Origin of the sequence: Burkholderia sp. AU30280, assembly GCF_020420125.1 — a bacterium.
GTDB lineage: Bacteria > Pseudomonadota > Gammaproteobacteria > Burkholderiales > Burkholderiaceae > Burkholderia.
Map to the genome: position 1 here is coordinate 399,903 of NZ_JAIZRY010000007.1, position 56,514 is coordinate 456,416.

Below are 56,514 nucleotides of genomic sequence, written 5' to 3' on the forward strand. Positions count from 1 at the left end.
AGGCGAACTGACCGGCTGGCAGATCAACATCATGACGCCGGACGAATCCGCCCTGAAGCAGGGTGAAGAGCGCGACCGGCTGCGTGCGCTGTTCATGGCGCGTCTCGACGTCGACGAAGAAGTTGCCGACATCCTGATCGACGAAGGCTTCACGAGCCTGGAAGAGATCGCGTACGTGCCGCTCAACGAAATGCTCGAAATCGAGGCGTTCGACGAGGACACCGTGCACGAACTGCGCAACCGCGCACGCGACGCGCTGTTGACGATGGCCATCGCGAACGAAGAAAAGGTCGAGAACGCAGCGCTGGATCTCAAGAGCCTCGACGGCATCACGCCGGAGTTGCTCGCGAAGCTGGCCGAACACGGCGTGCAGACGCGCGACGATCTCGCCGAGCTGGCTGTAGATGAACTGGTCGACATGACCGGAATGGAAGAGGATGCCGCTAAGGCGTTGATCATGAAAGCACGTGAACACTGGTTCCAGTGAGAAATGACCATGGCGCACTGATTTGATGGCGGCCGTATGGCCTGACCCGATGCTAACCGCAAGGAATCGGTCCTTGCACTAAGAGGAATGAATGGCGAGTAACAACGTAGCCCAATTTGCCGCGGAACTGAAAATGCCTGCTGGTGTGCTGCTCGAACAGCTGCAGGCAGCGGGCGTCCAGAAAGCGAGTGAAGACGATGCGCTGTCCGAAACGGACAAGGCGCGTCTGCTCGATCATTTGCGCAAGTCGCACGGCGCAACCGACGGCGACAAGCGCAAGATCACGCTGACCCGCAAGCATACGTCGGAGATCAAGCAATCTGACGCGACGGGCAAGGCTCGCACCATTCAGGTCGAGGTCCGCAAGAAGCGTACGTTTGTCAAGCGCGACGACGTGAGCGAGGGTGCGGAACAGGGTCAGGCGCAGGTCGCCGAAGCGGACGACGATGCAGAACTGAAGCGTCGCGAGGAAGAGGCGCGCCGCGAGGCCGAGCTGCTCGAGAAGCAGGCGCAGGAACTCCGCGAGCGTCAGGAACGCCTCGAGCGCGAGGAAGCGGAACGCCGCGCCCGCGAGGAGGCGGCCGAAGCCGAGCGCCGTCGCGCCGAGGAAGAGGCGGCGGCGAAGCGTGCCGCGGCCGAAGCTGCGGCGGCACAGCAGCAGGCGGTCGCGCAGCAGGCCGCTGCAGCCGAGCAGGAAGCGGCGCCTACGCAGTCCGCGCAGGACGAAGCACGCGCAGCCGCCGAACGTGCGGCGCAGCGCGAAGCGGCGAAGAAGGCTGAAGACGCGGCCCGCGAGGCGGCGGATAAGGCGCGCGCCGAGCAGGAAGAGATCAGCAAGCGCCGCGCGGCGGCGGAAGCCGAAGCGCGCGCGATTCGCGAAATGATGAACACGCCGCGTAAGGCCGTGGTCAAGGCAGTCGAGCCGCCGAAGCCGGTCGAGCCGCCGAAGCCGGCCGAAGCGAAGGGCACGTTGCACAAGCCGGCAAAGCCGGAAGGTGCGCAGGCGCGTCCGGCCGTGAAGAAGCCGGCCGGTGCAGCACCGGCAACGACGCAGGCGCCGGCAGGCGCGGGCGACCGCAACAAGAAGCCGGGCGCAGGCAAGGGCGGCTGGCAGGACGACGCGTCGAAGCGTCGCGGCATCAAGACGCGCGGCGATTCGAGCGGCGGCGTCGACCGCGGCTGGCGCGGCGGCCCGAAGGGGCGCGGCCGTCACCAGGACAGCGCATCGTCGTTCCAGGCGCCGACCGAGCCGATCGTCCGCGAAGTGCACGTGCCGGAAACCGTTTCGGTTGCCGATCTCGCGCACAAGATGTCGATCAAGGCCTCCGAAGTCATCAAGGTGATGATGAAGATGGGCCAAATGGTCACGATCAACCAGGTGCTGGACCAGGAAACGGCGATGATCGTCGTCGAGGAACTGGGCCACCGCGCGGTTGCCGCGAAGCTGGACGATCCGGAAGCGCTGCTCGTCGAAGGCGAAACCGGCACCGACGCAGAGCAACTGCCGCGTCCGCCGGTCGTCACGGTGATGGGCCACGTCGACCACGGCAAGACCTCGCTGCTCGACCACATCCGTCGCGCGAAGGTTGCCGCGGGCGAAGCGGGCGGCATTACGCAGCACATCGGCGCTTACCACGTCGAAACGCCGCGCGGCGTCATCACGTTCCTCGATACGCCGGGCCACGAAGCGTTTACGGCAATGCGTGCACGCGGCGCGAAGGCGACCGACATCGTGGTGCTGGTGGTCGCCGCTGACGACGGCGTGATGCCGCAGACGAAGGAGGCAATCGCCCACGCGAAGGCGGGTGGCGTGCCGATCGTCGTCGCGATCAACAAGATCGACAAGCCGGAAGCGAACCCCGATCGCGTCAAGCAGGAGCTGGTCGCGGAAGGCGTCGTGCCGGAAGAATACGGTGGCGATTCGCCGTTCGTGCCGGTGTCGGCAAAGACGGGCGCAGGCATCGACGATCTGCTCGAGAACGTGCTGCTGCAGGCTGAAGTGCTGGAACTGAAGGCACCGGTCGAGGCGCCGGCCAAGGGCATCGTGATCGAAGCGAAGCTCGACAAGGGCAAGGGCCCGGTCGCGACGATCCTCGTTCAGTCCGGTACGCTGAACCGCGGCGACATCGTGCTGGCGGGTACGGCCTACGGCCGCGTGCGTGCGATGCTCGACGAGAACGGCAAGCCGACGAAGGAAGCCGGCCCGTCGATCCCGGTCGAAATCCAGGGTCTGTCGGAAGTGCCGGGTGCGGGCGAGGAAGTGATCGTGCTGCCGGACGAGCGCAAGGCGCGTGAAATCGCCCTGTTCCGTCAAGGCAAGTTCCGCGACGTCAAGCTTGCGAAGCAGCAGGCCGCGAAGCTGGAAAGCATGCTCGAGCAGATGGGCGAAGGCGAAGTGCAGAACCTGCCGCTCATCATCAAGGCGGACGTGCAGGGCTCGCAGGAAGCACTCGTACAGTCGCTGCTCAAGCTGTCGACCGACGAAGTGCGCGTGCAGATCGTACACAGCGCGGTGGGTGGCATCAGCGAAAACGACGTCAACCTCGCAACGGCATCGAAGGCCGTCATCATCGGCTTCAACACGCGTGCGGATGCACAGGCGCGCAAGCTGGCCGAGTCGAACGGCATCGACATCCGCTACTACAACATCATCTACGACGCAGTGGATGAAGTGAAGGCGGCAATGTCGGGCATGCTGGCGCCGGAGAAGCGCGAAGTCATCACCGGCATGGTCGAGGTGCGCCAGGTGTTCAAGGTGCCGAAGGTCGGTACGGTCGCTGGCTGTATGGTCACGGACGGTATCGTCAAGCGCTCGTCGTCGGTTCGCGTGCTGCGCAACAACGTCGTGATCTTCACGGGCGAACTCGAATCGCTGAAGCGCTTCAAGGACGACGTGAAGGAAGTCAAGCAAGGCTTCGAGTGCGGTATGTCGGTGAAGAACTTCAACGACGTCATCGAAGGCGACCAGTTCGAAGTCTTCGAAGTGACCGAAGTCGCGCGTACGCTGTAATCGTCGCGCATCGGCTCATGGGCGGGGCAGGCTTGGGCCTGTCCCGCCCATTTTCATGGTGGCGTGCCAATACTGGCCGCCGCTTCATCCTGATAAAGGATACGGATCGATCATGTCCAGGAAACGGACTTCCCCCAATCGCAACGTTCAGATCGCCGACCAGATTCAGCGGGATCTGTCCGAACTCATCATGCGCGAGGTCAAAGACCCGCGCATCGGCATCGTGACCATCCAGAGCGTGGAACTGACGCCGGATTACGCACACGCGAAGGTCTACTTCACTGCGTTGACCGGCGACCCGGCCAAGACGCAGGAAGCGCTGAACCACGCATCGGGTCACTTGCACAACCTGTTGTTCAAGCGCCTGCACATTCATACGGTGCCGACGCTGCATTTCCACTACGACCAGACGATCGAGAAGGCCGTGGAAATGTCGCGCCTGATCAAGGAAGCGAACTCGACGCGCGCGAAGGACGACGACGAGGCCGATGCGGCTACCAAGGACGACTGAGCTCGACCGGCCTATGACGACTGCAGCATCCCAACGTCCGCGCGTGCCCCGGCGCGTGCTGGACGGCGTCCTCCTGCTCGACAAGCCGGTCGGCCTGTCGAGCAACGACGCGCTGATTCGCGCGAAGCGCCTGCTGCTCGCGAAGAAAGCCGGTCACACCGGCACGCTCGATCCGTTGGCTTCGGGCCTGCTGCCGCTGTGCTTCGGCGAGGCGACGAAGTTCTCGCAGGATCTGCTCGAAGCGGACAAGACCTACGAAGCGACGATGCGCCTCGGCCAGCGTACGGCCACCGGCGATGCGGAAGGCGAGGTGATCGACACGCGGCCCGTCGAATGCGATCGCGCGGCGGTGGAAGCCGCGCTCGTGCGCTTCACCGGCGAGATCGTGCAGGTGCCGCCGATGTATTCGGCGCTCAAGCGCGACGGCAAGCCGCTGTACGAATATGCGCGCGCGGGGCAAACCATCGAGCGCGAGGGCCGCAACGTGACGATCCTCGCACTCGAGTTGCTCGCGTGCGACTTGCCTGACGTGACGTTTCGTGTGACCTGCAGCAAGGGCACGTACGTGCGCACGCTGGCGGAGGATATCGGCGAGGCGCTCGGTTGCGGTGCGCATCTGACGATGCTGCGTCGCACGGGCGTCGGTGCGCTGACGCTCGAGCATGCGGTGACGCTCGATGCGCTGTCCGATGCCGACGACGCGTCGCGCGATGCGTGGCTCCAGCCGGTCGACGCGTTGTTGTCGACCTTTCCGCTGGTTCGTCTCGATGAAACCAGCGCGAAGCGATTCCTGCACGGCCAGCGTCTGCCGCTGTCGGCGCTCGACCCGATCGATGCGGCCGAAGGTGAGCGTGTACGTGTGTACGACGCGACTCGGCTGCTCGGTGTGGCTCGCAAGGCGAGCGGCGTACTGGCGCCGGAGCGGCTCGTCGTCACGGCGGCCTGACGCAGCCGAGCGAACGCGCGCCCGTCGAAATGAAAAAGCCCGGTCGACCGGGCTTTTTGTTTGCGTCCAGGCTGCGTGCTCAGTGCGCAGCCGATGCCGCGGCACCTGCATCGCCACCACCGGAGCGCTCGGGCTTCGTGATCCAGATCAGCCCGATCAGCAACACGAAGATCGCTGCCGAGATGTAGAACAGGTCGTTCACGCCGAGCTGCGCGGCCTGCTGCGTGGCCATGTTGTTGATCAGCCCGTGCGCCTGGTCCTGCGTCAGCCCGAGGTTGCCCATCTGCGTGACGGCCTGGTTGAACGTCGGGTTGTAGACGTTCGCCTGCTCGACCAGTTGCGCGTGATGGAAGTTGTTGCGATGGTCCCAGGCCGTCTGGAAGATCGATGTGCCGATACCGCCGCACATGATCCGCACGAAGTTCGACAGGCCCGATGCCGCAGGGATGCGATGGCCGGGCAGGCCGGACAACGTGATCGACACCAGCGGGATGAAGAAGCCCGCCATCGCGATGCCCTGCACGAGCGTCGGCAGCGTCAGCGACCATTCGTCGACGCCCGTCGTGTAGCGCGACCGCATCCAGAAGCACAGCGCAAACGTCAGGAACGACGCCGTCGAGATAAAGCGCGGATCGGTGCGCGGCAGATACTTCCCGGTGAGCGGAGACAGCAGGATGGCGAACAGCCCGACCGGCGCCATCACGAGACCGGCGTCGGTCGCGGTGTAGCCGATCTGCGTCTGCAGCCACAGCGGCAACAGCACGAGGTTGCCGAAGTACAAGCCGTACCCGATCGACAACGCAACCGTGCCGCCGGTGAAGTTCCGCATGCGGAACAGCGACAGGTCGACAACCGGATGCTCGGCGGTCAATTCCCAGATGACGAAGAACGCGAACGCAATGACGGCAGTCAGCGCGAGCACGATGATGGTCGTCGACGCGAACCAGTCGAGATCCTTGCCCTTGTCGAGCATGATCTGCAGCGAGCCGACCCAGACGACCAGCAGCGCGAGGCCTACGCCGTCGATCGGCGCGCGGCGCACGGCCGACTCCCGATTGCGGTAGATCGCCCACGTCGCGGCGGCGGCGGCGATGCCGACCGGGATGTTGACGTAGAAGATCCACGGCCACGAGTAGTTGTCCGAGATCCAGCCGCCGAGAATCGGGCCGGCAACGGGCGCGATCAGCGTCGTCATCGCCCATAACGCGAGCGCCATCGGCGCCTTGGCGCGCGGATAGCTCGACAGCAGGAGCGCCTGCGACAGCGGAATCATCGGGCCTGCGACCGCGCCTTGCAGCACGCGCGACGCAAGCAGGAACGGCAGGGTGGGCGAGAGCCCGCACATCCACGACGAGATCACGAACAGGATGATCGACGCGAGGAACAGGCGTACCTGCCCGAAGCGGTCGGTCAGCCAGCCGGTCAGCGGCACCGAGATTGCGTTCGCGACCGCGAACGACGTGATGACCCACGTGCCCTGGTCGGACGACACGCCGAGGTCGCCCGAGATGGTCGGGATCGCGACGTTCGCGATGGACGTGTCGAGCACGTTCATGAACACCGCGAGCGATACCGCGATCGTCCCGATCACGAGTTGCCCGCCCTGCAAGGGCGGGTGAGAGACAGGAGCCTGTGCCATGTCGGTTGTTTTTCCGGAGTCGGAACGGTTACATCATCTTCGCGACGGCATTCGACTTCGACGCAGCCGGCGCCGATGCGTTGCCGCCTGCGTTCTCCGCGACGATGCGGGCGATTTCGGCATCAGCTTCGTCGCCGTACTTCGCGAACACGTTGGTCTCGTAGACGGTGTTCGGTGCGTTGACGAGCTGGTCGCCGCGTTCGTCCTTGATGTCCACGTCGACCTGCATCGACAGGCCGATGCGCAGCGGGTGCTTGTCGAGATCCTTCGGATCGAGTTCGATCCGTACCGGCAGGCGCTGCACGACCTTGATCCAGTTACCCGTCGCGTTCTGCGCCGGCAGCAGCGAGAACGCCGAGCCCGTACCGGCCGAGAAGCCGACCACCTTGCCGTGGTAGACCGCCGACGAGCCATAGATGTCGGCCGTCAGTTCGACCGGCTGGCCGATGCGCATGTGCTTGAGTTGGACTTCCTTGAAGTTCGCATCGACCCACACTGCGTTCAGCGGCACCACCGACATCAGCGGCGTGCCCGGCGATACGCGCTGGCCGACCTGCACCGAGCGCTTCGCGACATAGCCGGTCACCGGCGCGGGCAGCACGTTGCGGGCGTTCGCAAGATACGCGTCGCGCACCTTCGCGGCCGCGGCGAGCACGTTCGGGTGCGAGGCGATCGTCGTGTTCGCGGTCAGCGCGCGATTCGACGCGAGCTGCTGCTGCGCGGCGTCGAGCGATGCCTGAGCGGCCTTCACGGCGTCGCGCGCGTGCGAGATTTCTTCCTGCGACACGGCGCCCGTCTGCGCGACGGCCAGGCGGCGACGCAGGTCGTCCTCGGCCTTCGACAGGTCGGACTGGCGCAGCGCGACTTGCGCGCGGTACTGGTCGTCGTTGACGAACAGGCCGCGCACCTGGCGCACCGTTTGCGCGAGATTGGCCTCGGCCTGCTGCAGCGCGACCTGCGAATCGGCCGGGTCGAGCACGACGAGCGGATCGCCGGCCTTGACCGTTTGCGTGTCGTCGGCCTTCACCGCGATCACGGTGCCGGTGACCTGCGGCGTGATCTGCACGACGTTGCCGTTCACGTACGCATCGTCGGTCCCTTCGTGGAAGCGGGCGACGAGGAAGTAGTACAGGCCATACGCGATGGCCGCGATTACGATGACCGCGACGAGCAGCGTCATCATCCGTTTGCGCTTGCCGTTGTTCTGCGGCTGCACGCTGGCGGCGTTTTGTTGGTCGCTCATGGCGATTTTCTCCGTCCGTTATTTCGAGTGTCTGCGTAGTGGTGGCGCCGGATCAGTTGGCGGCCTGTTTTGTCGGCTTGTCGGCGTCGGGTGCGGCGAGCGGCGTGCCGGTCGCGTCGAACCCGCCACCCAGCGCCTTGATCAGCGCGAACTGCATGTCGCGGCGGCGCATCTTCAGGTTGGTCACCGTCTGCTCCGATGCGAGGCGGTTGCTGTCCGCGGTCAGCACCTGCAACTGCGGCGACAGGCCGGCCTTGTAGCGGATGACTGCGAGGTCATAGGCGCGCGTCGATGCGTCGAGTGCGCGTTGCGCATCGCCCATCTGGCGATCGATCGCGCGGATCGATGCGACCTGCGTCGCGACGTCGTTCAGTGCATTGATCAGCGTCTGGTTGTAGTTCGCCACCGACAGGTCGAAGTCCGCATAGCGGCCCTTGAGCTGCGCGCGCAGCGCGCCGGCATCGAAAATCGGCAGGTGGATCGCCGGGCCGAACTGCGCCTGGCGGCTCGCGAAGTTCAGGAATTTGCCCCAGCCGAACGCATCGAAGCCGAAGCCGGCCGCGAGGTTCACGTCGGGATAGAACTCGGCCTTCGCTTCCTTCACGTCGTGCATCGCGGCTTCGACCTGCCAACGCGCGGCGACGATGTCGGGGCGGCGCGAGACGAGATCGGCCGGCAGGTTGCCGGGCAGCGCAACTTCGCCGCTCGGGTTCAGCACGGGTGCCGCGATCTGCAGCCCGCGATCCGGACCCTTGCCGAGCAGCGCGGCGAGCTGGTAGCGCACCGTCGTGATCTGGCCGTCGAGATCCGACAGCGAAGCCTGGGTCGTGGCGATATTGCCGCGAGCCGTCTGGCGTTCGACGTTGGTGTCGAGACCGGCCGACACACGGCCGTCGGTGATCTTCCCGACCGTCTCGCGGTTGGTGATCTCGCGTTGTGCGATATCGCGCAGCGCATAAAGTTGCGCGAGCGAGTTGTAGGTGCGTGCGACCGACGACGCGAGCGTGATGCGTGCCTGCTGCATGTCGGCTTCGGCCGCCTTTTCCTGCGATACGGCGGTATGCAGGCGTTCGCGGTTCTTGCCCCACAGGTCGAGCTCCCACGACGCGCTCGCGAGTGCATTGTTCTCGCTGTACCACTGGCCGCCGTACGGGGGCGGGAACAGCGCGTTCGACGAATACAGCTCGCGCGTCCACGAATAGCTGGCTTCCGCCTTCGGCATCAGGTTCGAACGCGACGATTCAATGTATGACGACGCCTTTGCGATGCGCGCCTGTGCCTGCGCGATCGACGGATTGCCCTGCAGGGCTTCGTCGATCAGCTTCGGCAGCTGCGGATCGCCGAACTGGCTGGCCCAGTCGAGCGCCGGCCACTGGCCGCCCTGGGCCGGCAGGCTCTGGGCGGATTCGAATTGCGACGCGGGGGCGATCTGCTTGTCGCTCTTGATGCCGATGTAGTTCGCGCAGCCCGCCAGTGCCAGTGCGGCGACCGCGACGGCGACGGCGGTGCGGCACGACCCGGCGCGCACGGACAACGGGGAGGATTTCATCGCGCTGATCCCTGACTCGGAATGAATGATGGACACTGCAAGGATTTCCTTACATTAATCTGTCAAAAGTAATTGTTATGGCAACTATTACGTGATGCTGCCGCCGGCGGTCTCGCAGTAGTTGCTGAGAATGCGGCGCAGCATGCTCTTCAGGAACCCGACTTCTTCCGGCGTAAACCCGTCCAGCACCTGATCGAGCACACTGCGGAAAATCGGCGGCAGCCGCTCGGCGAGCGCACGGCCTTCGTCGGTCAGCTCGAGCCGCACGACACGCCGATCCTCGATGCTGCGGACGCGGGACAGCAGGCCGCGTTTCTCGACCCGGTCGAGCAGGCGCGTGACCGCGCTCGCGTCGATCCCGTATTCGCGCGCGAGCTCGGCGGCCGTCGAGCACTTGCCGACCGCGATCATGAACAGCATGCTCGCCTGCGTGCCCGTGATGCCGAGCTCTTCCTGCGTGCGTTGCGTGACGAGGTTGGTCATCACCGACTTCACGCGCGACATCAGATAACCGACGCTGTCGTTCATCTGATACGAGGACAGCGGCGAAACAGGTGGTGGGGTAGAAGAATCCGACATAAAACCCTGAAGCTGCAATAGTTGACTAGGCAGCAGTATAGGCACAGTTGCTTGCCGCGGCAAATGTTAATCGAACGGCCAAGGGCGTGCTTTACGTCACACAAATCCCTTGTCGCAATAAGGTTTTTGGGCTCGCCGATGACGTGGGCTTCGATTGATGGGCGTGTCCGAGGGGAGGGCGAGCCGGTCGGCTCTTGCTGCGTCGCAATGTACCCGCCAGCTCTCGACATCCGCACGTGCTATAATTTGTGGCTTTCCAAGCTGCAATGCGCGCGCCCGTGAAAAACGAGCGGGCGCTTTTGCGCGTTCAAACGATTTCCAGGTTTCTATGACCCGCGCCCTTCGCAATATCGCCATCATCGCCCACGTCGACCACGGCAAGACCACGCTCGTCGACCAACTGCTTCGCCAGTCCGGCACCTTCCGCGAGAACCAGCAGATTGCGGAGCGGGTGATGGATTCGAACGACATCGAAAAAGAGCGCGGGATCACGATTCTCGCGAAGAACTGCGCGGTCGAGTACGAAGGCACGCACATCAACATCGTCGATACGCCGGGGCACGCGGACTTCGGTGGCGAGGTGGAGCGCGTGCTGTCGATGGTCGACTCGGTGCTGCTGCTCGTCGACGCCGTCGAGGGCCCGATGCCGCAGACGCGCTTCGTCACGAAGAAGGCGCTCGCGCTCGGCCTGAAGCCGATCGTCATCATCAACAAGATCGACCGTCCGGGTGCGCGGATCGACTGGGTCATCAACCAGACCTTCGACCTGTTCGACAAGCTCGGCGCAACCGAAGAGCAGCTCGACTTCCCGATCGTCTATGCATCGGGCCTGAACGGCTATGCGTCGCTCGACCCGGCTGCGCGCGAAGGCGATATGCGCCCGCTGTTCGAGGCGATCCTCGAGCACGTGCCGGTCCGTCCGGCGGATCCGGATGCGCCGCTGCAGCTGCAGATCACGTCGCTCGACTATTCGACGTACGTCGGCCGGATCGGCGTCGGCCGGATCACGCGCGGTCGCATCAAGCCGGGCCAGCCGGTCGCGATGCGCTTCGGCCCGGAAGGCGACGTGCTGAACCGCAAGATCAACCAGGTGCTGTCGTTCACGGGCCTCGAGCGCGTACAGGTCGAGTCGGCCGAAGCGGGCGACATCGTGCTGATCAACGGTATTGAAGACGTCGGCATCGGCGCAACGATCTGCGCGGTGGATACGCCGGAAGCGTTGCCGATGATCACCGTCGACGAGCCGACGCTGACGATGAACTTCCTCGTCAACTCGTCGCCGCTCGCCGGCCGCGAAGGCAAGTTCGTCACGAGCCGCCAGATCCGCGACCGCCTGATGAAGGAACTGAACCACAACGTTGCGCTGCGCGTGAAAGACACCGGCGACGAAACGGTGTTCGAAGTGTCGGGCCGTGGCGAACTGCACCTGACGATTCTCGTCGAGAACATGCGTCGTGAAGGCTACGAGCTTGCCGTGTCGCGTCCGCGCGTCGTGATGCAGGAAATCGACGGTGTGCGGCACGAGCCGTACGAGCTGCTAACCGTCGACGTCGAGGACGAGCATCAGGGCGGCGTGATGGAAGAGCTCGGTCGCCGCAAGGGCGAGATGCTCGACATGGCGTCGGATGGTCGCGGCCGCACGCGTCTGGAGTACAAGATCTCGGCGCGTGGCCTGATCGGCTTCCAGAGCGAATTCCTGACGCTCACGCGCGGCACGGGCCTGATGAGCCACATCTTCGACTCGTACGCACCGGTCAAGGACGGTTCGGTGTTCGAGCGCCGCAACGGTGTGCTGATCTCGCAGGACGACGGCGCTGCCGTGGCCTACGCACTGTGGAAGCTGCAGGATCGTGGCCGCATGTTCGTGAAGCCGGGTGACGCGCTCTATGAGGGCATGATCATCGGTATCCACAGCCGCGACAACGACCTCGTCGTGAACCCGATCAAGGGCAAGCAGCTGACCAACGTGCGTGCGTCGGGTACCGACGAAGCCGTGCGCCTCGTGCCGCCGGTCCAGATGTCGCTCGAGTACGCAGTCGAATTCATCGACGACGACGAGCTCGTCGAAGTGACGCCGCAGTCGATCCGCCTGCGCAAGCGCTTCCTGAAGGAGCACGAGCGTCGCCGCGCGAGCCGCGAAGGCGCGATCGACTAAGCGTTTCGTCCGTTCGCTGCATCACGGAAAAGGCTGCCTGCGGGCAGCCTTTTTTGCATCTGCGCAGTGCGCAATCGGGGTATCTGCAAAACACTGTTCCTGCGGGTCGTGGCAATCCGGCAAAACCCCGTCGCGCGGTGCTTTCAGGCACATTTCGCCGTGAACTTCGGTATCGGTTCTGTGATATGCTGCGCGCACGCAAGTTTTAGGTCCTTCCAAGCAAGACTTGATTCGCAATCCGCTAAACGGTCAGGCCGTGTCGCGGAAGGTTGAGCAACCCGCTATTTCTCGAGAAGCTCGAAGAAAGGTGAGCGTAAAATGTCAGATGTAATGAAGCAGTTTCAGCTGAACTCCTATCTGTTCGGCGGCAATGCTTCGTACGTTGAAGAACTGTACGATGCATACCTCAACAATCCGGCATCGGTGCCGGAGAACTGGCGAGAGTATTTCGACGCGCTGCAGAATGTACCTGCAACGGACGGTTCGAATGCCAATGACGTCGCCCATTTCCCGATCGTCGAATCGTTCGCCGAGCGTGCGAAGGCCAATGCCTTCATCCCGCGCGAAAGCACCACCAATCTGGCTGCGGCACGCAAGCAAGTGCACGTCCAGTCCCTCATCAGCGCCTATCGCTTCCTCGGCTCGCAATGGGCCAATCTGGATCCCCTGAAGCGTCGCGAACGTCCCGCCATTCCCGAACTCGAACCCGCGTTCTACGATTTCTCCGAAGGCGACCTCGACCAGACGTACAGCGCAAGCAACCTGTACTTCGGTTTCGACCAGGCTTCGCTGCGCGACATCGTCAAGGGCCTGCGCGACACGTACTGCGGCACGATCGGCGCCGAATACATGTACATCAGCGACCCGGAACAGAAGCGCTGGTGGCAGGAGCGCCTGGAGTCGACCCGCGCGACGCCGAACTTCTCGGCCGACGAGAAGAAGCACATCCTGAATCGCCTGACGGCCGCTGAAGGCCTCGAGCGCTACCTGCATACCAAGTACGTCGGCCAGAAGCGCTTCTCGCTCGAAGGCGGCGAAAGCTTCATCGCGGCGATGGACGAAGTCGTCCAGCACTCGGGCAAGCGCGGCGTGCAGGAAATCATCATCGGCATGGCCCACCGTGGCCGTCTGAACGTGCTGGTCAATACGCTGGGCAAGATGCCGGCCGACCTGTTCGCAGAATTCGAAGGCAAGCACGTCGACGACCTGCCGGCCGGTGACGTGAAATACCACAAGGGCTTCTCGTCGGACGTGTCGACGGAAGGCGGCCCGGTCCACCTGTCGCTCGCGTTCAACCCGTCGCACCTCGAAATCGTGAACCCGGTGGTCGAAGGTTCGGCGAAGGCGCGGATGGATCGTCGCGGCGACGAAGACGGCCTGCAAGTGCTGCCGGTGCAGATCCACGGCGACGCGGCCTTCGCTGGCCAGGGCGTCGTGATGGAAACGCTGAACCTCGCGCAGACGCGTGGCTACGGCACGCACGGCACGCTGCATATCGTCATCAACAACCAGATCGGCTTCACGACGTCCGACCCGCGCGATGCGCGCTCGACGCTGTACTGTACCGACGTCGTCAAGATGATCGAGGCGCCGGTGCTGCACGTGAACGGCGACGATCCGGAAGCCGTCGTGCTCGCGATCCAGATCGCGATCGACTACCGGATGCAGTTCCACAAGGATGTCGTGATCGACATCGTCTGCTTCCGCAAGCTGGGCCACAACGAGCAGGACACGCCGGCGGTCACGCAGCCGCTGATGTACAAGAAGATCGCGCAGCACCCGGGCACCCGTGCGCTGTACGCCGAGAAGCTCGTGCAGCAGGGCGTGATCACCGCGGAAGACGCCGACAACTACGTGAAGGCGTACCGCAAGGCGATGGACGACGGCCACCACACGGTCGATCCGGTCCTGTCGAACTACAAGAGCAAGTACGCAGTTGACTGGGTTCCGTTCCTGAACCGCAAGTGGACGGATGCAGCCGATACGGCCGTGCCGCTCGCTGAGCTGAAGCGCCTCGGCGAACGCATCACGACGGTCCCGGAAAACTTCAAGGTCCACCCGCTCGTCGAGCGCGTGATCAACGACCGTCGCAACATGGCGCGTGGCGACCAGCCGCTCGACTGGGGCATGGGCGAACACCTCGCGTTCGCGTCGCTCGTCGCATCGGGTTACTCGGTGCGCCTGACGGGCCAGGACTCGGGCCGCGGCACGTTCACGCACCGTCACGCGGTGCTGCACGACCAGAACCGCGAGCGCTGGAACGACGGCACGTACGTGCCGCTGCAGAACATCGCTGATGGCCAGGCGAAGTTCACGGTGATCGACTCGGTGCTGTCGGAAGAAGCCGTGCTGGGCTTCGAATACGGTTACTCGACCGCCGAGCCGAACACGCTCGTGCTGTGGGAGGCGCAGTTCGGCGACTTCGTCAACGGCGCGCAGGTCGTGATCGACCAGTTCATCTCGTCGGGCGAAGTGAAGTGGGGCCGCGTGTCGGGCCTGACGATGCTGCTGCCGCACGGCTACGAAGGCCAGGGTCCGGAACACTCGTCGACGCGTATCGAGCGTTTCCTGCAACTGTGCGCGGATCACAACATGCAGGTCGTTCAACCGACGACGCCGGCGCAGATTTTCCACCTGCTGCGTCGCCAGATGATCCGCCTGTTCCGCAAGCCGCTGATCGTCGCTACGCCGAAGTCGCTGCTGCGTCACAAGGAAGCTGTGTCGGACCTGTCGGAACTCGCGAAGGGTTCGTTCCAGCCGGTGCTGGGCGAAACCGACGGCGGCATCGACGCGAAGAAGGTCAAGCGCGTGCTGGTGTGCTCGGGCCGCGTGTATTACGACCTCGTCGCACATCGCCGCGAAACGAAGGCGAACGACGTCGCGATCATCCGTATCGAGCAGCTGTATCCGTTCGCGCACAAGCAGTTCGAAGCCGAAATGAAGAAGTACGAGAACGCGACTGAAGTGGTCTGGGTGCAGGACGAGCCGCAGAACCAGGGCCCCTGGTTCTACGTCGAGCACCATCTGAAGGAAGGCATGAAGGAAGGGCAGAAGCTGGCATACAGCGGCCGTCCGGCTTCGGCCTCGCCGGCGGTTGGCTACTACGCGAAGCACTACGAGCAGCAGAAGGCCCTCATCGAAGGTGCTTTCGGCCGCCTGAAGAGCGCATCGATCGCGAAATAACCGACGGAAGCGAAACGGGAAGGCGCCATGCGCTTTCCCGTCTCTTTTGGCCTGCCGGGCGCGTGGCGCGCCGCACCGGCCGAAGGAATCGCACGAACCTCGTCATACCCCAGATTAAGCATCCAGGAAAATCACATGGCTATCGTAGAAGTCAAAGTCCCCCAGCTTTCGGAGTCGGTTTCGGAAGCCACCATGCTGCAGTGGAAGAAGAAGCCGGGCGAAGCAGTTGCTCAAGACGAAATCCTGATCGAACTCGAGACCGACAAGGTCGTGCTCGAAGTGCCGGCACCGGCCGCGGGCGTGCTCGCGCAAGTGCTGCAGAACGACGGTGACACCGTCGTTGCCGATCAACTGATCGCAACGATCGACACCGAAGCGAAGGCAGGTGCAGCCGAAGCTGCGGCGGGCGCCGCCGAAGTCAAGCCGGCGGCAGCACCTGCTGCAGCCGCACCGGCAGCGCAGCCGGTCGCCGCTACGGCATCGTCGGCGACCGCATCGCCGGCCGCATCGAAGCTGCTGGCCGAGAAGGGCCTGTCGGCGGGCGACGTCGCAGGTTCGGGCCGCGACGGCCGCGTCACGAAGGGCGACGCGCTGGCAGCAGGCAGCGCACCGAAGGCCGCTCCGGCTGCCGCACCGGCCAAGACGGCCGCTGCGAAGCCGTCGCTGCCGGAAGTGAAGGTGCCGGCATCGGCTGCGACCTGGCTGAACGACCGTCCGGAACAACGCGTGCCGATGTCGCGCCTGCGTGCGCGTATTGCCGAGCGTCTGCTCGAGTCGCAGCAGACCAACGCGATCCTGACGACGTTCAACGAAGTGAACATGGCCCCGGTCATGGAGCTGCGTAACAAGTACAAGGACAAGTTCGAGAAAGAGCATGGCGTGAAGCTCGGTTTCATGTCGTTCTTCGTGAAGGCGGCTGTCCACGCACTGAAGAAGTTCCCGCTCGTGAACGCGTCGATCGACGGTAACGACATCGTCTACCACGGCTACTTCGACATCGGTATCGCTGTCGGCTCGCCGCGCGGCCTCGTCGTGCCGATTCTGCGCAATGCGGATCAACTGAGCCTCGCCGAAATCGAAAAGAAGATCGCCGAGTTCGGCCAGAAAGCGAAGGACGGCAAGCTGTCGATCGAGGAAATGACGGGTGGTACGTTCTCGATCTCGAACGGCGGCGTGTTCGGCTCGATGCTGTCGACCCCGATCATCAACCCGCCGCAGTCGGCAATCCTCGGCGTGCACGCGACGAAGGAGCGTCCGGTCGTCGAAAACGGCCAGATCGTGATCCGTCCGATCAACTACCTCGCGCTGTCGTACGACCACCGCATCATCGACGGCCGCGAAGCCGTGCTGTCGCTTGTCGCGATGAAGGATGCGCTGGAAGATCCGGCACGCCTGCTGCTCGACCTGTAAGCCGAGTTTCACCGCATTGACCCGCACCGCACGGGCGCGCGACACGCGCGGCCCGTGCGGTTGCACAAGAAGAAAGGATTGTCATGTCCAAGGAATTTGACGTCGTCGTGATCGGCGCCGGCCCCGGCGGCTACATCGCCGCGATCCGCGCCGCGCAGCTCGGCAAGACCGTTGCCTGTATCGAGAAGTGGAAGAACCCGGCCGGCGCGCTGAAGCTCGGCGGCACGTGCCTGAACGTCGGCTGCATCCCGTCGAAGGCGCTCCTCGCGTCGTCGGAAGAGTTCGAGAACACGTCGCACCACCTGGCCGACCACGGCATCACGGTTGACGGCGTGAAGATCGACGTCGCGAAGATGCTCGGCCGCAAGGACGCGATCGTCGAGAAGATGACGAGCGGGATCGAGTTCCTGTTCAAGAAGAACAAGATCACCTGGCTGAAGGGCCATGGCAAGTTCACCGGCAAGACCGACGCCGGCGTGCAGATCGAAGTGAGCGGCGAAGGTGAAACCGAAGTCGTCACCGCGAAGAACGTGATCATCGCGACGGGCTCGAAGGCGCGTCACCTGCCGGGCATCCCGGTCGACAACAAGATTGTGTCGGACAACGAAGGTGCGCTGACGTTCGACGCGGTGCCGAAGAAGCTCGCCGTGATCGGTGCAGGCGTGATCGGCCTCGAACTCGGTTCGGTGTGGCGTCGCCTGGGTGCCGAAGTGACGGTGCTCGAAGCGCTGCCGGCATTCCTCGGCGCAGCTGACGAAGCGCTCGCGAAGGAAGCAGCCAAGCTGTTCAAGAAGCAGGGCCTCGACATCCATCTCGGCGTGAAGATCGGCGAAGTGAAGACGACCGCGAACGGCGTGTCGATCGCCTACACCGACAAGGACGGCAACGCGCAGACGCTCGACGCCGACCGCCTGATCGTGTCGGTTGGCCGCGTGCCGAACACCGACAACCTCGGCCTCGAGGCGATCGGCCTGAAGGCGAACGAACGCGGCTTCATCGACGTGGACGACCACTGCCGCACGGCGGTGCCGAACGTGTACGCGATCGGCGACGTGGTGCGTGGCCCGATGCTCGCGCACAAGGCGGAAGACGAAGGCGTGCTGGTCGCGGAAGTGATCGACGGCCAGAAGCCGCACATCGACTACAACTGCATTCCGTGGGTGATCTACACGTACCCGGAAATCGCATGGGTCGGCAAGACGGAGCAGCAGCTGAAGGCGGAAGGCCGCGAGATCAAGTCGGGCAAGTTCCCGTTCTCGATCAACGGTCGCGCGCTCGGCATGAACGCGCCGGACGGCTTCGTGAAGATGATCGCGGACGCGAAGACCGACGAACTGCTCGGCGTGCACGTGATCGCGGCGAACGCGTCGGACCTGATCGCGGAAGCCGTGGTGGCGATGGAATTCAAGGCGGCGTCGGAAGACATCGCCCGTATCTGCCATCCGCACCCGTCGATGTCGGAAGTGATGCGCGAAGCGGCGCTCGCCGTCGACAAGCGTTCGCTGAACAGCTGAGTGCGGTATAGCGCCGGCCGGCCATCGGCCGGCGCAGCCGTCTCATGACGAGGGCGGGCGGGGTTACCCGTCCGCCTTCGTTTTTTCCGGTTTGCCCGATGAACGTCACCGAATACTACACGCGCGAACTGACCACGCGCGGCTATCAGTCCGATCCCGCGCAGCGCGCGGCCGTCGATCGCCTGCAGCACTGTTTCGACGAGTGGGTCGAGTACAAGGCGCGCCGCTCGAACGCATTCAAGAAGCTCATCAATCATCCCGACCTCCCGCGCGGCGTCTACATGTGGGGCGGCGTCGGTCGCGGCAAGAGCTTCCTGATGGACAGTTTCTACGCGGTCGTGCCCGTGCAGCGCAAGACGCGCCTGCATTTCCACGAATTCATGCGCGAGGTGCACCGCGAGCTCGAGGAATTGAAAGGGCAGGCCGATCCGCTCGACGAACTCGCACGGCGCATCGCGAAGCGCTATCGGCTGATCTGCTTCGACGAGTTCCACGTGTCGGATATTGCCGATGCGATGATCCTGTATCGTCTGCTCGACCGCCTGTTCAACAACGGCGTGCAGTTCGTGATGACGTCCAACTACGATCCCGATGACCTGTATCCGGACGGCCTGCATCGTGACCGCATGCTGCCGGCGATCGCGCTGATCAAGTCCAAGCTCGACGTGCTCAACGTCGATGCGGGCGTCGATTATCGCCAGCGCACGCTTGCGCAGGTGAAGATGTATCACACGCCGCTCGGCGCCGACGCCGATCGCGAATTGCGGCATGCGTTCCAGAAGCTCGCTGCCGTTCCCGACGAAAGCCCGCTCCTGCATATCGAGAAGCGCGAGCTGAAGGCGCTGCGCAAGGCGGACGGTGTCGTATGGTTCGATTTCGCGACGCTGTGCGGCGGCCCGCGCTCGCAGAACGACTATCTCGAGCTCGCAAGCCGCTTCCACGCGATCGTGCTGTCCGAGGTGCCGCAGATGTCGCCGCGGATGGCGTCCGAGGCGCGCCGCTTCACGTGGCTCATCGACGTGCTGTACGACCACAAGGTCAAGCTGCTGATGTCCGCGGCGGTGCCGGCGGAGCAGTTGTACGTCGAAGGCCCGATGGCCAACGAGTTTGCACGGACGGTGTCGCGAATCGTCGAAATGCAGTCGAAGGAATATATCGAAACGCCGCGCCGCATCGTCGATACGTCGCTGACCTGAGTGCGATTCCCGGCAACGGGCGGGATTTAAACGTCAATTCCGGTCAAATCAACGCAATCTCGGGGTATTTTCGGATTTGTCTTATATTCATTGTTGAGGTGAGCCGATATCGTTGTGTCATGGTTACTAAGGCTGGAGGGATCCATGACACCGTATCGCGATCTGACCGAACACGAGTGGCGCTGCGTCGCGCCGCTTCTGCCCGAAATGCAGCCGCGCACCGAGTTGCGCGGCCGTCCGTTGGCCAATACGCGTGCCGTCCTGAACGGCGTGCTCTGGGTGATCTACAGTGGCGCAACGTGGTCGGCCATGCCGCGCCGTTACCCTTCGTACCAAACTTGCCATCGGCGCTTCAAGGTCTGGCACGAGACGGGTACGTTGATGAGTATCATGCGCGAGCTCTATGGCGACGCAGGCGTCAATCTGTGCAATGAATTGTCCACGCGAATGCGCAAGCACACGCAATCGAAAGCGGCGGAAGCGCGCAGCAATGTGGCGCCCGTGTATCGCGCACCTGGCAGCTATGCGCCAGACGCGCTGAAACATGCAGCGTGATGTTCGCGGGTTCCCGTTACGCGCGCACCAAAACAAAATCGGCCTGACGACTTCGTCGCAGGCCGATTTTTTCATTGAGCCGCGCGTTTAAGCGCGAGCCGCATTATTGCTGGCGAACCCAGGTCTGCGAACGACCGAGCAGCGACACGCCGATGTAACCGCGCACGATGAGTTTCTGGCCGCCGTCTTCAAGCGTCATCTTGCACTTGTAGACCTTGCCGTTCTCCGGGTCGAGAATGTTGCCGCCGTCCCAGTGGTCGCCTTCCTTCTTCATTGCCTTGATGATCGTCATGCCCTTGATGAGCTGATCCTTGCGTTCGTCCGTGCAGGCGGTGCAGCGGCGATCAGGCGTATCGTTCGCACCGAGGCCCTTGACGACCTTGCCGGTCAGCGCACCGTCGCCGTCCTCGGCGATCTGCACGAGTGCCTTCGGCTGATGCGTGTTGTCGTCGATCGTCTGCCACATGCCGATGGGGCTGTCTGCCTGTGCGAACGTGGGGGCAGCGCAAGCGAGCAGTACGCCGGCGACGGCGATTGCACGAAACGGGCGGGTCAGTTGAATCATTGTCGTCCTCCTTGTTTTGCATGTCGTGTTCGATTTGCCCGCACGACCGTCTGCATGGGGCGGGCATGTTGCGAGCTTCGCCAGAATACGTGAAACAGCGCGCCACGTTTGATAGAGGGGACTCTAATCGAAACAGCCCGCGTGGCGCGGGCTGTTTGGTGACCGATCAGTTGAGCTGATAGGAGAACGCGGCGTTGATGCGCGGGCTGCGTGACGCGCTTTCGACGGGCGCGTCACCCACCGGCTTCGCGACGTTCAGGTCGAGGCTGTAGAAGCGGCTGTCGGTGAAACGCACGCCGATGCCGACCGACGACATGCGATTCGGCGACGGTGTGCCCGCGTGCAGGTACACACGCGCCATGTCGTAGGCGATGTACGGCGTAACGGACTTCATATACGTCCAGCCCGGCGTGAAGCCGCGGTTGACCTCCAGCGACATCCCCCATCCCGAGTCACCCGACGCTTCGCCCGGCTGATAGCCGAGCGCGTAACGCGTCGAGCCGAACGAGATCTGCTCGGACGTCGGCAGCGAGTCGGGGCTGTATTGCCCGGTTAGGGAGACCGACGTGCCGATCCGGAACGGCCATTCGTTGGTTTGCGTGAAGGTCGCGCCGGTGCGGACGAAGGTCAGTGATGTCGGGTCGGCGTACGTAATCGTCGAGCCGTTCACCTGGGCGGTCTGTGATTTCGATGCGCCGAGAATGTCGAACGCCTTGGCGACGTTGATGCTCAACTTTCGCACCTGCTTCGGCTGGACGTTCGTGTAGTCGAGCTGCAGTTGCAGCACGCGAACCTGCGACCGGTTGTCGAGCGTCGCGCCGGTGATCTGGTTCTGGTAATTGTCCTCGTTGTGTGCCGCATAGCCCGACACTGTACCGAGCAGGCTGCGCTGGTTGTTCAGCAGTATCGGATAGGATGCCGAAAGACCCAGCTTCTCGTTCTTGACCGTACGCTGCACGTATGACGGCAGCCCCGGGTTGTCGGTCGGCTTGCCGCGATAGGTGCTCGCGTCGAGGCGCGTGATCAGGCCGCTGCTGCCCACGGGTACCGCGCCGCTGAATGCGAAATAAGTCTGCTTGTCGCGCCCCGGCGGCGCCAGCGCGGAAATACTCAGTTGCTCGCCGAACGACGTGAGGCCGTTCTCGGTGGCGGTGATGAGGCCCTGGACGCCCGGATGGTTGAAGTCGATACCGGTGCTGACGTTGAACGGCTTGCGGTCGACCGCGAGCTCGAGCGTCGTGGCACCGTCGGTGGTTTGCGGCGGCGGTACGTTCGCCTTTACCGTGAGGCCGGGCAACAGGCCGAACGTGTTCACGTAGCGTTCGAACGTCGCGCGGCGCAGCGGGCGATCGGCAGTGATATGTGCGGCGATCGCACGAATCTTCGGTTCCATCGCACCAGGCTTGCCGGTGACCTTGACGTCCGATACATAGCCTTCGACAACCGTGATGCGCACGACGCCGTTCTCGAACGTCTGCGCGGGAACGAACGCGAACGACAGCGCGTAGCCGCGATCCTGATACAGCTTCGTCACGCCGTTGGCGGTTTCGATCAATTCGCCGATCGTGATGTCCTTGCCGACGAGAGGGGTGAAGCGACGCGAGATTTCCTCGAACGGAACGGACTTCACACCTTCGACCTGGAACGTCGTCGGCGTCAGGTGGCGCGACAACAACTCCTGCAATTGCGGCGCTTGCGGTGCGACCTGCACGGTCACGCTCGGGCCGGTTTTCGGCGCGTTGATCTGCGGTAGGGAATCGAGCGGGTTACCTCCGACGCGTGTTTGTGCATGTGCCGTGCCTGCCGCCGCGATGGCGAGCATCATCATCCATCTGTCGAGTCTGGATTTCATTGTTCTTCCTCGTAGGCCTTGCTCTTCGTCTTCTTTGTCATGCCGGCGCGCGACACCAGGGTGCCGCGCGCCGCGTGCCGCAATGCCGGTTGTATTTGTACGGTCGCGCCATCCGCTCCGGCTGCGAAGGGGCGACCGTCCTCCTTACTTCCCAACGCTACCCAGCGTACCCAGCAATCCCGTTACCGGTGCCAGCAGACCCGTCGAGCCGCCGCCCGACGTCGCCGTACCCGTGACGCTGCCCACCAGCGACGTGACCGGCGCGAGCGGGCTCGCGCCACCGGATCCTGCTGCACCGCCCACTGCTCCGGTGACAGTATTCAGCAAACCGGTGACAGGCGCGAGAGGGTTTGCACTGCCTGCGCCACCCGTTGCGCCGCCGAGCGTGCCCGTGACCGTCGACACGAGATTCGTGACCGGGGCGAGCGGGCCGCCGCTGCCGCCCGCCGCACCGCTCAGTGCGCCGGTAACGGTGGAGACGAGGCCCGTGACGGGTGCGAGCGGGCTGCTGCCCGAGCCGCCGGTTGCGCCGCCGAGTGCGCCGGTGAGCGAGCCGAGCGGCGTCGAGCCGAGACCCGACAGCAGGCCGCCGAGCGGATTCGTCGAGCCGGAACCCGACGACGTGCCGTTCTGTACGGTCGCCGTCGAGCCGCCAACGAGGCTCGTGATCAGGCCGGGGATCGGTGCCGCGCCGTTCGGGCCGTTCGGGTTGACGAGGCCACCCGCGTTGGTCACGGTGTTGCCGACCGCAGTGACGAGTTGACCGACGTCGCCGACGAGCGGCTGGCTCGACGTGCCGCCAACCTGCTTGCCGGCCGAGCTGATCGCGCCGCCCACCTGGCCGAGCAGGCCCGAGACGGGTTGGCCGAGGCCGGTCGTCGTGCCGGCCTGTTGCGTGACTTGGCCGGCGGTGATCACGAGCGGCGTGATCGCCGAGCTGAGCGGCTGCGTCACCTGCTGCACGGCGCCCGACGACAGCGTCGAGCCGATCGTCGTGCCGGCGGCCGTCAAGCCGTTGGCCACCGTGTCGAGCACGGTGCCGACCGGGGTCGTGACAGGCGCGAGCGGCGCGAGCGGGCCCGTGCCGAGTGCCTTGACCGTCGAGCTCAGCCCGGACACCGTGTTGCTCGTCGCACCGACCACATTGCCGAGGCCAGCGACGGTTGTGCCGACCGGATCCTTAGTCGTGCCGATCTGTCCCAGCCCGTTGCTCACGGCATCGGCGGCTGCACCGACGATCGTGCCGGTGCTGGAGAGCGTGCTGCCGACGCCCTTCGTCACGCCGTCGCCGAGGCCCGGCACGCTGATGTTGCCGACCGTGCTGCCGAGGTCGGTGGCCGTCTGGCCAACCGTGCTGACGACACCCTTGGTGCCGGTGGACGTGCCGCTGGTGCCGCTCGTGCTCGGCGTGCCGCTCGTGCTGCTGGGGTTGTTGTTGCTGCTGGTCGGCGGCGAGCTCACGCCGCCGCCGCCGCAGGCGGCCAGCAGGCAGGCGGCGGCGAAGGCGGTGAGGGGCACGCGCCACTGGCTCAGGGCGGCTGTCGTGAGGGAACGTTGCTGGGACATGATTGACTCCTCGCTGTCTTGTCGATTGATGGATGTTGGTTTACTTGCCGTGCGTGCCGCCGAGCAGGCCGCCGATCAGCGACGTGACGGGCGCGAGCGGATTCGACGACGAGCCCGAGTTCGTCACTGCGCCGGTACCGCCGGTCAATGCCGGTGCGCCGACCGTGCTGGTCACCGTGGACACGACGTTCGTCACCGGCGCGAGCGGGCTGCCGCCGCCAGCACCGCCTGTCGCGCTGCCGAGCGCACCCGTCACAGCGCCGAGGAGGCCCGTGACCGGGGCGAGCGGGCTGCTGCCGCCACCCGTTGCGCCGCCGAGTGCGCCCGTGACCGTCGAGACGAGGCCGGTGACCGGGGCGAGCGGGCTGCTGCTGCCGCCTGCCGCGCCGCCGAGTGCGCCCGTCACCGTGGAGACGAGGCCGGTGACCGGGGCGAGCGGGCCGCTGCCGCCGCCTGCTGCGCCGCCGAGTGCGCCGGTGACCGTGGAGACGAGGCCGGTGACCGGAGCGAGCGGGCCGCTGCCGCCGCCCGTTGCGCCGCCGAGTGCGCCGGTGACCGTGGAGACGAGGCCGGTGACCGGAGCGAGCGGGCTACTGCCGCCGCCCGTTGCGCCGCCGAGTGCGCCCGTGACCGTCGAGACGAGGCCAGTGAGCGGTGCGAGCGGGTTGGTCACGCCACCGGTGCCGCCTGTGAGCAGGCCGCCGACGGCCTTCACGGTGTTGCCCGTCGACGAGACCGTGTTGCCAAGGCCGGTCGTGACGGGGTTGCCGCCCGTGGACGCGAGCAGGGCGCCGGCCTGGTTCAGGCCGTTGCCGACCGTGCCGAGCAGCGTGTTGACGGGCGCGCCGAGGCCGGTCGCCGTGCCGATCGTCTGGGTCGTCTGGCCGACCATCGTCGTGATCGGCGTGATGGCAGAGCTGACCGTCTGCGTGACTTGCTGGATCGGGCCGGTCGACAGTGCGTTGGTGAGGGTGGCGCCGCCGTTCGAGACGGCACCGCCGAGCGTCGACACGAGGCCGCCGACAGTGCCCGTGACCGGTGCGAGCGGCGACAGGGGGCCGCTACCGAGGCTCGTGACCAGGTTGCCGGTCTGCGTGACTGCGCCGCCGAGCTGGTTGACCACGCCGCCCGTGCTGGCGAGCGTCGTGCCGAGCGGATCCTTCGTCGCGCCAAGCTGGCCGAGACCGTTGCCGAGGCCGTTGCCGAGTGCGGTCACCGCACCGCCGACGCTTTGCACGATGCCGCCTGCGGCTTGCGTGGTGGCCGGGTTGACGCCCGGCAGCGACTGGCTGCCGATGACGGAGCCGAGACCGGAGACGGTGCCGCCGACACTCGTGACGATGTTGCTGCTGCTTGCGAGGACAGTTCCCACTGGGTTCGACGACACACCCGAGGTGCCCGAGGTACCGCTCGTGCCCGACGTGCCGCTGGTGCCGCTCGTACCCGAGGTTCCGCTGGTGCCGGACGTACCGCTCGTGCCTGAGGTACCGCTGGTGCCGGACGTGCCGCTCGTACCGGAGGTTCCGCTCGAGCCGGACGTACCGCCGCCCGAAGTCGAGATCGAATCGCCGCCGCCGGAGCTCGAGCCGCCGCCAAGACCCTGGCTGATGGAGCCGGAACCGCCGCACGCGGAGAGGGAAAGCATGGCTGCAACGGTGGCCGCGATCAGAGTCGTCCGGAACACGCCATGGGGGATAACCTTAATGTCCATTTTGTCCTCGCGTTAAAAATGTGTTGTGAACTGCGTTGTGTTGAGTGGTGCGAGGACTACTCTGCAACTGTCGTGCCATTTCGATGGCCGACGGTTCGGCAACAGGTTTTAAACGGGGCAATTCCTTGTCGGAAAAGGAGATTATGGAAATTGAAAGATTGTTGAATCTGTTTAAGGGCAGACGAATGAGAACGGTTTCGAGTGTTGCGTAACGTAACGTCACAACATTGGCGTTACGCGTACGACGTAACGTGGGGGTTGCGCAGGCTTGGTGGACGAGGCGATTGTTTTACTGGTGGATTAGGTGTGCACATCTAACCTATCGTAAATCCTATGTGTAAGCCGTACCGAAACGCCGTACAAATACGTTGTGCTTCCGGTCATTTTTTTCCATCCAAGTCGTTGAAAGAGGTTGGAAATTAAATGGGATCGGATATAGAATCGGGAGCAGATGTAAGGAAATGTACGGTTCGGTACACAGCGTTCGAGGAGGATCACTATCGCGAATGTTAACTTGCATCAAATGTTGAGCCATGCCCCTCAGGGCAATCTATAAAGAAAGTGCACCCGGTTGTCGTTGCAGTAGATGTGGCGAACAGCGTGGGGCAACCGGCCGGATATGCGGGGACTTATACGTATAAAAGGCCAAAAAATGTACATACAGGCACGAGGAATAAAATGAAAGCAATGTTGATTCGCTTCCTTCGGGAAGAAGACGGGGTTACCGCGATCGAGTACGGTCTGATTGCGGGTCTGATTGCGGCCTTGATCATCGGTAGTGTCACCACTATCGGTACCAAGATCTCGGCATTGTTCTCCACGATTGCCAGTTCGTTGCCGGCCAGCTGATCCTCTCCGTAGTTTGGTGGGTGGCGAGCGGTCCGTTTTCGCGGCCCGCTCGCCCTTACGTCGACTTGGTCGGTCGATCACGATATGGCACATCTTCTCTGCACCAGCATCTTTTTTGCTTGGGCGACGCTCGTTGCCGCCGGTGATATTCGATTTCGGCTTGTTCGGAATTCGCTTGTCGTCGTCGGACTCTTGGCGGCGCTTGCCAGTGCATTGGTCAATGCAAATCCGTTTGGTATTTCAATCGTGCAGGCATTGATCGGTATGCTCGTCGGATTCGTGAGTTTTTTCCCTCTTTTTGCATTTCGCGTAATGGGTGCGGCGGACGTGAAGGTGTTCGCGGTTCTCGGCGCGTGGTGCGGTTTGTCGGTATTGCCGTGGCTGTGGGTTGTCGCCAGTCTTGCGGCTGGTATACATGTCCTCGCGCTGATGACGCTGACTCACACGCCGCTGGGCGCACTGTGGTCGCGCGGTTCGCCGACGTTCGCGCTCGGCGCACGGCGGGCGACGCCATACGCGGCCTGTCTCGTCGCCCCTGCCGCGATATGGCTGGCTTATCTTGTCGGTACCGGGGGTGGGCAATGAAGCGACAGTGCCAGCCACCGTCAAGGCGGCGCCAGCAGGGGGCGACGGCGGTCGAATTCGCGCTGGTGTTTCCGTTGTTCTTCCTGATCATGTACGCGATCGTGACGTTCGGGCTGATCTTCGCTGTTCAGCAAGGTTTGACGCTTGCCGCGACTGAAGGCGCGCGCACGGCGCTGAATTACGTGTACGAGTCCAACGGGTCTGGGACGCAGGCGTTGACGGACCGGGCGAAGGCGGCGCAGTCGACGGCGATCGGGCTGACGTCGTGGCTGGCCAACGTTCAGATTCCGACACCCGTGTCGGGGGCATGCAGCTACGACGCAACCATGTATTGCGTGACGGTCACGGTGACGTATCCGTACAAGACCAATCCACTGGTTCCGTCGCTGCCCCTACTCGGACTCGTTACGCCGACACAGTTGACTGGCACGGCAACCGTGCAGATCAACCCGGCAACCATTTTATGAAACGGACACCGGGTAGCGCGCGGTAGCAGGCGCAAGCGGCGTTCACATATCGACATAACAACATTTACGGCACTCAACATTCACCATGGGCAACAACTTGACGAAGATCATCGCCGGGCTGCTGATTGCGCTCGCTGTGCTGCTCGGGATCTATGCGTGGATGCTCGGTCGCGCACCGGCTCATCCGCCGGCCGCGGTGCCGGCCGTGGCGGTGGTGCAGACAGTGCCGGTGGTTGTTGCGACGCGCCTGTTGCCGGCCGGTCAACCGATTCCGGCCGATGCCCTGAAGCTGGCGTCGGCACCCATGATGCCGACGGGAGGCTTCAGTGATCCGTCGCTGCTCGTCGGTCGTATACCTGCGAACGACATTCTTGCCGCTGCGCCGGTCGTCGAGGGGGGCTTGACGTCGGGGCTGGCGAACCAAGTGGCGCCCGGCGAACGGGCGGTGGCCATCAAGGTCGACGAGACGAATGCAGTCGGAAACCGGTTGCGTCCCGGCAACTTTGTCGACGTGTTCCTGAATTTGCGGCGCGACAGCTCGGGGATGGCGCAAACCGGATCGGAAATTCCCAATTCACAGGCGCGATTGCTGATGTCGAAGCTGCGGATCCTGTCGTTCGGCGACGCGACGCCTGACCGTGACGGCAGCGGCGGCCCGGGCGGCGCGGTACGGACCGCCGTGCTCGCCGTGCCGACGGCACAGGTCGATGCGTTGACGCTCGCGGAAGCCAGCGGCCGACTGACGCTTGCGCTGCGCAATCCGCGCGATGACGAAGTCGCGACGCAGACGGTCGCGATCCGCACGGCCGGTGACCTGACGCCTTCCGGGCAGGCGGCCGCCGGCGTGTGGCTCGATGAACTGTCGGGCGGTCGGGCACGCAATGCGCCTCGTGTGCAGGTGCCGGCGCGCGCGCCACGTGCACCGATCGTCGCGCGCGAAAGCGGAAGCAGCATTGAAGTGATTCGCGGTGGGCGAACCGAAACGGTCGCTTATTGACAACCTAAACACGGTCATCGACAGCAGTAACGGAAGGGAGAAGGCCGTACGACGGTCTCCGACACAATGACAAAAAAACTGATTGCATACGCGATTGGCATCTGTGCCATGACCTTCGCCGTGTTGGCCGGGGCTGCTGGCGCAAACGGGTCGATCGATCTGGCGGTTGGCTCGCAGCGACAGGTTGCTACCGGCCGCACGCTGCAGCGGATCGCTGTGGGCGATCCGTCGGTCGTCGACGTGCTGGTCATGAAGGGCAGTCGCGCCGGCAATGTGCTGCTGGTTGCAAAGGCACCGGGTTCGACAAATGTGATGCTGTGGGAGCGCGGCCGCGATGAGCCGACGGTGTGGAACGTCAATATCGTCGATGCGGCCGCACAGGCCGTGCTGGACGGTGCGGGACCGTCCGTGAGGGCGTATGGCGGTACGGCAGTCGTGTCGGGCTCGGCAGCATCGCTTGACGCGCACGAGCGGGCAGTTGCCGTCGGCAAGCGGATGGGCGGCAAGGATGCGGCGGTGATCGACACCTCGACGGTCGGTAACCGGAGCGTCGTGCAAGTCGACGTACGGGTCGTCGAATTCAGCCGTTCGGTGCTGAAGGAAGCCGGGCTGAATTTCTTCAAGCAGAGCAACGGCTTCGGATTCGGCGCATTTTCGCCGGGCGGTCTCCAGTCGGTGACCGGCGGTGCGACCTCCGGATTCACCGCGACGGCCGGTATTCCGATCGCGTCCGCGTTCAACCTGGTGGTGAATTCGGCGGGTCGCGGCATCTTCGGCAATATTTCGATTCTTGAGGCGAACAATCTTGCCCGCGTGCTCGCGCAGCCGACCCTGGTGGCGTTGTCCGGGCAAAGCGCCAGCTTTCTCGCCGGCGGCGAAATCCCGGTGCCGGTGCCGCAGGCGCTCGGCTCGACGGCGATCGACTGGAAGCAATACGGCGTTGGTCTGACCCTGACGCCGACTGTGCTGAGCCAGCGCCGCATTGCACTCAAGGTGGCGCCCGAATCGAGCCAGCTCGACTTTCAGCATGGCGTCACGATCAACAGTGTCTCGGTCCCGGCGATCACGACTCGCCGCGCCGACACCACGGTCGAGCTCGGCGACGGGGAGAGCTTCGTGATCGGCGGCCTGATCGACCGCGAAACGATGTCGAACATCAACAAGGTGCCGGTTCTTGGCGACCTGCCGATCATCGGCGCCTTCTTCAAGTCGCTGAACTATCAGCAGAACGACAAGGAACTGGTGATCATCGTGACGCCGCATCTCGTTGCGCCGATCGCGAAGGGCGCGCCGTTGCCCACCACGCCGGGTGAACTGTCCGAACAGCGCGATGGACCGGTGTGGCGGTCGTATCTTGGCGGTATCGCATCACCCGATGCAGCGCCCGGATTTTCGAAATGAATGCGGGACGAGATGTCGCGCGATATGTAACCGGGGGTGTTCACCATGAACGCGAGAACCCTATCGTTGGCTGAGCCTGCCGTGACCGATTATTTCGTGTGCGCATCGCAGCAGGACGAACATGCCCGCTGGCTGGGCGAGACACTCGTGTCGGCCGGCACGGTGGAAGCCTTGTCGCTCGAACCGGGCGCGTTGAGCCAGCGCATCACGGGGCTCAATCCTGCGATCGTATTCATCGATTTTTCCCGGGCGCACAGCGCGGCGAGCGTTGCCGCAGCTGCCGTACGGCTCGCCCATCCGGGCCTGCCGGTCGTCGCGCTCGGCACACTCTCGGAGCCGGAAAGCGCGCTTGCCGCACTGCGCGCCGGAGTACGCGATTTCATCGACGTATCCGGGAGTGCAGAGGATGCATTGCGGATCACCCGAGGGTTGCTGGAGCACACCGGCACCGAGCCGGCCAACCGGCACGGCAAACTCGTCACGTTGCTCGGCGCTCGTGCGGGGATGGGCGTCAGCACGCTCGCCGCGAATCTGTCCGTGTGGCTGCACAAGCGAGCGGGCTCGGGCGACCTGGATGGAGGCACGCCTGCGTTCGGAGTCGCCGCGCCTCACGCGCGGCAGACGGCACTTGTCGATCTCGGGCTTCCGGCGGGAGACAGTGCGCTATTCCTCAACACACGCTGCGATTTCCATTTCGTCGAAGCCGTGCGCAACCTGCGGCGCATCGACCGGACGTTCGTCAACACCGCGCTGACGCGCCACGCGAGCGGCGTCGCGCTGACCACGTTGCCGCCCAATCTCGCCGATCTGCGCGACGTGTCGTACGCCGCGTGCGTTGGCCTGTTGAACCGGCTGCGGGCGTTCTTCGATCAGCAGATCATCGATCTCGGCGGATTCACGAATCATGAGTTCGTCGCGCAGATCACTGCGGTGGCCGACGAAGCGTGGCTCGTGTGCGACCAGGGCGTCGCGTCGATCGTCTCGGCGGTCGACCTGCTGGAAGGGCTGCGCGATGCGGGCGTCGACATCGGCAAGATTCGTCTCGTCGTCAACCAGTACGACGCGACGCTGAGCCTGACGCCAGCCCAGATTGCCGAGCGGCTCGGCATTTCGCATCTGGCGACGCTACCGGCGCGTCGCGTTGCAATCGGCCAAGCGGCCAACCAGGGGCGGCTGATCGTCGACACGGCCGAACGCGATCCGTATGTGCGTGCCCTCGAGCCGCTCGCAGATCGACTGGCCGGCCCGGCCTCCGCGGGCCAGCGCAGCGCATTGGGCCTGTCCGCCCTGAAGCGTTTTATTCAACCTTCGTCCAGGCGATCGTAAGCGATGGCACACGACATCCAATTTGCCGACGGCGCAGCGCCGTTCTCCCAGTCGCAGCAGTTTCACGACATCAAGAATGCCGCGCACGAGCATCTGCTGACGCGCATCGAGGAACTCGGCGCCGAATTCGGTCGTTGGTCGCGCCAAGCGATCAACCAGTTCGTCGATCTGGAAATCGATAGCTTCGTGCGTCTGAGGCGCATTCCCCTGAACGAGACCGAGGTCAGGGCGATTGCGGAGGCGCTGACGAAAGAGCTCGCCGGGTTCGGTCCGATCGAGGACCTGCTCGCCGATCCGCACGTCGAGGATATCCTGATCAACGGCTACAACGACATCTACGTGTCGCGCCACGGCATCTTGGCGAAGCTGCCGATCCGTTTCACCGACAACGCGCACCTGCTGAGGATCGTGCGCCGTATCCTCGCGCCGATTGGCCGACGTCTCGACGAATCGAACCCGATGGTTGACGCGCGGTTGCCGGACGGCGGGCGCGTCAACGTCGTGATCGAGCCGCTGTCGATCGACGGGCCGGTCGTATCGATCCGGAAATTCCGCAAGGATCCGCTGAAACCGGCCGACCTGCTCGCCAACGGCACGTTCAATACGGAAATCGGTACGTTGCTGGAAGCAGCGGTCGAGGCGCGCTGCAACATCCTCGTGTCCGGTGGCACGAGTTCCGGCAAGACATCGCTGCTCAACGCGCTCGCGTTTCACGTTCCTGAGCACGAGCGGGTCGTGACGATCGAGGACACGGCCGAACTTTCGTTGAATCATCCCCATGTCGTGCGGCTCGAAAGCCGTCCGGGCGGTTTCGACGGCAACGGCGTCGTGACGATCCGCGACCTGCTGCGCAATACGCTGCGGATGCGGCCGGATCGTATCATCGTCGGCGAAGTACGCGGTGGCGAGGTGCTCGAGATGCTGCAGGCGATGAATACAGGGCACGACGGATCGATGGGTACCGTGCACGCCAGTTCGCCGCGCGAGTGCCTGTATCGTCTCGAGATGCTGGCTGGTTTTGCGGGTTTCCAGGGAACGGAATCGAGCCTGCGCCGGCAGATCGCGAATGCCATCGACTTCATCGTGCAGATCGGCCGACTATCGAACGGCCGGCGCCGGATTCTTTCGATCACCGAAGTGACCGGGCTGTCGGACAACATCATCGCGACCCAGGAACTGTATCGCTACGAGGCGCGCGTGACGCCCGAGGGCGAAGAGGTCGACAACTGGGAGTCGCTCGGCATTCATCCGCATTCGCCGAAGCTCGCGCGTTTCCGTCAGTCGCTGCAGGCCGCCGGCTTCGGCGGTGGCGGCGGTGGTTTCGGTGGCGGATTCGGCCGTGGGGGCGGGGGTTTCAATGTCTAGCCTGATGGCAGGCGCGCTTGCAATGGCACTCCTTTGCGTTGCCGTCGCGTTGATGCTGTGGCGGCATGGCGAGGTGAAACGCGGCCGCGCCGACGTGCAGCGCTTCATCGATAGCCGCATCGAGCCGGCTGCGCGGGCGGCGGGTGCGATTCAGCGGGACGCGAGACCGGCTCCGAACGTCGCGTCGGCGCCCGGCGCGGCTCGCGCGCAATCCGCCACGCCGGCTTCGCGCTGGGCACACTGGCGCGAGGTCGGTACGGAATACCTCGCCAACGTGGCGAGTCGTGCAGGGATCGAAGATGCACGCGGCAAGGCGCTTCTCGCGCTGCTGGGATTGGTCGCGATCGGGCTCGTCGCGGGCGACCGGGGCGGCTGGCTCGCTTGCGTCGCCGCGCTCGTGTGCGGCGCGTCGCTGCTCGTGTTCTGGCTCGTGTCCCGCATTCAGCGGAGGCGCCTGACCATCGTTCGCCAGTTACCGTCATTCCTCGACGGCATCGTACGTCTCGTGACGCTCGGCAACAGCGTGCCGGCGGCGTTCCAGGCTGCGCTGCTGACTACGGAGGCGCCGTTGCGCGGTTGTCTGGACCACGTATCGCGGATGTTGCGCACGGGGGTCGAGATCGATCGTGCGATGGGGCATATCGCAAGCGTCTATCAGACCAAGGAGTTCGAGCTGGTCGGTTCGGTGCTGCGGCTCTCGGTCCGGTACGGCGGCCGCGCCGACGTCATGCTCGACCGCATGTCGACGTTCATGCGCGACCTCGAGCAAGCCGAGCGGGAGTTGGCGGCGATGTCGTCGGAAACGCGGTTGTCCGCGTGGGTGCTGGTCATGTTGCCGATCGCGATCGGCAGCTTCGTGATCGCGACGAATCCGCTCTATCTCCAGTCGATGTGGAACGACTACACGGGTCGCCAGCTGTTGTTCATCGCCTTCATGCTGCAGTTCGCGGGCGGGATCTGGTTGTACCACATGGCCAAACTCAGGTGACGGCATGACAGCCAATCAACTCGGTTCGCTCGCACTGGCTCTCGGCGCATTCGGCGTCGTGCTGCTGGCACTGCTCGCGGTGCGCCGCGCGAGTGCGCAGACACGCAGCGATCGCACGCTGGCCAGTGCGCTCGAGCGGCGCTCCGCGACGCTGGAGGCAACAGGTGCACGGGCCGCACAGGAGTCCGGTGAATCCCGGCAGAACCCGGTCGGGCGGGATGCGGGTGCCAGGCCGTCGTTCGTCATGCAATGGCTGGACCGCCTGTCGATGATCGGGACGCACTTGCTGGATACGCGCCTGGGCCGGTATCTCGTCGCCGACGAAGATCGGCTCCTGCTGGAGCAGTGCGGCTACGCCGACACGCGCACCCGTGGGCTGTTCCTGAGCGCGCGGCTCGCTTGCGCGATCGCCGTGCCGTTGCTTTTCCTCGTGCTGATGGGCTCGCAACTGACCGGCGCGCAATGGCGGGCCGGCGGGGGCATAGCGCTCGTCACCGGCTTCATGTTGCCGAAGCTCTACCTGCGACGTCGTGCTGCGCGGCGCCGGCAATCGGTGATCGACGAATTGCCGCTGCTGGTCGACATGCTTCGCTTGCTGCAGGGCGTCGGGTTGTCGCTCGACCAGAGCATCCAGGTCCTGACGAACGACTTCAAGGGGATGATGCCCGTACTGTCGCTGGAAATGGAAATCGCCCAGCGGCAATTCGCTGCCGGCCGGACGCGCGAGCAATCGCTGCAGCGGCTGTCGTCCAGTTTCGAGAACGAGGATCTGCGTGCGATCGTGCGCTTGCTGATCCAGGTCGACAAACACGGTGGCGCGGTACAGGAGCCGCTCAAGCAGTTCGGCGACCGGTTGCGCGAGGCCCGCCGCGCGATGTTGCGCGAACGGATCGGCAAGCTGACGGTGAAGATGACGGGCGTGATGATCCTGACTCTGCTGCCGGCGCTGCTGATCGTGACGGCCGGACCGGGAATGATCTCGGTGTTGCGCGCGCTGAGCCAGGCGCAACCCTGATGCCGGGACGTAAAGGAAGCAAGATGAGACGCATCGATGAAATCGTGAAAGTGGCCGGCGTGCTGGCGATGGTGGGCCTGCTTGGCGGATGCTCGGCGTTCAAGGAAAGCGGGTACGGCGTCGGTCCGCAGGCCGAGCGCGCGGCATTGATGGACGCGGCGGCGCAGAAGCAGGCGGCGCCAGATACGCCGGGCATGTATCTTGGCCTGATCGAGCGGATGCAGTCGCAAGGGCTGTATTACGCGTCGCTGGCTCATATCGACGCATACGAAAAACAGTACGGCGCATCGCCGCAAACGATCCTGCTGCGCGCCGATGCATTGCGCATGACGGACCAGCCCGCCGCAAGCACGGCGGTCTATACGCAGTTGCTCAACACGACGCTTGCCGCACGCGGCTATCGTGGGCTCGGGCTGATTGCCGGCGGGGCGGGCGATTTTCCGCGTGCCGCGCAGGCGCTGTCGCAGGCAAGCGTGCTGGCGCCGACCGATGCGTCGACGCTTTCCGATCTCGCTTACGCGAAGCTGCGCTGCGGTGATGTTGAGGGGGCGCGCATTCCGCTGATGAAGGCCGCGGAGCTTGACCAGAACAATCCAAAGATCATCAGTAACTTGGTGCTATACCTGCTCGCATCCGGTCGGACCCGCGATGCGCAGAAGCTGATGGCGCAGCAGAAGCTGTCGATGGACGTTCGCAACGACATCCGCAACGACGCGACGAAGATCGCCGCGGCGGCACACACGTGGCGTCGTGCGACCCAGGCACCGGCTTCGGTATCGACGCCGATCGGTTCGGGGAGCGTGGTCGACGTGTCGGGCTCGGATGTCGCGAAGCGGCCGTCGCCGGTGGCGAACATCCAGGGATTCGATCCGACTGCGCCGCTGTTGCAGCGGTTTGCACAATGAAAAAGGCATTGGGGAAACTGACATGACGAACAACAAGAATCCCGGTCGCGTGGCACGTGTGTGCCAGGGTGTCGTGCTTCTCGTACTCATGGGGGCCGCATCTGCGGCGTATAGCGATCAGGCGGCGCCTAACGCATCGGAAATCGGTCATGCAACGAACGCGCTGCTTGCATTCCAGCGTGACGGACGTGCGGCCGGACCGGCGTTGCCGGTACTGGGCGATACCGCGTCACTCTCCTATCAACGCTATCTCGAATCGTTCAAGCACAAGATTCCGGAATCGATGGGGTCGCCGGTCAACGCGAACGGCAACGGATCATCCGGCGGGCAGAGTTCATCGCAATCGTATTGAGCGGAGCCGCGATGAGCACTGCTCGACATGCATCGAATCGGATGGCCGGACAAGGTCGCGCATCGCCGCGGCGGCAGCGGGGTTCGGTCGTCGTCACGGCGGCAGTGTGGATACTGCTGTCGATGGTGATTCTCGGTTCGATCGATATCGGCAACGTCTTTTTCACGCGCCGCGACATGCAGCGCGTGGCCGATCTTGCCGCGCTCGCCGCGGTTCAGAAGCTGGACGACACGTGTACGAACGTGACCTCCGTGGCCACGAGCAACGCCACGACGAACGGCTTCACGCTGGACGGTAGCGGTACCACGTCGCTGTCGGCTGACTGCGGCTATTGGGCACCTTCGGCAACCGGGACGGCGAGCGCCTTCTATTCGTCGAAGACGACGGTACCGCTTGCAACTCAATTGAATGCGGTGCGCGTGACGGTCACCAAGACGCTGCCGTATTTCTTCTTCGGGCCGACCCGTACCGTGACCGCAACGTCGACCGCGAAGGCAACCAACATCGATACCTTTTCGATCGGCGCGACACTGGCCGCGGTGGGCGGTGTCGGCTGCTCGGGCGTGCCGAGCGGGAACCCCGGTCTGGTGAACGCGCTGCTGGGCTCGCTGCTGCAGGGGCAAGGCGGCACGCCGCTGAACCTCAATCTCGTGTCCTACCAGGGGCTAGCCTGCGCGAACGTCAAGCTCGGCGACATCGCCGTCGCGCTGCAGTCGCTGTCGGTCGGCAACGGTACGATCGGCGGGCTGGTCAATGCCAACGCGTCGGTCGGCACCCTGCTGAACGCGACGGTGGCGGCCGTCAACAAGACGACCACGCTGGGCGCGACCGTGCAGTCCAGCGCAGCCGGCGCACTGAACACCCTCGCCAATCTGAGCCTGCTCAGCAACACGACGCTCAAGGTCGCGAGCCTGACCGGACAGGGTGCCACGTCGCTGCTGACGCTGGGCCTCGCGAACACGCAGGCGGCGGCCGATGCGACCGTGAACGTGCTCGATCTCGTGATGGCGATGGCGCAGATTTCGCAGGCCGGCAAGCCGGGCGTGGTGATCGGCGCCAATGTCCCGCTGACGCTGCCGAACGGCAACTCGGTGTCGATCGTCCAACTGCAGGCGCAGGTCATCAGCCCGCCGACCATCGCGGTCGGTGAAGGCGGGAAGGACAAGAACGGTGCGTGGCGGACGGTCGCGACGAACGCGCAGGTCGGCCTGTACCTCGTCGTCAACCTGGGCGTGAATCCGCTGCCGGTCGTGGTGTCCGCGAACGTGTATCTGCCGCTTTACGTGCAACTGGGTGCCGGTAGCGCGACGCTGCTGTCGACCAACTGCCTGACGTCACCAAATTCCGCGACGATTTCCGCGCAGCCGAGCGTCGCCAATCTCTGCATTGGCCAGCCGCCACTCACGTCCGGCAACCTGCTGAACCTGCCGGCGAACTACAGCTGCACGTCGCCCGCGAAGGTGCTTGATGTCCTGGTTCTGGCAGGCGCCGTCGAGGTGTCCGCAACCGTTTCCAACGTGTCGGTGAATCTGGCCGGCAGTCCGGCGACCAATACATTCTACGGGCGCGGCGGCAGCGATCCGTCGTACTACTGGACGACCAACACGAATGCGCTGGGTTCGGCCGTGAACAACGCGCTTGCGGGCCTGAAAAATGCCCAGATCACGCCGACCGTGAGTCTGCTGTTCGGGCTCATCTCTGTCACGATCACGCCGGATTTCATTTCGTCGCTGTTGTCGGTCCTGACCACCGTTCTGAGCCCGCTGTTGACCGCGCTTGACGGTATCATCGATCCGCTGCTGGACCTGCTCGGCGTCCAGCTCGGTGCCGCCACGGTGCATCAGATGTCGCTGACCTGCGGCGTCGCGCAAACAGTCAGCAATTAGAGAAGCAAGACCACCCGATGAGAACCACGCCCGCAATCGAAGAGCTCGACCTGTACGTCTGGGAAGGCAAGGCGGACATTGTCGACCGTGTCGCCCGATGCATGGCGAGCTTCGACGTCGAAGTGATCCGTGCCGACAACGCGGAAGTCTCGCCCGAGCGCGCCGCATTGCGGCCATCGCTGGCGATCATCAGCGTGTCGATGATCGAAACCGGCGCGGCATTCCTGCGCGACTGGCAGGCCAACATCGGCATGCCGGTCGTCTGGGTCGGCGCGGCGCGCGACCACGACGCGTCGCAGTATCCGCCCGAGTATTCGCATATCCTGCCGCTCGACTTCACCTGCGCCGAACTGCGCGGCATGATCGGCAAGCTCGTCACGCAGCTGCGTGCGCATACGGCCGAAACGTCGCAACCGTCCGAACTCGTCGCGCACTCGGAATCGATGCAGGCGCTCCTGCACGAAGTCGATACGTTCGCCGACTGCGACACCAACGTGCTGCTGCACGGCGAAACCGGCGTCGGCAAGGAGCGCATCGCGCAACTGCTGCACGACAAGCACTCGCGCTATCGGCACGGCGAATTCGTGCCGGTGAACTGCGGCGCGATTCCCGATGGCCTGTTCGAATCGCTGTTCTTCGGTCATGCGAAGGGATCGTTCACGGGTGCGGTTGTTGCGCATAAAGGCTATTTCGAGCAGGCGGGCGGCGGCACGCTGTTCCTCGACGAAGTCGGCGATCTGCCGCTGTACCAGCAGGTCAAGCTGCTGCGCGTGCTCGAGGATGGCGCGGTACTGCGCGTCGGTGCGACGACGCCGGTCAAGGTCGATTTCCGCCTGGTCGCTGCAAGCAACAAGAAGCTGCCGCAACTCGTGAAGGATGGCCTGTTCCGCGCCGATCTCTACTACCGGCTCGCGGTGATCGAGCTGAACATTCCGTCGCTGGAGGAGCGCGGCGCCGTCGACAAGATCGCGCTGTTCAAGTCATTCGTCGCGCAGGTCGTCGGCGAGGAGCGGCTCGCTCAGTTGTCCGATCTGCCGTACTGGCTGACGGATTCGGTCGCGGACAGCTATTTTCCCGGCAACGTGCGCGAACTGCGCAACCTCGCCGAGCGTGTCGGCGTGACGGTACGGCAGACGGGCGGGTGGGATGCCGCGCGGCTGCAGCGGCTGATCGCGCATGCACGCAATTCGGCGCAGCCGGTACCGGCGGAAAGCGCGGCCGAGGTCTTCGTCGACCGCAGCAAGTGGGACATGAACGAGCGCAACCGCGTCATCGCGGCGCTCGACGCAAACGGCTGGCGGCGTCAGGATACGGCGCAGCAGCTCGGCATCAGCCGCAAGGTACTGTGGGAAAAAATGCGCAAATACCAGATCTTCGACGAGGAGCCCGAGACCCGCGAAAGTGAGTAATTAATGAGATAAAATCGCGCTGAATTACAACGACTCGGGCGGGAATAGAACTTCATGAGCCATATGACGGGGTTGGGAAGGGCGTGCGTGTTGCTCGCCGTGGTGGGAGGCATGCAGGGCGCATACGCGCAAAGTCTGGCGGACAGCGGTTCGCCGGCAGTACAGCAGGCGTCGGCGCCGGTGGCGGCGATTCCGGTAATCGATTCGCAGACATCGGTGCAGCCGCAGGCGGGTGAGTCGACGGGGCCGAGCACGGTCGACGACTTGCAGCGCCAGATCCAGGCGCACACGCTGACGGAAATGCGCACGAGCTACAACGGCAGCTACGGCGCAAGCCTGCTGTTCAACGTGAAGGACGGTGCGTACTTCGTCGCGCTGTTCCAGCAGAAGGCGTTCTGGCGCGTCATCAAGACTTACGACGAAACGCGTGCGGAAGCGATCTATCGCGATTTCTCGCGCCAGGCGGAGCGGCTGGCCGTGAACGAACTGCGGGCAGCGAAGCTGGAATCGCAGAAGGCGCAAATGGACAAGCAGATCGAAGTCACGCAGGATCGCGCGCGGCGTCTGCAGGCCGATATCTCGATCGCACGCCAGCAGCAGGCGGCGGTCGCGGATCGCCAGAAGAGCGTACGCAACGAGACGGCCGCATTGCAGGCGCAGCAGGCCGAGCTTCAATCGCAACTGCGTGCGTTGCAGCAGCAGGTGCGTTCGTTGCAGCGCGAGGCCGATGCGGGCCTGCCGGCGACGGCACGCTGAACCCGGCGGCGGTGCGGCGACATGCCGCGCCGGCCGCACAAGTAAAAAGGGCAAGCCGGTTTTTGGCTTGCCCTTTTGCTTTACTGGCCGTCCGGCACGATTCGCCGGCGGCGCGTCACGATGACCGGCCCGTTGCCGCCGCGGGAATCCGACGGCGATGCGTTGCCGGATGCGTCGCCGGTGTCGCGCGGCGCGCCGTAGCTTTCGCGCGGTTCACGGGGTTCGCGCGGGGCACCGTAGCCTTCGCGCGGCTCACGCGAGCCATAGCCTTCACGCGGTTCGCGGGAGCCGTAGCCGCCGTCGCCGCGCGATTCACGCGGGCCGCCGTGCGAGCCGTACGGGCTGTGACCGCCGCCTTCACGGCCGCCGGGGCGCCCGCCGGTGCGCGGCCCGCGGGGGCCGCTGCCGCCCGGGCGCGAGCCGCCCGTGTCGAGCTGGATCGTGGAAATCGCGCGCTTGTAGATGCCTTGCAGACCCACAGGGGTGCGCAGCATCACCAGGTACTGGTCGAACGACTCGATACACCCCGTCAGACGAATGCCGTTGACGAGATAGATTTCAACGCGCTTACGTTCCTTGCGCGCCGAATTGATGAAGTCGTTTTGCGGATGGGATTCTGCGGGATTGGCCATTGAGGTGCGGCAGGAGCCTGCGTCAGAGAATATGTTGTGCGTGTGTGTGGCGTGTTCGTCCACAAGGTGTTTGGCGGGATTCTACCCTGTTCGATCGGGGAGCGCGAAGTCGTGATTGTGTCGAACCGTAACCCACTATAGACGTTCCCACGCATTTTCGCGATTCGGCCAAACGGCTAATGCCATTTCGCTAGGCCGCGCTACGGCGCTCGCCGTGCCGTATCACCTTGGTTCGCGCGCGACGCTTACATTGGTTTGGTTGCGCGAGCCGGGCGGGACGGTGCATATCAGGGATTCAGAACATGAACAAGAGGCGATGGACAGGGTGAGTCGGGCGCGTGGCGTTGTCGACCTCCGGCAGTGCGATGGCGGGGCATGTCGACCTGTCAGCCGGCGCCAGCGTACCGGCCGCACCGGTCTATGTCGAGCCGGCACCGGTCTATGTAGCGCCGCAGCCGGCCGTGGTCGCCTATCCGGGCTAGGGATACGACTACCATGGCGACGACGATGACGATTGAGCCCGAGGTCGGCCCTGCCGGCGCGCATCAGAACGCGTAGTCAGGGTTTTTCGGGTCGAATGCGGTGTCGTCGAGCGTCGCTGGCGCGATTTTCTCGATGACGATCCGCTCGAAGATCTTGCCGTCGTTGTCATAGGACTCGACGGTCCGGAAATAGGGCGCGTGCAGATCGAGCCCCAGGACTTCCTTTTTCGCGTAGAACTGCGGCCGGCCGGTCGGCGTTTCGTAGGTGAGCGCGACGACCCGCACGCCGTTGATCGTCCTGGCTTCAACATCGGTCGGCCGTTGCACGCCGGCTTCCACGTATTTTTTCCCTTCGGTCAGGTACAGGTTCGTAATGAACTCGGTGCCGAGATCCTTCACCTGGTGATTCGACTGGGCGCGCGCGAGTGCGCCGTCGATTGCCGTCCACAGCGGAATCTTGCCGAGCAGGCCGCCGAGGTGGCCGTACATCTCGTCCTTGCGCTGCGTCGTGTCGTAGATGGTCTCCTGGCCGGCATGCGCGCCGCCCGGCAGCCATTTCGCATAGACGCGCAGCGGCTCGCGGGTGGTCTTCACGAGCATGCGGTCGGGTGTCTCGGACCATTTTCCGCTGATGCGCTCCTGGCGCACCATCGTGAACTGGTAGGACGGATAGCCGTTTGGGCCGTTGCGGATATAGAGCGGCACGGCGAGCGGATCGAGTGCCTTGAAGAGCGCGGTGAGCGTCGCGTCGTCGAGCTGCGCGAGCGTGCCGCGCTGCGCGGCCGTGCGCAGCCAGCGCGCCTGCTGCGCGACCGGCTCGCGCGTGACTTTCGCGAGTTCCACCGGCAGCGTGACGCCCGCCGCCGCACTCGCGGCGTCGGCCGTTTCCTGTGCATGCAGGCCTGCCTGTACGAGCGACAACAGGCAGGCGACGGCCACGGCGGCGGCATGCCGTGCGTGGCGCTTCTTTCCTTCGTTCATCGACGGCGTCTCCGGGGGCGATGGATCGTTCAGCCTTGCTTCGCGGCCTTGATTTTGGCGAGTTCCTCGTCGCGCAACGCGCGGCGCAGGATCTTGCCGACGTTGGTCTGCGGCAACGCGTCGCGGAATTCGACGAATTTCGGCATCTTGTAGCCGGTCAGGTTCTTGCGGCAGTGCGCGAGCACGTCGTCGACCGTCAACGACGGGTCGCGGCGCACGACGAACACCTTGATCCGTTCGCCCTGTACCTCGTCGGGAATGCCGATCGCCGCGGCTTCGCTGATGCCCGGATGCATCACGAGCACTTCCTCGATTTCGTTCGGATACACGTTGAAGCCCGACACGAGGATCATGTCCTTCTTGCGGTCGATCAGGCGAATGAAGCCGCGTTCGTCCATCACGCCGATGTCGCCGGTGCCGAGCCAGCCGTCGGCGTCGATCACCTTGGCCGTTTCGTCGGGGCGCTGCCAGTAGCCGCGCATCACCTGCGGACCCTGCACGCACAGCTCGCCTGGCTCGCCGACGGACGCCCAGGTGCCGTCCTCGCGACGAAAGCGCACGACGGTGGACGGCGCGGGCAGGCCGATCGAACCGCTGAACGCGGCCATGTCGTTCAGGTCCACGGGGTTCATCGTGACGATCGGCGAGCATTCGGTCAGGCCATAGCCTTCGACGACCGGCCGGCCCGTCACCTGCTGGAAGCGCTCCGCGACTGCGCGCTGCATCGCCATCCCGCCGGCCATGGCGAGCTTCAGCTTCGAGAAATCCCGCTTGCGGAATTCTTCGTTGTCGAGGAACGCGTTGTATAGCGTGTTGATGCCGGTGATCCCGGTGAACGTCTCGTTGCGGATGATCTTCATCACCATCGTCATGTCGCGCGGGTTGGCGATCAGGATGTTGCGCCCGCCGAGCCCCATGAAGATGAATGCGTTCACCGTCAGCGAATAGATGTGATACAGCGGCAGCGGCGTGAGCACGGTTTCGACGTCGCCCGATACCTGGTCGGCGATCCAGGCCTTCGCCTGCAGCAGGTTCGCAATCAGGTTGCCGTGCGTGAGCATCGCGCCTTTCGCGACGCCGGTCGTGCCGCCCGTGTATTGCAGGAACGCGAGGTCGTCGCGCGTGATCTGCATGGGCTGCGGCTTGCCGCGCGCGCCGAGCGCGAGGGCGGAGCGCAGCCGGACGGCCTGCGGCAGGTGGTAGGCCGGCACGAGCTTCTTCACGTGCTTCAGCACGAAATTGATCAGGCGTCCCTTCGCATTGAAGCCGTCGGCGAGCAGGTCGCCGAGTGCGGTGACGACGATGTTCTTCACCTGCGTTTCCGGCAGCGCGTCCTGCAGCGTGCGCGCGAAATTCTCGAACACGACGATCGTCTGCGCGCCGCTGTCCTTCAGCTGGTGCGCGAGTTCGCGCACGGTGTAGAGCGGATTGACGTTGACCACGATCGCGCCGGCTTTCAGCGTGCCGAACAGCGCGACCGGGTACTGGAACGTGTTCGGCAGCATGATCGCGACGCGGTCGCCGGGCTTGACGCCGATGCTTTGCAGGTACGACGCGAACGCGTCGACTTTCTGCGCGAGCGTGCGATAGGTCATCGATGCGCCTGCGCTCACGTAGGCGACGCGCTCGGCGAAGCGGCTCGTGCATTCGTCGAAGAACTGCACGAGCGATGCGTATTGCGTGACGTCGATGTCGTGCGGGACGCCGGGCGGGTATGACGCGTACCAGATGCCGTCGGTGTTCGGCGGAACCTGGGCTGCTGCGGTTGCTGCGGAAGATGACATGACGAGTCTCCGTTCTTTGCTCTCGGCGAGGGCGGACGTTTCAGCGCCGGCCCTTGCCGTATGTCGCACGGTCGATCGACGGGGCGCCTCGACGCCCCGCGCGACCGCGCGTTTCAATCAAATCGTGAACAGGAAGCCGCGCGTGGCCTCGCGCGCTCAGTTCGTGGAATGCAGCGTTGCCGTGTCGACGGTGGTCGCAGCCGACTGCGGCAGCCCGAACGCTTCGCTCGCGCCCGCGTCGTCGAGCACGGCCGCGAAGATCGACAGTTGCGCACTGTCGGGCATCGGCGCTTTCAGCGCGGCGACGATCAGCGACGACAGCCGCGCGATCATCTGCACGTCGTTCATCGTGCGCCCTTGCGAGAATTCGTCGATCAGGCTTTCCGTTTCAGCGCCCGCGAGCGCGCCGGACAGCGCGCCGATCGCGAAGTGCAGACGCCAGCCGAGCTCCGTGCGCGGCAGGTGCGGCAATGCGCGCTGGAACGCATCGAAGAAGCGACCTGCGACGCTCGCGTAGTGCGCGGTCAGGAAGTTGCGCACGAACGGCGACGGATCGGTGTACGCACGGCCGATCAGCCGCAGGAACCCGGGCCCGCCGCGCTCGGGATCGCGCGATGCCTTCAGCGCGGGAATGAACATCGCGCCGAGCACGTGCTCGCAGGTAATGTGCGTGCCGAGCTGCGCATCGAAGCGGTCGAGGATGCCGAGGCGTTCCTGGTTGAGCTGGTCGAGCCGGCGCGACAGCATCGCGTGGATCAGCGCTTCCTTGCTGCCGAAGTGGTAGTTGACCGCGGCGAGGTTGACCGCCGCGCGCGACGTAATCTGGCGCATCGACATCGCCTCGAAGCCATGCTCGATGAACAGGTCCTCGGCCGCATCGAGGATGCGCGCCTTCGTCCCGCCGGTCTGCCGCGTGCCGGATGACCGTGCCCCGGACGGCCGTCCCGCGGATGGCCGTCCCTCCTGACTTACTGCCATGTCCCGCCTCCCATGCCGGTTGCCCGGCCGCGAACTGGTGATTTGTTTGTCTGATTCAAACAGCCGTTTTTATTAAGATAAAAAATCGCGGACGCAGCGGGCAAGCGGGGAATCTGGACAAATTCCTCTAGTTCGATGTGCGAATGCGGAAAGTATCGTGCGTGCCCTCGACAGGACGGGGCACGCGCGATGATGCGGTGCGGCAATGCGCGGCTTCAGGTGACCGCGCTACGCGTATTGACCGATTGCGTCATGTCGATGCCGCGCCGCTCGCGGCTGAACAGGATCAGCACGGCGATCACGACGGCCACGATGCCGGCCACGAGCGAGAGTGCGAAGCTGTAATTGTTGTGGTTCGAAACGGCGAGCGAGGCCTGCATCGTCGCGTTACCCGACGCGAGCAGGTTGCCGAGCTGGTAGACAACGCCGGGGAAGGTCGCGCGGATCTCGTCGGGCGAGATCTCGTTCAGGTGAACCGGGATCACGCCCCACGCCCCCTGCACCGAGATCTGCATCAGGAACGCTCCGGCGGCGAGGGCAACCGGGCCGCTCGAGAACGCCCACAGCGGCAGCACGGGCAGGGCGATCAACGCAGCGATGAAGATGGCGCGACGTCGGCCGATCCGCTCCGAGATCGCGCCGAACGACAGGCCGCCGACAATGGCGCCGATGTTCAGCACGATCGTGATCCACGACACGGTATGCGGATCGAAGTGATGCTGTTCGCGCAGGAACGTCGGATAGAGATCCTGCGTGCCGTGCGAGAAGAAGTTGAACGCGGTCATCAGCACGATCGCGTAGATCGTGAGCTTCCAGTTCTGCTGCAACGTGGTGCCAAGGCTCGGGCGCTGGCGCTTCTCCATCTGTTTCCATGCCGGCGATTCGGGCACGTGAGCACGCACGTACAGCACGAGCAGCGCGGGCAGCACGCCGACCATGAACATCCCGCGCCAGCCGATGTACTGGTAGAACAGGCCGAACACGACGGACGCGAGCAGGTAGCCGCTCGGATAGCCGGCCTGCAGCAGCCCCGACACGAAGCCGCGCGCATGGGTCGGGACGGTTTCCATCGTCAGTGCCGAGCCGACACCCCATTCGCCGCCCATCGCGACGCCGAACAACGCGCGCAGCACGAGCAGCGCGGTCAGGCTCGGCGCGAAACCCGATGCGAGTTCGAGCAGCGAGTAGCACGCGATGTTGACCATCAGCGTCGGGCGGCGGCCGAAGCGATCGGCGAGCCGGCCGAAGATCAGTGCGCCGAGCGGTCGCATCGCGAGCGTCAGTGTGAGCGCGAACGCGACGGCGGGAATTGTCGATCCGAATTCGGCGGCGATGTCCTTCAGCACGAAGACCATCAGGAAGAAATCGAACGCATCGAGTGTCCAGCCGAGGTAGGCGGCGATCGTGACGTTGCGTTGTTCGCGGGTCCAGCTCATGTCCGAGGTCTCCTCGTTGGCTTGCGCGCTCATGATGTGCATGCGGATGCCGGCCGGCTTGCGCGCGGTGCGGGGGGCATGGATCGAGTGTAGGCCTCGGCGCCGGACGATGTGGGGCGCGATAACGTCGAATCAGGAATAATCCCTAGGAAATGGACTGTTTCGGAATGGGAAACGCCGTCGCACGAAACAGGCGGCGGGCGTCTGTATCATTCCGGAAGGCTGTTTGTATCTGTTTTGTAATGCGCCCGCTGCGCATCGTCACCGAATCAGGAGTCCCGATGACCGAACGTTCCGCCGCCACGCTGCCCGTGCTCGAAACTGACCGGCTGTGGCTGCGTCCGCGTGTGCTGGCCGACCTCGATGCGTGCCTTGCGATGGATCGCGATCCCGAGGTCACGCGACACATCGCGGGCCCGTGGCACGATCCCGTCGAGCATCGGCGCTTCGTCACGCACCGGATCACGCGCGACTATCCGCCGGGCCTCGGCTACTGGTCGATCTTCGAGAAGGCCGCGCCCGATGCGTTCATCGGCTGGATCCTGCTGATTCCCGACTATGCGGGCGGCGCACGCGACGTCGAGATCGGCTGGCGGCTGGTGCGGGCGGCATGGGGGCGCGGCATCGCGAGCGAAGCCGCGGCGGCGGTCGTGCGTCACGCCTTCGACACCGTGCGCCTGCCACGCGTGATCGCCGATATCGCAGAGGCCAACGGCGGCTCGCTGAATGTCGCGCGCAAGCTCGGGATGCATCGCGTGAGCGTCGTGCACGATGGCATTCCTTACATTCGACATCGTCTCGAACGCAACGATCTGCGTGCGTAGCGCGGCGCCGCACGTGTGCGGGTGGTTGTCAGAGATCGTCAACCGGATGCGTATCGAGGTCATGACGTATTAACGGCTCGCACGATCAGGAGTATCGTTGCCGGAATTTCGCAACATGGGGTACGACCATGACGCTCGGCAACGATGTTCACCTGATTCCCGTCAAGCTGGAGGAACTGCGTCCCACGCAGATGACGGTCGGCTATCGCGAAGTCAAGGCGAAGCGCAAGCACTGGAAGGCGCTCAGCAAGCGCGCGCGCAAGGCCGCGATCGAATCGCACTGGTTCCCGGCGGTGCTCGGCCCGGATGGGCTGCACTACATCACCGATCATCACCACCTCGGCCTCGCGCTGATCGAGGAGGGCGAGGCGCGCGTGAACGCGATGCTGCTGAAGGATCTGTCGTGGCTCGATCACACGATCTTCTGGCGGATGATGGAGCACAACCAGTGGGTGCATCCGTTCGGCGCGGACGGCACGCGCCGCGACTACGCGAATCTGCCGAAGGCGCTGACGGGGCTCGTGGACGATCCGTACCGCAGCCTCGCCGGCGAGCTGCGCACGGCGGGCGGCTATGCGAAGGACGCGACGCCGTTCAGCGAATTCCTGTGGGCCGACTATCTGCGCCAGCACGTGTCGCTCGACCAGATCCGCAAGAACTTTGCGAAGGCGCTCGATATCGCGCTGCATCGCGCACATGAGCAGGATGCACGCTATCTGCCCGGCTGGTCGGGCGTCATCGCCGTCAAGCCCTGACCCGCTCATGACGACCGCCCCGATCCGCCCCGATGCCGGCCCGCAGCATGCCGACCATTTCGCCGCGCTCGACGCGGCCTCGCCGCCGCCCACGCGGCGCATCGGCCTCGATGCGCTGGCCGGCCTGTCGATCGCGGGCCTGTTGATCCCCGAGGCGGTCGCGTACGCGGGGCTGGCGAACCTGCCGCCGCAGGCCGGTCTCATCGCATTGCTGTCGGGGCTCGTCGTCTATGCGCTCACCGGCAGCAGCCGCTTCGCGATCGTGTCGTCGACGTCGTCGTCGGCCGCCGTGCTCGCGGCGACCGTGCTGGCGGAGTCGGGGATGGCGCTCGCCGCGCAGCTCGCGCTCGCGGCGGCGCTCGTCGCGATGACGGGCGTGCTGTTCATCCTGGCGGGTGCCGCGCGCCTCGGCGGCATGTCGGACTTCGTCGCGCGGCCGGTGCTGCGCGGCTTCACGTTCGGCCTTGCGCTGACGATCGTCATCAAGCAGTTGCCGAAGATTCTCGCGATCTCCGTGCAGCACAGCGATGCGCCGCATGTCGCGCTCGACCTGATCACCGGTGCGCCGCATGCGAATCTCGCGAGCGTCGTGCTCGGTGCGATCGCACTGGCGTTGCTGTTCGCGCTCGGGCGGAGCTCGCGCGTGCCCGCGACGCTCGTCGTGATCGTGCTGTCGATCGCGGCCGGCTATGCGATCGACTGGCAGCGATACGGGATCGCGATCGTCGGCCATATCGATTTCAAGCATCTCGAGTTCGGCCTGCCGACCCTCGACCGCAACGCGTGGATGCAGACCATCGAGCTTGCGTTCGCGCTGATGCTGATCCTGTACGCGGAATCGTACGGATCGATCCGCAACTTCGCGTTGAAGCATGGCGACAGCGTATCGCCGAACCGCGACCTCGTCGCGCTCGGCTGCGCGAATCTCCTGTCGGGCCTGCTGCACGGGATGCCGGTCGGCGCCGGCTATTCGGCGACCTCGGCGAACGAAGCGGCCGGCGCGCAATCGCGCTTTGCCGGCCTGTGGGCGGCGGGCGTGGTTGCGCTGATCGTCTGGCTGCTGCTGCCGCAGCTCGCACGCACGCCGGAGCCCGTGCTCGCGGCGATCGTGATCTTCGCGGTCAGCCACTCGCTGCATCCGTCGGTATTCCGGCCGTACTGGGCCTGGCATCGCGACCGGCTCGTCGTGATCGCCGCGCTGCTCGCGGTGCTCGTGCTCGGCGTGCTGCACGGGCTGCTCGCGGCCATCGGTGTGAGCCTGCTGCTGACGCTGCGCAAGCTGTCCGAGCCGAACGTCAGCGTGTTAGGCAGGTTGCGCGACAGTCATGATTTCGTCGACGTGGCGAGCCATGCCGACGCGAAGCCGGTGCCGGGCGTGCTGATCGTTCGCCCCGAGGCGCAACTGTTCTTCGCGAACGCGGACCGGATGCTGAACCGTGTACGTGCGTTGATGAAGGCCGTGCCGGATGCGCATACCGTGATGCTGAGCCTCGAGGAAACGCCGGATATCGACAGCACGACGATCGAATCGTTGCGCACGTTCGCGGCCGAATGCACGGCGCGCGGGTTGCGGCTCGCGATCGTGCGGCTCAAGGTGCACGCGCTGCACGCGTTGCGCCGCGCGGCCGACGATACGCTGCGCGACGACGCAATGTCGGAACTGAGCGTCGACGAGAGCCTGCAACTGCTTCATGCCGGGATGCCGCCGGACGGCGACGCCGGCGCGACCGCCGCGTGACGGGGCGGCGCGTCGGCGCGTGTTATTGGGAAACGACGACGCCGGCGGAGCGATCGATCATGCCGGTCACTTCGGCTGCCGTCGGCGCATAGGCGCCGGCATGCTCACAGGCGACCGCCGCGCACGCGGCTGCGTAGCGCAGATGGTCGGCGGCTGATGCATCGGGACGCGCGAGCTGGCTGGCGAGCCAGCCGCCGATGCTCGCATCGCCGCAGCCGACGGTGTCGGCCACTTCGGTCGGGAACGCGGGCTGGAACAGCACGGTGTCGTGATGCAGGAGCTGCATGCCGGATGCGCCGCGCGTGACGAGCATCGTCGCGTCGGGCGCCCACGTGCGCAGTTGCGCGAGCGCGGCGGCTTCATCGAGTTCGGGAAACAGCCCGCGCAGATCCTCGTCGGAGACCTTGATCCAGTCGGCGAGCCCGGCCAGCCGGCGCAGCGTGTCGCGATACGACGGCGCGGCCATCGGCGCACGAAAGTTCGGGTCGAACGAGATCCGCTTGCCGGCCGCCCGCGCAGCTTGCGCAACTTCAATCAGGCGCGATGCGAGCGGCTCGCGCACGACACCGAGTGAACCGACGTGCACGATCTCGGTCGCGTCGAGTGCGCCGGCGGGCAGGTCCGCCGGATCGAACGCGAGATCGGCGCTGTTCTCGCCGATGAAAAAGTAGTGGGGCGGCTGCTTCGACACGACCATCGCGAGCAGCGGCGCGCGATCGACCTGCCGCATGAAGCGCAGGTCGAGCCCGGCGTCGGCGCTCTTGCGCATCAACTCGTCGCCGAAGGTGTCGCGGCTGACCGTGCCGGCGAAAGCCGTCGGCACGCCGAGTCGCGCACCGACGCGCGCGACGTTCCAGCATGAGCCGCCGGCGACGCTGTGCCAGTGCTGCGCGTCGTCGCGGATGAAATCGGTCAATGCTTCGCCGAATACGATCAGGCGGGGAAACGTCGTCGTCATGTCGAAACCTTGTGCCGCGGCGTTGTGCGCGGTCATGCAGCGTTTGATCTGAAAAGGCGGGCAGTGTGGGCCGCCGCTCGTTGCGATGCGGCCTGGCACTGCCCGGTTGCGCGGGCGGACGGGCGGCGCGATCAGCGCGGCGCGCTCCAGCCCTTGTAGGTCTTCACGTTGTCGCGTGTGATGAGCGTCGGTTCGATCAGGATCATCGGGTTGGCCGGCTTCTGGCCGTTCATGATGCCGTAGCCGACGTTGACGGCCTGCTGCGCCATCGCCCACGGATCCTGGCTCGACGACGCCTGCACGAGCGTATTCGACTTGAGCGCGACTTCGATATCGGGCGCACCGTCGACCGACGTGATCACGATGCCCGGGCGGTTCAGCTGTTTCGCGGCGAGATCGCTGCCGATCGCCTGCGGGTCGTTGATCGTGAATACCGCATCGAGCTTCGGAAAACGCGTCAGGTAGCCCTGCATCGCATTCATCCCGCCTTCACGCGAGCCCTTGCCGTCCTGGTCGCTCGACAGCACCTTGATGCCGGCGTTTTTCGCGAGCACGGCCTTGCAGCCGTTGACGCGGTCGATCACGGCCGACACTTGCGGGCCATTCTCGATGATCACGTTGCCCTTGCCGTTGAGTTTCTTCGCGATGTAGTCGCATGCCAGCTCGCCGGCCTTCACGTTGTTGGTCTGCACGGTCGCGTTCGCACCGGCGGCCGCGACGTCGACCGCAACGACCGTGATGCCGGCTGCCTGCGCCTTCTTCACCGCCGGCTCGATCGCCTTCGGATCGGTTGCGTTGAGCAGGATCATGTCGACGTGCGCGGAGATGAAGTTGTCGATCTGCGTGAACTGCTTGTTCAGGTCGTAGTCGGCCGACACGGCCGTGACCTTCGCATTCGGGTTGATCTGTTTGGCGCGCGCCTCGGCGCCCTTGACGATCGTGACGAAGTACGGGTTGCCGAGCGACCCGACCGTGACGCCGATCGATTTGAGCGGCTTGTCGGCCGCGTGCGCGACGGAAGCGCCGAAGGCGAGTGCGCAGGCGGCGGCGGTGAGGGCGGCTTTGTGCTTGAACATGTCGTTGTGTCTCCGTGAAGTTGCTTGTCAAGCGGGCGCAGGGATCGGCCTGCGCCGCAAGGTTGAATGGACGGGAAGGTGCTCAGGTGCGCGCCGAATCGCGCTGGCGGTAGCGGTCGAGCGCGACGGCGCCGATGATCACGAGCCCCTTGATGATGTACTGCCAGATGTCGGACACGCCGAGCAGCACGAGGCCGTTTGTCAGCACCGCGATGATCAGCGCACCGATCAACGTGCCGACGATCGAGCCGACGCCGCCGACGAAGCTCGTGCCGCCGAGAATCACCGCGGCGATCGCGTCGAGTTCGTACGACTGGCCGAGCTGCAGGCCATTGGCCGCGTAGAGCCGCGCGGCCGACATCACCGCGCCGAGGCCGGCGAGCAGGCCCGACGCCGCATACACGAACAGCTGGATCGCACGCACGTTGATGCCCGACAGGCGGGCGGCTTCCGGGTTGCCGCCGACCGAATAGATGCGCATTCCGAGCACCGTGCGACGCAGGATGAACCACGAAATCGCGATCACCGCGCACGCGATCACGACGAGCCACGGCACGCCGAGGATCGTGCCGTTGCCGATGAACGCGAACGGCAACTGCGGATTGAACACGGTCGTGTCGTTGCCGATCAGGCGCGCGACGCCGCGCACGGCCGTCATCGCGCCGAGCGTGACGATGAACGGCGGCAGGCGCAGGAACGAGATCAGGCCGCCGTTGATCGCGCCGAACACGAGGCCGACGAGGAGCGCGAACGGCACGCCGAGCCAGCCCCAGCCCGGGATGGTCGACGCGAGCAGCGCCGCGACGGCGGCGGCGGCGAGCACCGAGCCGACCGACAGGTCGATGCCGCCTGTCAGGATCACGAAGGTCATGCCGGCGGCGAGCACGATGTTGATCGACGCCTGCTGCGTGACGATCGACAGGTTCTGCAGCGTGAAGAAACCGTCGGTCAGGAAGCCGAAGCCGATGCACAGCACGAGCAGCACCGGCAGCATGCCGGCGGTGCGGATCAGCGACTGCATGCGGGCGCGATGATCGGCGCCGCGCATCAGGGGCGTACGGTTGGCGACCGGGTGGGCCGTCGCGGAAGCGAGGTTCCGCTGCTTGGTCGGGTTGATCATTTCGGTAACCTGAATGTAAGAAAGGAATGAAATGGACGAGGCTCAGTGCGCGTCGGCGAGTTCGGCTTGCGAGCCGGTGGCGAGCGCGATGATGGCTTCCTGCGTGATGGGCGTCTGCGTGTAGCCGCCGAGTTCTCCGGCGATTTCGCCCTCGCGCATCACGAGTACGCGATCGGCCACGCCGATGATCTCCGGCAGTTCGCTCGAGATCACGATGATACCCACGCCGGCCCGGGCCAGTTCGTTGATGATCCGGTAGATCTCGGATTTCGCGCCGATGTCGACGCCGCGCGTCGGTTCGTCAAGGATCAGCACGCGCGGTTTCGTCTCGAGCAGCCGCGACAACAGCACCTTCTGCTGGTTGCCGCCGGACAGCGCGCCGACGTTGACGTTCGCGTGGGGAACGCGGATCGACAGCGACGTGATGGCGTCGCGCGCGCGTTCGGCGCCGCGCGCGAGGTCGAGTGCGCCGAGCCGCGCATCGCGGTTGCAGACCGAGATGTTGATGTTGTCGCGCACGCTCATGTCGAGGAACAGGCCCTGGCGCTTGCGGTCTTCGGTCAGGTAGACGAGGCCGGCATCGATCGCGTCGCGCGGCGAGTGCGCGCCGAACGTGCAATCGCCCACCTTCACATCGCCGCGCACGCGCGGTTCGGCGCCGAAGATCAGGCGCGCGAGTTCGGTGCGGCCTGCGCCGACGAGCCCCGCGATGCCAAGCACTTCGCCCGCGTGCAGGTCGAGGCTGCAGCCGCGCACACGCGAGCCGTCGGCGATGTCGCGTACCGACAGCAGCAGGTGGCCGGGGTCGTACGGCGCGTGTTCCTTCTTGTAGAAGCCGGAGATGTCGCGGCCGACCATCATGGCGACGAGACGCTCGGCCGACAGCGATGCGCGTTCGAGCGTGCCGACGTACGTGCCGTCGCGCAGCACCGACACACGGTCGGACAGTTCGTAGATCTCCGCCATCCGGTGGCTGATGTAGATGATCGCGAGACCCTCCTCGCGCAACTGGCGGATCAGCCGGAACAGGTGCTCGGTTTCGCGCGACGACAGCGGCGTGGTCGGCTCGTCCATCACGAGGATGCGCGCACGGGTGTGCACGGCGCGCGCGATCTCGACGAGCTGTTGCTCCGCGATCGACAGCGTATCGACGAGCGTGTCGGGCCCGAACGATGCGCCCAGGCGCGCGAGCACGTCCTCGCAGCCGCGCGCCATCGCCGCGCGGTCGATCGTGCCCCAGCGCCGGTTGCCGCGCCGCAGTTCGCGGCCGATGTAGATGTTTTCCGCGACGGTCAGATTCGGCGACAGGCACAGCTCCTGGTAGATCACCGCGACGCCCGCATCGCGCGCGGCAAGCGGGCCGTCGATGTCGATGCGGACGCCGTCGATCAGGATCTCGCCGCCGGCGTCGGCGCGGTATGCGCCCGACAGGATTTTCATCAGCGTCGATTTGCCGGCGCCGTTTTCGCCCATCAGCGAATGGATCTCGCCGGGATAGACGGTCAGGCTGACGTTGTCGAGTGCGCGCACGGCCGGGAACGTCTTGCTGATCCCGCGCATCTCGAGCAGCGGGCGGGGCGACTCAGATCGCGACATGGTTGACCTCCTGCGAGTCGGTGCGGGCGCCCTTGAGAATGCCGGCCCGCGGAGAGAAGTTGAAGAACATTGGCAGCGTGGCCGCGCCGATCGCACCGGCGTCGGCGCCGAACGTGCCGCGCACGAGTACCGGTGTGCCGCGCGCTTCGGGCGCGGTGGCCACGAGCGCTGCGCGCAGGCGCGTCGTGACCGCGTCGAGCAGGCCCGCGTCGGTATCGGCGTCGAGCACGACCACCGGCGCATCGATCACGCACAGCATTGCGCGCAGTGCCGGTGCCAGCGCGTCGACGCAATCGTCGATCCATTCGTCGACGGCCGGCAGGCCGCGGGCGATGCACGCTTCGAGATCGGCCCGGTTGTCGACCGTCTCGCCGTGATGGCGCAGGTGGCGCACCAGCGCATGCAGCGATGCGCGCGCGAGCAGGATGTCCCACGGGCCGCGCGGCGGTGGCGCGGAGGCCAGCCGGCTCGGCGGCACGGGAATCACGGCGATGTCGCCCGCATTGCCGGTCACCCCGCGCAGGCAGTCGCCATCGATCGCGATGCCGCCGCCGATTGCCGGCCCGATGAACAGGTAGACGAAGTCGTCGCACTGCCGGCCGTATCCGTAGAACAGTTCGGCGATCGCGGCCGCGTTGCCGTCGTTTTCGCCGAAGACGGGCAGCGATTGCGTGCGACCGAGGTCGGCCGCGAAATCGACGTCTTCCCACGCGCGGAACGTGTCGGGTGCGAGGCCGAGTTCGCGCATCCACGCGCCGAGGTTGTAGGGCTGCGCGACGCCGATGCCGGTCAGGCGCGCGCGCTCGTGGTCGGGGAGCAGGGCCTGCATGGCGTCGATGTCGTGGCGGACGATCTCGAGCACGTCGGCGGGCGGCGGCAGCAGCGTGTCGTGCGAGCGTCGGCCGAGCACGTCGCCCGCGAAATTGACGAGTGCCGTTTCGATGCGCATGCGGTCGAGATGGACGCCGATCCCGAACGCGCCGCGCGGATCGAGGCGGATCAGCGAGGCGGGCTGGCCGCGCTGGCCTTCGGTGCGGCCAGCGAATTCGATCAGCTTCGCGCCGGCGAGCGACGTGATGATGCTGCCGACCGCCGTTCCCGTCATGTTCGCAAGGCGGGCGAGGTCGGCCTTCGACGCGCTGCCCGCGCGACGCAGCGTCTTCAGCAGCAGGCGCTCGTTGTAACGGCGCACGTTGGCCGAGTTGCTTCCCTGGCCGAAGTGCGGGCTTCTCATGGCGTCTCCTTCCATGGTGCGCCGTTCGGCGGCGCATTAAATAAATCACGTTGATTTATTTAACCGCGTGGGCGGCGGAATGTCAGCCTAGGGAAATCCCGGCTTGGGGTGGAGGCGGGGATGCTGGTGCGGGGTGTCCGGAATCGGGGATGGGGCGCGGAGATCGAGGAGACCAAGCCAAGGGTGGCTTGTGGGGTGATCCGAACCCGGAGCAATGGGTTGTCGCCGGGTTTGCCGCGTGCCCTTACGGCTCGCCGGCGCTGGCCGCGCAAACCGAAGCGACTGGTTTGCTCTCGGGATGGGGGCGTAGCCGGAAATGAAAAAAGGCCGGCTAGAAGCCGACCTTTTTAGAAAACAGATGGTGCCCAGGAGAGGACTCGAACCTCCACGATGTTGCCACCGCTAGGACCTGAACCTAGTGCGTCTACCAATTCCGCCACCTGGGCACGTTTTGCAGTAGCTGCTTGCTGCAAAGAAGCGAAATTATAGCGCGTATTGCGTGGCTGTCAACAGAATTTGAGGTCGCGAACGAAAATAATTGGGCGGGCTTGTTCGGGGCATCGGGCGGGGTGCGCAAACGTCGCGGTCGCCGACGTGCACCGTCGAATTTGCGATTCCGGTTGCGCACGTGAGCACATCAATTCCGCAGTCGGGAATGAGGAGAGATCGACTGGAAGCGGGCCGCTTTTGAAAGCAGATGATGGTCGGGAGGGGAGGGTTCGGTCACACATGCGCCCCCTGGTTTCACTTGCAGGCGCAGCCTTTCGAGACCTCGCGCAAAGCGAGTAGGCGCGTTGCTTCCTGGGCCGGAAATGAAAAAAGGCCGGCTAGAAGCCGACCTTTTTAGAAAACAGATGGTGCCCAGGAGAGGACTCGAACCTCCACGATGTTGCCACCGCTAGGACCTGAACCTAGTGCGTCTACCAATTCCGCCACCTGGGCACGTTT

45 protein-coding genes, 2 tRNA genes and 1 pseudogene (1 of these 48 cut by a window edge) are annotated in these 56,514 nt (G+C 64.9%); 28 read left to right on the plus strand and 20 right to left on the minus strand.

Translation table 11 applies throughout. The features are described from left to right. From nusA to truB, 4 genes are all read left to right on the plus strand, one after another. Window positions 1-487: the end of a transcription termination factor NusA gene (nusA, locus tag LGN17_RS18900; protein ID WP_006476166.1), read on the plus strand. The gene continues 989 nt to the left of window position 1, outside the view; the window shows 487 of its 1,476 coding nt (coding positions 990-1,476); its start codon lies off the left edge, out of view; the stop codon is at window positions 485-487. Between the two features lie 91 nt (window positions 488-578). Continuing rightward, window positions 579-3,497: a translation initiation factor IF-2 gene (gene infB / locus LGN17_RS18905; RefSeq protein ID WP_226198115.1), complete on the plus strand. Its 2,919-nt coding sequence runs from the start codon at window positions 579-581 to the stop codon at window positions 3,495-3,497. A 112-nt stretch (window positions 3,498-3,609) separates the two neighbouring features. Continuing rightward, window positions 3,610-4,008 carry a 30S ribosome-binding factor RbfA gene (gene rbfA / locus LGN17_RS18910; protein ID WP_021162402.1) on the plus strand — a complete coding sequence of 133 codons (399 nt, stop codon included), beginning with the start codon at window positions 3,610-3,612 and terminating at the stop codon, window positions 4,006-4,008. A 13-nt stretch (window positions 4,009-4,021) separates the two neighbouring features. Further along, complete coding sequence (truB, locus tag LGN17_RS18915) at window positions 4,022-4,954, plus strand: tRNA pseudouridine(55) synthase TruB (RefSeq protein ID WP_226198116.1); 933 nt, start codon at window positions 4,022-4,024, stop codon at window positions 4,952-4,954. Window positions 4,955-5,033: 79 nt separating this feature from the next. Here the strand turns inward: truB and LGN17_RS18920 are convergent, their stop codons facing one another. The 4 genes from LGN17_RS18920 to LGN17_RS18935 all read right to left on the minus strand — a co-directional run bounded on the left by LGN17_RS18920 (window position 5,034) and on the right by LGN17_RS18935 (window position 9,964). Further along, window positions 5,034-6,593 (minus strand): DHA2 family efflux MFS transporter permease subunit, encoded by a 1,560-nt coding sequence (locus tag LGN17_RS18920; protein WP_226198117.1) that lies wholly within the window; start codon window positions 6,591-6,593, stop codon window positions 5,034-5,036. Between the two features lie 28 nt (window positions 6,594-6,621). After that, window positions 6,622-7,836, minus strand: coding sequence for an efflux RND transporter periplasmic adaptor subunit (locus LGN17_RS18925; RefSeq protein WP_226198118.1), 1,215 nt, complete (start codon window positions 7,834-7,836; stop codon window positions 6,622-6,624). A gap of 52 nt (window positions 7,837-7,888) precedes the next feature. After that, complete coding sequence (locus LGN17_RS18930; protein ID WP_226198119.1) at window positions 7,889-9,385, minus strand: efflux transporter outer membrane subunit; 1,497 nt, start codon at window positions 9,383-9,385, stop codon at window positions 7,889-7,891. An 87-nt stretch (window positions 9,386-9,472) separates the two neighbouring features. Next, window positions 9,473-9,964 (minus strand): MarR family winged helix-turn-helix transcriptional regulator, encoded by a 492-nt coding sequence (locus LGN17_RS18935; RefSeq protein ID WP_175970144.1) that lies wholly within the window; start codon window positions 9,962-9,964, stop codon window positions 9,473-9,475. Window positions 9,965-10,292: 328 nt separating this feature from the next. On the opposite strand from LGN17_RS18935, the gene typA reads away from it, so the two are divergent. The 6 genes from typA (at window position 10,293) to LGN17_RS18965 (ending at window position 19,977) form a co-directional block, all read left to right on the plus strand. Continuing rightward, on the plus strand, window positions 10,293-12,119 hold the full coding sequence (typA, locus tag LGN17_RS18940; protein ID WP_226198120.1) for a translational GTPase TypA: 1,827 nt from the start codon (window positions 10,293-10,295) through the stop codon (window positions 12,117-12,119). Window positions 12,120-12,437: 318 nt separating this feature from the next. Further along, window positions 12,438-15,302: a 2-oxoglutarate dehydrogenase E1 component gene (locus tag LGN17_RS18945; protein WP_226198121.1), complete on the plus strand. Its 2,865-nt coding sequence runs from the start codon at window positions 12,438-12,440 to the stop codon at window positions 15,300-15,302. A gap of 135 nt (window positions 15,303-15,437) precedes the next feature. After that, window positions 15,438-16,712: a 2-oxoglutarate dehydrogenase complex dihydrolipoyllysine-residue succinyltransferase gene (gene odhB / locus LGN17_RS18950; RefSeq protein ID WP_226198157.1), complete on the plus strand. Its 1,275-nt coding sequence runs from the start codon at window positions 15,438-15,440 to the stop codon at window positions 16,710-16,712. Window positions 16,713-16,795: 83 nt separating this feature from the next. Continuing rightward, window positions 16,796-18,226, plus strand: a complete 1,431-nt coding sequence (lpdA, locus tag LGN17_RS18955) for a dihydrolipoyl dehydrogenase (protein ID WP_085038893.1) — start codon at window positions 16,796-16,798, stop codon at window positions 18,224-18,226. A gap of 98 nt (window positions 18,227-18,324) precedes the next feature. After that, window positions 18,325-19,422 (plus strand): cell division protein ZapE, encoded by a 1,098-nt coding sequence (zapE, locus tag LGN17_RS18960; RefSeq protein ID WP_226198122.1) that lies wholly within the window; start codon window positions 18,325-18,327, stop codon window positions 19,420-19,422. A 144-nt stretch (window positions 19,423-19,566) separates the two neighbouring features. Next, on the plus strand, window positions 19,567-19,977 hold the full coding sequence (locus LGN17_RS18965; RefSeq protein ID WP_226198123.1) for a transposase: 411 nt from the start codon (window positions 19,567-19,569) through the stop codon (window positions 19,975-19,977). A 103-nt stretch (window positions 19,978-20,080) separates the two neighbouring features. Here LGN17_RS18965 and LGN17_RS18970 read toward each other — a convergent pair whose 3' ends face one another. From LGN17_RS18970 to LGN17_RS18985, 4 genes are all read right to left on the minus strand, one after another. Further along, window positions 20,081-20,542 (minus strand): DUF2147 domain-containing protein, encoded by a 462-nt coding sequence (locus LGN17_RS18970; RefSeq protein ID WP_175014796.1) that lies wholly within the window; start codon window positions 20,540-20,542, stop codon window positions 20,081-20,083. A gap of 166 nt (window positions 20,543-20,708) precedes the next feature. Continuing rightward, window positions 20,709-22,394 carry a ShlB/FhaC/HecB family hemolysin secretion/activation protein gene (locus LGN17_RS18975; protein WP_226198124.1) on the minus strand — a complete coding sequence of 562 codons (1,686 nt, stop codon included), beginning with the start codon at window positions 22,392-22,394 and terminating at the stop codon, window positions 20,709-20,711. A gap of 144 nt (window positions 22,395-22,538) precedes the next feature. After that, the gene (locus tag LGN17_RS18980; protein ID WP_226198125.1) at window positions 22,539-23,960 is read right to left on the minus strand and encodes a collagen-like triple helix repeat-containing protein; all 1,422 of its coding nucleotides are present in this window, start codon (window positions 23,958-23,960) and stop codon (window positions 22,539-22,541) included. Between the two features lie 40 nt (window positions 23,961-24,000). Continuing rightward, window positions 24,001-25,671, minus strand: a complete 1,671-nt coding sequence (locus LGN17_RS18985; protein ID WP_226198126.1) for a collagen-like triple helix repeat-containing protein — start codon at window positions 25,669-25,671, stop codon at window positions 24,001-24,003. 678 nt (window positions 25,672-26,349) lie between these two features. Here LGN17_RS18985 and LGN17_RS18990 point away from each other — a divergent pair. From LGN17_RS18990 to LGN17_RS19055, 14 genes are all read left to right on the plus strand, one after another. Next, entirely contained in the window at window positions 26,350-26,520 is a 171-nt protein-coding gene (locus LGN17_RS18990; RefSeq protein WP_175952938.1) for a Flp family type IVb pilin, read from the plus strand. A gap of 84 nt (window positions 26,521-26,604) precedes the next feature. After that, complete coding sequence (locus tag LGN17_RS18995) at window positions 26,605-27,105, plus strand: prepilin peptidase (protein WP_226198127.1); 501 nt, start codon at window positions 26,605-26,607, stop codon at window positions 27,103-27,105. After that, entirely contained in the window at window positions 27,102-27,572 is a 471-nt protein-coding gene (locus tag LGN17_RS19000; protein ID WP_175952936.1) for a TadE/TadG family type IV pilus assembly protein, read from the plus strand. Before LGN17_RS18995 ends, LGN17_RS19000 begins: the two co-directional genes overlap by 4 nt. Window positions 27,573-27,657: 85 nt before the next feature. Continuing rightward, window positions 27,658-28,569: a Flp pilus assembly protein CpaB gene (gene cpaB, locus LGN17_RS19005; RefSeq protein ID WP_226198128.1), complete on the plus strand. Its 912-nt coding sequence runs from the start codon at window positions 27,658-27,660 to the stop codon at window positions 28,567-28,569. Window positions 28,570-28,635: 66 nt separating this feature from the next. Beyond that, the gene (locus LGN17_RS19010) at window positions 28,636-29,970 is read left to right on the plus strand and encodes a type II and III secretion system protein family protein (RefSeq protein ID WP_226198129.1); all 1,335 of its coding nucleotides are present in this window, start codon (window positions 28,636-28,638) and stop codon (window positions 29,968-29,970) included. Window positions 29,971-30,015: 45 nt separating this feature from the next. After that, a complete protein-coding gene (locus tag LGN17_RS19015; RefSeq protein WP_226198130.1) occupies window positions 30,016-31,296 on the plus strand; it encodes a fimbrial protein in 1,281 nt (426 codons plus the stop codon). A 3-nt stretch (window positions 31,297-31,299) separates the two neighbouring features. Then, window positions 31,300-32,661, plus strand: a complete 1,362-nt coding sequence (locus tag LGN17_RS19020) for a CpaF family protein (protein WP_226198131.1) — start codon at window positions 31,300-31,302, stop codon at window positions 32,659-32,661. Beyond that, the gene (locus tag LGN17_RS19025; RefSeq protein ID WP_226198158.1) at window positions 32,654-33,649 is read left to right on the plus strand and encodes a type II secretion system F family protein; all 996 of its coding nucleotides are present in this window, start codon (window positions 32,654-32,656) and stop codon (window positions 33,647-33,649) included. The genes LGN17_RS19020 and LGN17_RS19025 overlap by 8 nt, the downstream gene beginning before the upstream one ends. A gap of 4 nt (window positions 33,650-33,653) precedes the next feature. After that, window positions 33,654-34,664 (plus strand): type II secretion system F family protein, encoded by a 1,011-nt coding sequence (locus LGN17_RS19030; protein ID WP_226198132.1) that lies wholly within the window; start codon window positions 33,654-33,656, stop codon window positions 34,662-34,664. A gap of 23 nt (window positions 34,665-34,687) precedes the next feature. Next, window positions 34,688-35,569, plus strand: a complete 882-nt coding sequence (locus tag LGN17_RS19035; protein ID WP_226198133.1) for a tetratricopeptide repeat protein — start codon at window positions 34,688-34,690, stop codon at window positions 35,567-35,569. 22 nt (window positions 35,570-35,591) lie between these two features. Further along, window positions 35,592-35,921, plus strand: coding sequence for a DUF3613 domain-containing protein (locus LGN17_RS19040; protein ID WP_175952929.1), 330 nt, complete (start codon window positions 35,592-35,594; stop codon window positions 35,919-35,921). 11 nt (window positions 35,922-35,932) lie between these two features. Continuing rightward, a complete protein-coding gene (locus LGN17_RS19045) occupies window positions 35,933-37,807 on the plus strand; it encodes a TadG family pilus assembly protein (RefSeq protein WP_226198134.1) in 1,875 nt (624 codons plus the stop codon). 17 nt (window positions 37,808-37,824) lie between these two features. Continuing rightward, a complete protein-coding gene (locus LGN17_RS19050; RefSeq protein WP_175970123.1) occupies window positions 37,825-39,216 on the plus strand; it encodes a sigma 54-interacting transcriptional regulator in 1,392 nt (463 codons plus the stop codon). A gap of 54 nt (window positions 39,217-39,270) precedes the next feature. Continuing rightward, window positions 39,271-39,972 carry a DUF2968 domain-containing protein gene (locus LGN17_RS19055; RefSeq protein WP_226198135.1) on the plus strand — a complete coding sequence of 234 codons (702 nt, stop codon included), beginning with the start codon at window positions 39,271-39,273 and terminating at the stop codon, window positions 39,970-39,972. A gap of 80 nt (window positions 39,973-40,052) precedes the next feature. On the opposite strand, the gene hfq is transcribed toward LGN17_RS19055, so the two are convergent. Beyond that, window positions 40,053-40,604: an RNA chaperone Hfq gene (gene hfq, locus LGN17_RS19060; RefSeq protein WP_046545522.1), complete on the minus strand. Its 552-nt coding sequence runs from the start codon at window positions 40,602-40,604 to the stop codon at window positions 40,053-40,055. Between the two features lie 338 nt (window positions 40,605-40,942). Here hfq and LGN17_RS19065 point away from each other — a divergent pair. Beyond that, a pseudogene (locus LGN17_RS19065) lies at window positions 40,943-41,080 on the plus strand (hypothetical protein); the annotation flags it as partial. A 69-nt stretch (window positions 41,081-41,149) separates the two neighbouring features. Here LGN17_RS19065 and LGN17_RS19070 read toward each other — a convergent pair. From LGN17_RS19070 to LGN17_RS19085, 4 genes are all read right to left on the minus strand, one after another. Then, window positions 41,150-42,067: a DUF1571 domain-containing protein gene (locus LGN17_RS19070; RefSeq protein ID WP_226198136.1), complete on the minus strand. Its 918-nt coding sequence runs from the start codon at window positions 42,065-42,067 to the stop codon at window positions 41,150-41,152. 29 nt (window positions 42,068-42,096) lie between these two features. After that, a complete protein-coding gene (locus LGN17_RS19075) occupies window positions 42,097-43,851 on the minus strand; it encodes an AMP-binding protein (RefSeq protein WP_226198137.1) in 1,755 nt (584 codons plus the stop codon). A gap of 156 nt (window positions 43,852-44,007) precedes the next feature. Then, window positions 44,008-44,829, minus strand: coding sequence for a TetR/AcrR family transcriptional regulator (locus tag LGN17_RS19080; RefSeq protein ID WP_175952922.1), 822 nt, complete (start codon window positions 44,827-44,829; stop codon window positions 44,008-44,010). Between the two features lie 215 nt (window positions 44,830-45,044). Continuing rightward, window positions 45,045-46,265, minus strand: coding sequence for an MFS transporter (locus tag LGN17_RS19085; protein ID WP_226198138.1), 1,221 nt, complete (start codon window positions 46,263-46,265; stop codon window positions 45,045-45,047). Between the two features lie 281 nt (window positions 46,266-46,546). Between LGN17_RS19085 and LGN17_RS19090 the strand changes: the two genes are divergently transcribed. The 3 genes from LGN17_RS19090 to LGN17_RS19100 all read left to right on the plus strand — a co-directional run bounded on the left by LGN17_RS19090 (window position 46,547) and on the right by LGN17_RS19100 (window position 49,582). Continuing rightward, a complete protein-coding gene (locus LGN17_RS19090; RefSeq protein ID WP_226198139.1) occupies window positions 46,547-47,089 on the plus strand; it encodes a GNAT family N-acetyltransferase in 543 nt (180 codons plus the stop codon). A 128-nt stretch (window positions 47,090-47,217) separates the two neighbouring features. Continuing rightward, window positions 47,218-47,844, plus strand: a complete 627-nt coding sequence (locus LGN17_RS19095) for a ParB-like protein (RefSeq protein ID WP_226198140.1) — start codon at window positions 47,218-47,220, stop codon at window positions 47,842-47,844. Window positions 47,845-47,851: 7 nt separating this feature from the next. After that, on the plus strand, window positions 47,852-49,582 hold the full coding sequence (locus tag LGN17_RS19100) for a SulP family inorganic anion transporter (RefSeq protein WP_226198141.1): 1,731 nt from the start codon (window positions 47,852-47,854) through the stop codon (window positions 49,580-49,582). A gap of 22 nt (window positions 49,583-49,604) precedes the next feature. On the opposite strand, the gene LGN17_RS19105 is transcribed toward LGN17_RS19100, so the two are convergent. The 7 genes from LGN17_RS19105 to LGN17_RS19135 all read right to left on the minus strand — a co-directional run bounded on the left by LGN17_RS19105 (window position 49,605) and on the right by LGN17_RS19135 (window position 56,508). Then, complete coding sequence (locus LGN17_RS19105; RefSeq protein ID WP_226198159.1) at window positions 49,605-50,540, minus strand: carbohydrate kinase family protein; 936 nt, start codon at window positions 50,538-50,540, stop codon at window positions 49,605-49,607. A gap of 131 nt (window positions 50,541-50,671) precedes the next feature. Continuing rightward, window positions 50,672-51,616 carry an ABC transporter substrate-binding protein gene (locus LGN17_RS19110; protein WP_226198142.1) on the minus strand — a complete coding sequence of 315 codons (945 nt, stop codon included), beginning with the start codon at window positions 51,614-51,616 and terminating at the stop codon, window positions 50,672-50,674. Between the two features lie 82 nt (window positions 51,617-51,698). Further along, complete coding sequence (locus LGN17_RS19115; protein ID WP_226198143.1) at window positions 51,699-52,736, minus strand: ABC transporter permease subunit; 1,038 nt, start codon at window positions 52,734-52,736, stop codon at window positions 51,699-51,701. Between the two features lie 42 nt (window positions 52,737-52,778). Beyond that, window positions 52,779-54,332, minus strand: coding sequence for a sugar ABC transporter ATP-binding protein (locus LGN17_RS19120; RefSeq protein ID WP_226198144.1), 1,554 nt, complete (start codon window positions 54,330-54,332; stop codon window positions 52,779-52,781). Next, a complete protein-coding gene (locus tag LGN17_RS19125; RefSeq protein WP_226198145.1) occupies window positions 54,319-55,566 on the minus strand; it encodes an ROK family protein in 1,248 nt (415 codons plus the stop codon). The genes LGN17_RS19120 and LGN17_RS19125 overlap by 14 nt, the downstream gene beginning before the upstream one ends. 359 nt (window positions 55,567-55,925) lie before the next feature. Next, window positions 55,926-56,012 (minus strand) — tRNA-Leu (locus LGN17_RS19130). A gap of 409 nt (window positions 56,013-56,421) precedes the next feature. Then, window positions 56,422-56,508, minus strand: a tRNA-Leu gene (locus LGN17_RS19135). Between the last annotated feature and the right edge of the window lie 6 nt (window positions 56,509-56,514).

Bases quoted from the DNA above. Each gene is read 5' to 3' on its own strand.
- LGN17_RS19080 (WP_175952922.1), bottom strand. From the start codon at position 44,829: ATGGCAGTAAGTCAGGAGGGACGGCCATCCGCGGGACGGCCGTCCGGG.
- odhB (WP_226198157.1), top strand. From the start codon at position 15,438: ATGGCTATCGTAGAAGTCAAAGTCCCCCAGCTTTCGGAGTCGGTTTCG.
- LGN17_RS18945 (WP_226198121.1), top strand. From the start codon at position 12,438: ATGTCAGATGTAATGAAGCAGTTTCAGCTGAACTCCTATCTGTTCGGC.
- LGN17_RS18930 (WP_226198119.1), bottom strand. From the start codon at position 9,385: ATGAAATCCTCCCCGTTGTCCGTGCGCGCCGGGTCGTGCCGCACCGCC.
- LGN17_RS18985 (WP_226198126.1), bottom strand. From the start codon at position 25,671: ATGGACATTAAGGTTATCCCCCATGGCGTGTTCCGGACGACTCTGATC.
- LGN17_RS19095 (WP_226198140.1), top strand. From the start codon at position 47,218: ATGACGCTCGGCAACGATGTTCACCTGATTCCCGTCAAGCTGGAGGAA.
- LGN17_RS19120 (WP_226198144.1), bottom strand. From the start codon at position 54,332: ATGTCGCGATCTGAGTCGCCCCGCCCGCTGCTCGAGATGCGCGGGATC.
- LGN17_RS19010 (WP_226198129.1), top strand. From the start codon at position 28,636: ATGACAAAAAAACTGATTGCATACGCGATTGGCATCTGTGCCATGACC.
- cpaB (WP_226198128.1), top strand. From the start codon at position 27,658: ATGGGCAACAACTTGACGAAGATCATCGCCGGGCTGCTGATTGCGCTC.
- lpdA (WP_085038893.1), top strand. From the start codon at position 16,796: ATGTCCAAGGAATTTGACGTCGTCGTGATCGGCGCCGGCCCCGGCGGC.
- LGN17_RS18925 (WP_226198118.1), bottom strand. From the start codon at position 7,836: ATGAGCGACCAACAAAACGCCGCCAGCGTGCAGCCGCAGAACAACGGC.
- zapE (WP_226198122.1), top strand. From the start codon at position 18,325: ATGAACGTCACCGAATACTACACGCGCGAACTGACCACGCGCGGCTAT.
- LGN17_RS19075 (WP_226198137.1), bottom strand. From the start codon at position 43,851: ATGTCATCTTCCGCAGCAACCGCAGCAGCCCAGGTTCCGCCGAACACC.
- LGN17_RS18935 (WP_175970144.1), bottom strand. From the start codon at position 9,964: ATGTCGGATTCTTCTACCCCACCACCTGTTTCGCCGCTGTCCTCGTAT.
- LGN17_RS19070 (WP_226198136.1), bottom strand. From the start codon at position 42,067: ATGAACGAAGGAAAGAAGCGCCACGCACGGCATGCCGCCGCCGTGGCC.
- LGN17_RS18970 (WP_175014796.1), bottom strand. From the start codon at position 20,542: ATGATTCAACTGACCCGCCCGTTTCGTGCAATCGCCGTCGCCGGCGTA.
- LGN17_RS18920 (WP_226198117.1), bottom strand. From the start codon at position 6,593: ATGGCACAGGCTCCTGTCTCTCACCCGCCCTTGCAGGGCGGGCAACTC.
- infB (WP_226198115.1), top strand. From the start codon at position 579: ATGGCGAGTAACAACGTAGCCCAATTTGCCGCGGAACTGAAAATGCCT.
- LGN17_RS19035 (WP_226198133.1), top strand. From the start codon at position 34,688: ATGAGACGCATCGATGAAATCGTGAAAGTGGCCGGCGTGCTGGCGATG.
- LGN17_RS18965 (WP_226198123.1), top strand. From the start codon at position 19,567: ATGACACCGTATCGCGATCTGACCGAACACGAGTGGCGCTGCGTCGCG.
- LGN17_RS18980 (WP_226198125.1), bottom strand. From the start codon at position 23,960: ATGTCCCAGCAACGTTCCCTCACGACAGCCGCCCTGAGCCAGTGGCGC.
- LGN17_RS19015 (WP_226198130.1), top strand. From the start codon at position 30,016: ATGAACGCGAGAACCCTATCGTTGGCTGAGCCTGCCGTGACCGATTAT.
- rbfA (WP_021162402.1), top strand. From the start codon at position 3,610: ATGTCCAGGAAACGGACTTCCCCCAATCGCAACGTTCAGATCGCCGAC.
- LGN17_RS19025 (WP_226198158.1), top strand. From the start codon at position 32,654: ATGTCTAGCCTGATGGCAGGCGCGCTTGCAATGGCACTCCTTTGCGTT.
- LGN17_RS19110 (WP_226198142.1), bottom strand. From the start codon at position 51,616: ATGTTCAAGCACAAAGCCGCCCTCACCGCCGCCGCCTGCGCACTCGCC.
- LGN17_RS19055 (WP_226198135.1), top strand. From the start codon at position 39,271: ATGAGCCATATGACGGGGTTGGGAAGGGCGTGCGTGTTGCTCGCCGTG.
- hfq (WP_046545522.1), bottom strand. From the start codon at position 40,604: ATGGCCAATCCCGCAGAATCCCATCCGCAAAACGACTTCATCAATTCG.
- LGN17_RS19050 (WP_175970123.1), top strand. From the start codon at position 37,825: ATGAGAACCACGCCCGCAATCGAAGAGCTCGACCTGTACGTCTGGGAA.
- LGN17_RS19030 (WP_226198132.1), top strand. From the start codon at position 33,654: ATGACAGCCAATCAACTCGGTTCGCTCGCACTGGCTCTCGGCGCATTC.
- LGN17_RS18990 (WP_175952938.1), top strand. From the start codon at position 26,350: ATGAAAGCAATGTTGATTCGCTTCCTTCGGGAAGAAGACGGGGTTACC.
- LGN17_RS19045 (WP_226198134.1), top strand. From the start codon at position 35,933: ATGAGCACTGCTCGACATGCATCGAATCGGATGGCCGGACAAGGTCGC.
- LGN17_RS19040 (WP_175952929.1), top strand. From the start codon at position 35,592: ATGACGAACAACAAGAATCCCGGTCGCGTGGCACGTGTGTGCCAGGGT.
- LGN17_RS19020 (WP_226198131.1), top strand. From the start codon at position 31,300: ATGGCACACGACATCCAATTTGCCGACGGCGCAGCGCCGTTCTCCCAG.
- LGN17_RS19090 (WP_226198139.1), top strand. From the start codon at position 46,547: ATGACCGAACGTTCCGCCGCCACGCTGCCCGTGCTCGAAACTGACCGG.
- LGN17_RS18975 (WP_226198124.1), bottom strand. From the start codon at position 22,394: ATGAAATCCAGACTCGACAGATGGATGATGATGCTCGCCATCGCGGCG.
- typA (WP_226198120.1), top strand. From the start codon at position 10,293: ATGACCCGCGCCCTTCGCAATATCGCCATCATCGCCCACGTCGACCAC.
- LGN17_RS19085 (WP_226198138.1), bottom strand. From the start codon at position 46,265: ATGAGCTGGACCCGCGAACAACGCAACGTCACGATCGCCGCCTACCTC.
- LGN17_RS19000 (WP_175952936.1), top strand. From the start codon at position 27,102: ATGAAGCGACAGTGCCAGCCACCGTCAAGGCGGCGCCAGCAGGGGGCG.
- LGN17_RS19125 (WP_226198145.1), bottom strand. From the start codon at position 55,566: ATGAGAAGCCCGCACTTCGGCCAGGGAAGCAACTCGGCCAACGTGCGC.
- LGN17_RS19100 (WP_226198141.1), top strand. From the start codon at position 47,852: ATGACGACCGCCCCGATCCGCCCCGATGCCGGCCCGCAGCATGCCGAC.
- LGN17_RS18995 (WP_226198127.1), top strand. From the start codon at position 26,605: ATGGCACATCTTCTCTGCACCAGCATCTTTTTTGCTTGGGCGACGCTC.
- LGN17_RS19115 (WP_226198143.1), bottom strand. From the start codon at position 52,736: ATGATCAACCCGACCAAGCAGCGGAACCTCGCTTCCGCGACGGCCCAC.
- LGN17_RS19105 (WP_226198159.1), bottom strand. From the start codon at position 50,540: ATGACGACGACGTTTCCCCGCCTGATCGTATTCGGCGAAGCATTGACC.
- truB (WP_226198116.1), top strand. From the start codon at position 4,022: ATGACGACTGCAGCATCCCAACGTCCGCGCGTGCCCCGGCGCGTGCTG.